Genomic DNA, 56,561 nt, shown 5'->3' with positions numbered 1-56,561 from the left:
AGCGGGCCAGGGGCCCGATCGCGGCGAGGGCGGCGAACAACAGGCCGATCTCGAGGTGATAGACGACGACATAGGCGGTCGCGGGCGTGCTCATGGCCGGGCCCAGCAGGCCGGAGTCGGCCAGGTGCGAGACCAGGTCGCGCAGGCCGCCGCCGACGAAGATGGCCAGCCCCACGGCCGTGGCCTGGACCGCGCCCCAGGCTCCGAGCGCGATCCCCGACCGGCCGTCGCGGGCCAGGGCCATGGCGCTGGTCAGGGTGCCGACCGAGAAGATCCCGCCGCCCAGACCGATCAGGACCACGCCGAGACAGAAGACCGGGGTCAGGGACAGCACGCCGCCGAAGATCACGGCCACGAAGGCCAGGATACCGAACACCAGCCCATGACCGGCCATCCGGTGCGCTTCCGCGCCCCGGCCGAGCTGCCGCGCGGCATGGGCCAGGCCGGCCAGGGTGCCGGCCGACCACAGGGCGGTCAGGGCGGTGGTCTGGCCGACCGACAGGTCCAGGATCTCGCCTCCATAGGGCTCCAGCAACACGTCCTGCATCGAGAAGGCGGCGGCCCCTAGACCCACCGCGACCAGCAGGCGGCTGGCCCGGCCCCCGGCCGAGAACTCGGCCCAGGCGGCCTTGAACTCCGCGCGAGGCTTGTCCTTGGCGGTCAGGGCCAGGTCCTGGGCCTCCTGTTTCCACAGGGCGACCATGTTCAGCACGATCGCCAGGACGGCCGCGCCCTGGACCACACCGACCAGCTTGACCTCGGCGAAGTCGGCCAGGATCAGGCCCATCAGGACGCCCGAGATCAGCATGCCGACCAGCAGCATGACATAGAGCAGGGCGACCACCCGGGGCCGCGCATGTTCGGGGGCCAGGTCGTTGGCCAGGGCTAGGCCGGCGGTCTGGGTGGTGTGCACCCCGGCCCCGACCAGCAGGAAGGCGACGACCGCCGCCAGATGGCCGATCCACGCGGCCCCGGTGCCGTGGCCGCCGCTGATCAGCAGGGCGAAGGGCATGATGGCCAGGCCGCCGAACTGCAGCAGGGATCCGAACCAGATATAGGGCCCGCGCCGCCAGCCCAGGTGCGACCGGTGGGTGTCGGACCGGTGGCCGATCAGGGCCCGCAGCGGGGCGAACAGGAAAGGAATGGCGACCATGGCCGCGACCAGGACGGCGGGCACGTTCAGCTCGACGATCAGAACCCGGTTCAGGGTGCCGGTCAGCAGGACGGTGGTCATGCCGACCGAGACCTGGAACAGCGACAGCCGCAGCAGGCGGCGCAGGGGAAGCTCGGTCGTGGCCGCATCGGCAAAGGGCAGGCAGGCGGTGATCAGGCGCGCCCACTGCGCCCGGGCGTCGCCCAGGTTCGCCTTGCGCGCGGCTCTCTCCGCTACCCTTTGCAGAAGCAGGTCGTTCAGCACCGGATCAGCTCCAGCGCCTGAGAGGTATAGAAGCCGCCCTGAACCCGGCGCGACCGGCCGACCGCACAGCCGGGCAGGGCCGCCAGACGGCGCGACAGGGCGGCGATCTGGGCGGGGGCGATGGCCGGGGCGCGGTCGGCGCGCGGGAACAGTTTCCCCGCCGCTAGCATCAGTATCAGGGCCGGGGTCCGCGGCGTGACGGTGAAGACGATCGAGCCCCGCGTCCGCGCCGACAGGGAGGCCAGCACATCGACGATGTCGTCGGTGCGGTAATGGATCAGGCTGTCCATGGCGACCACGTGGTCGAAGCTGCCCAGATCGGCCGACATCATGTCGCCCGCGCGCCAGTCGATGCTGCCCTTCAGGTCTTTCGTGGCGCGTTCGCGGGCGATGGTGACCAGGCTGGCCGAGACGTCGATGGCGACCACATCCGCACCGCGCCGGGCCGCCTCGACGGCCAGGGCCCCGGTGCCGCAGCCGGCGTCGAGGATCCGCAGGCCGCTCAGGTCGGCGGGCATCCACGACAGCAGCACATTGCGCATCTCGTCGCGGCCGGCGCGGACGGTGGCGCGGATCTTGGAGACCGGCGCGTCCGAGGTCAGCTGGGCCCAGGCGTCCAGCGCCGTGCGGTCGAAATAGTCTTGAAGACGTTCGCGATAGACGTCGTAGGAGCGCGGACCTCCAGGTCCGCCCTTGGCGGTGTTTAAGGAAGAGGCGGATCTGGAGGTCCGCGCTCCGGTGGCGTCAACGGCGGTCATGCGTCGAACCCCAGGAATTCGAAGATGTCGCGATCGCGCATCGGCTCGGCCTCGATCGGGTCCATGCCGTCCCACAGCGACTGGGCCAGGCGCATGTATTCGGCCTTGGCGGCCTCCAGGGCGGGCGAGCCGTCCATCTCGAACACGACCGACTTCTTCAGTCGGCTGCGGCGGATCTCGTCCAGGTCGGCGAAATGGGCGATGCGCTTTAGGCCGATGGCGGCGTTGAACCGGTCGATCTCGTCGGTACCGGCGCTGCGGTTGGCGATGATGCCGCCCAGACGGACCTGATAGTTCTTCGACTTGGCCTTGATGGCCGCGACGATGCGGTTCATCGCGAAGATGCTGTCGAAATCGTTGGCGGTCACCACCAGCGCCCGCTCGGCGTGCTGGAGGGGGGCGGCGAAGCCGCCGCAGACCACGTCGCCCAGCACGTCGAAAATCACCACATCGGTGTCTTCCAGCAGGTGGTGTTCCTTCAGCAGCTTGACCGTCTGGCCGACGACATAGCCGCCGCAGCCGGTGCCGGCCGGCGGGCCCCCCGCCTCGACGCAGCGCACCCCGTTGAAGCCCTCATAGACATAGTCCTCGGGGCGCAGCTCCTCGGAGTGGAAATTCACCGTCTCCAGCACGTCGATGACGGTGGGGACCAGCCGCTTGGTCAGGGTGAAGGTCGAGTCGTGCTTGGGGTCGCAGCCGATCTGCAGCACCCGCTTGCCGAGCAGGGAGAAGGCGGCCGACAGGTTGGAGCTGGTCGTCGACTTGCCGATCCCGCCCTTGCCATAGACGGCGAAGACCTTGGCCGTGCCGATGTTCAGCGTCGCGTCCATCTCGACCTGGACCGATCCGGCTCCGTCCGGGGGACGGCGCTTCAGGGTCTGGGGCATTTCGAGGGTGATGCTCATGATCGGTCCTTGGTCCTCACGCCGCCGCGGCGGGGGTGAGGCCTTCGAGGCGGTCTTCGAGTTCGTCGGCGGCGTCGCGCAGGGCCTGCAGCGTGGCCGCGTCCGGGGCCCAGTAGGCGCGGTCGGACGCTTCCAGCAGACGGTTGGCCATGCGGGCCGAGGCCTTGGGGTTCAGGGCGGCCATCCGCTCGCGCATCGCGGCGTCCAGCACGAAGGTCTCGCTGATCTCCTGATAGACCCAGGGCTGGACATCGCCGGTCGTGGCCGACCAGCCGAGGGTGTTGGTCACCTGGGCCTCGATGGCGCGGACGCCTTCGGCGCCGTGCTTCAGCTGACCCTCGAACCAGCGCGGGTTCAGCACCCGGGTGCGGCTTTCCAGCGTGACCTGTTCGGCCAGGGTGCGGACCTTGCCCTCGCCCTGGGTCTGGTCGCCGATATAGACGGGCGAGGCCTTGCCGCGCGCGCGTTCGGCCGACTTGGCCACCCCGCCCAGGGTGTCGACGTAGTGGTCGATGGTGGTGACGCCCAGGTCGACGGAGTCGAGGTTCTGATAGGCCAGGTCGATGCCGGCCAAGGCGCTGGTCAGCAGGGCTGGCTGTTTCATCGGCTTGCCGTTGCGGCCATAGGCGAAGCCCTTGCGGCTCTCGAAGGCGTCGGCCAGTTCGCCCTCCTCGGTCCAGGCCCCGGAGTCGATCAGGGAATTGACCGAGGCCCCGTAGGCCCCCTCGGCATTGGAGAAGACGCGCAGGGACGCGGTCTCCATGTCGCAGCCCAGCTTGCCCTGATGCTCCAGGGCGCGCTTGCGGACGAAATTCCGTTCGATCGGCTCGTCGGCCGTGGCGGCCAGCCAGGCGGCGTCGGCCAGCATCTTCATCTGCAGCGGCAGCAAATCGCGGAAGATGCCGGAGACCGTGGCGACCACATCGACGCGCGGCCGGCCGAGGTCCTCCAGCGACACCAGCTCGGCCCCGCACAGCCGGCCGTAGCCGTCGAAGCGCGGACGCGCCCCCATCAGGGCCATGGCCTGGGCGATCGGCCCGCCCTCGCTCTTCAGATTGTCGGTCCCCCACAGGACGATGGCCATGGATTCCGGCAGGCTGCCGGTCTCCTCGCGGTGCCTGGCCAGCAGACGGTCGGCCTGACGCACGCCATCGGCGACGGCATAGGCCGAGGGGATGCGGAAGGGGTCGAACCCGTGGATGTTGCGGCCGGTCGGCAGCATCTCGGGCGTGCGCAGCAGGTCGCCGCCCGGCGACGGCCTCACGTACCCGCCGTCCAGCGCCGCGACCAGGGCCTCCATCTCCGGGTTGGTCGACAGCGAGACATCGGTCGCCTGCAGGTGGCGGAACAGCTCGACCCCGGCGGCGTCTGAGGCCAGGCCGCTGATGCCGAGCGCCGTGCGGGCATCGGCCCCGTCGACCAGGGCCTGGACGGCCTCCCGGCCCGGCTTGGGTCCCTCGCGCGCCTCGGCCACGGCCAGCAGCAGGTCGATGCGCTCGTCCCGGCTGAAGGCCTCGCCCAGCACATGCAGGCCGTTGGGGATCAGAGTCTGTTCCAGCTCCTGCAGCGTCGCGATCAGGGCGTTGACGCGGGCTTCGTCACTCGGAGCGCGGACCTCCAGGTCCGCATCGTGCCGCGCATGCGGACCTGGAGGTCCGCGCTCCAAATTGAGCGCCTCCGCCGCCTCGAAGATCATCGGGGTCAAAGCGGCGCGTTCGGCCGAGGCCTCGATCTCGGTGGCGCGCCAGCGATCGACCAGGGCCTTCAGGTCCAGCAGGCCCTTGTACAGGCCGGCATCGTTGATCGGCGGGGTGATGTAGCTGATCAGGGTCGCGTTCGAACGCCGCTTGGCGATCATGCCCTCGGACGGGTTGTTGGCCGCATACAGATACAGGTTCGGCAGGTCGCCGATCAGCCGGTCGGGCCAGCAGGCCTCGGACAGGGAGGTCTGTTTGCCGGGCATGAACTCCAGCGCCCCGTGGGTGCCGAAATGCAGCACGGCATGGGCCCCGAAATCCTCGCGGATCCAGCGGTAGAAGGCGCTGAAGGCGTGGGTGGGGGCGAACCCGCCCTCGAACATCAGCCGCATCGGATCGCCCTCGACGCCGAAGGGCGGCTGCAGGCCGACGAACACGTTGCCGAACTGGGCCCCCAGCACGAAGATCGAGGAGCCGTTGGCCAGGGACTTGCCCGGGGCCGGGCCCCAGACCGCCTCGATGTCGTTCAGCCAGCGTTCGCGCAGGACATGCTCGTTGGCCGGGATGCGGACGTGGACATTGCCGTCCGTGCCGTAGCGGCCGGCATTGCCCTCCAGCAGCGTCTCACGCAGGGCCTCGACGCTGTCGGGGACCTCGACGGTATAGCCATCGGCGGCCAGGCGGATGAGGGTCTTGTGCAGACTGGCCCAAACCGACATCTGGGCGGCCGTTCCGGCGGCCCCGGCGTTGGGCGGGAAGTTGAACAGGACCGCCGCGATCTTGCGCTCGGCCCGCTCGGAGCGGCGCAGGGCGATCATCTTGCCGACCCGGTCGGCCAGGGTCCCGGCCCGCTCGGGACAGGCCGCCATGGCCTTGGCGTCCACGCCGGGGAAGGAGCAGCGCCGGGTGCAGCCGGTGCAGGGCGCGCCCGATCCGTCGGTGCGCCCGCCGAACATCATCGGCGCGATGCCGCCGTCCAGCTCGGGAATGGCGACCATCATCGTGGCCTCCAGCGGGAGCAGCCCCTGTCCGCCCGCGCTCCACTGCTGGAACGATTGGAACTCCAGCGGGTGGGCCGAGACGTAGGGGACGTCGAACCGCGCCAGAGCCTCGGCCGCGGCGTCGGCATTGTTGTAGGCCGGGCCCCCGACCAGGGAGAAGCCGGTCAGGTTGATCAGGGCGTCGACCACCGGACGGCCGTCCTTCATGAACAGGGCGTCCATGGCCGGGCGCGCGTCCAGCCCGTTGGCGAAGGCGGGGATGACCCGGACGCCGCGCGCCTCGAACGCCTCGATCACCCCGTCATAGTGGGCCGCGTCGCCGGCCAGCACATAGGAGCGCAGGATCACCAGGCCGACCGTGCCATTCGCACCCTCGTGGGTCGGGAGGGCGTCGACGCTCTCGGCCATCCGGCTCTCGAGCCGCGGGTGATAGACGCCGATCTCCGGATATTCGACCGGGGCGGCAGCCTTCATCGTGCCCCGCAGGGCCCGGCGCTCGCCGTCGGCGTAGCGGTCCACCAGATAGCGGACCATCGACACCATGTTCTCGGTCGAGCCCGCGAACCAGTACTGCAGGGTCAGGAAATAGGCGCGCACGTCCTGGGCCGTGCCGGGCACGAAGGCCAGGATCTTGGGCAGGCGGCGCAGCATGGCCATCTGCTTCTCGCCGGGCACGCCGCCGGTGGCCTTGGTGTTCCCGCGCAGCTTCTTCAGCATGGCCAGTGGACCCTTGGTGGACCCGTCCATGCGGTAAGGGCCCATCTTGGTCAGCTTCACGACCTCGGCCGCCGACATCATGCAGACCATGGCGTCGCATGCCTCGTTGCGGGCCTTCAGCGCCGGCAGGACCTTCTGGACGTGGTCGTCGACGAAGAGCATCGAGGCGATGACCAGGTCGCCGGTGGCGATGTCGGCCAGACAGGCCTCCAGAGCGACCGGGTCGCTGCCCCAGACCGAGGCGGCGTGCAGCGCCACGGTCAGGCCGGGCACGGTCCGGCGCAGTTCGGCCTCGGCCTGGGCCACCGCCCCGGCCAGGTGGTTGTCGAGCGTGACGATGACGACTCGCACCCGTGGCGTCGCCCCCCTTGAGTTGGGGAGGGGCGGGTGCGCGGGGTCAGCGGCTGTAGTGCGATTTCGCATCGTACAGCGTCTCCACCCCGATGGTCGCCAGGCCATGCTCCGCGGCGAAGCGTTCCGTGTTTTTCCGGGCCTTGCCGCGCACGAAGAAGGGGATCTTCCTCAGCTCGGCCTCGGCGTCGGCGGCCCAGACGATCTCCGAAGAGACCGAGGCGACTTCCGTGGAGGCCAGGACCTCGGTCTGGACCGGCACGGCCGGACGCGCGGCCCCGGCGCCGTGTCCGCCCAGATGCGATGCGCCCGCTTCGTCGGAGAACTCGAAGTCGTCGCGGAACATGTGCAGCAGGTGCTCTTCCAGCCCCATGACCAGCGGATGCACCCAGGTGTCGAACAGGACGTTGGCCCCCTCGAACCCCATCTGGGGCGAATAGCGGGCCGGGTGGTCCTGGACGTGAAAGGGGGCCGAGATGACGGCGCAGGGAATGCGCAGCCGCTTGGCGATGTGACGCTCCATCTGCGAGCCCAGCACCAGTTCGGGCTGCAGGGCCGCGATGGCGTCCTCGACCTCCAGATAGTCGTCGGTGATCAGGGCGGTCAGGCCCAGGACGGCGGCGGCGGCGCGGACCTCGCGGGCGAACTCGCGATTGTAGCAGCCCATGCCGACGACATCGAAGCCGAGCTCCTCGGAGGCCACCCGGGCCGCGGCGATGACGTGGGTGGCGTCGCCGAACACGAACACCCGCTTGCCGGTCAGATAGGTGGAATCCACCGAGCGCGACCACCAGGGCATCCGCGACGGGACGCCGTCCAGCACCGGCGCGGGATCCAGCCCGGTCAGGGCGCAGACCTCGTGGATGAAGTCGATCGTCGCGCCATAGCCCAGCGGCACCGTCTTTACCGACGGCTGCCCGCACATCTTCTCGAGCTGTTTGGCGGCCTCGCCGGCGATCTCGGGATACAGAACGATGTTGAAGTCGGCGGCCCCCAGGCGGGCGATATCGGCGGGCGTGGCCCCCAGCGGCGCGGTCACATTGATGTCGACGCCGATCCGCTCCAGCAGGCGGGTGATCTCGACCACGTCGTCGCGGTGGCGGAAGCCCAGAGCCGTGGGCCCCAGGATGTTGCAGGACGGACGGCGGCCCGCCATCGGCGTCCGCCCGACCGGCGGGGTCAGGTGACGGACCAGCTGGCGGAAGGTCTCGGCCGCGCCCCAGTTTTCCTTCTTCTGGTAGCTGGGCAGCTCCAGCGGGATGACCGGGATCGGCAGGCCGATGGCCAGGGCCATGCCCGCCGGATCGTCCTGGATCAGCTCGGCGGTGCAGGAGGCCCCGACGATCATGGCCTGGGGCTGGAAGCGGGCATGGGCGTCGATGACGGCGGTCTTGAACAGCTCGGCCGTGTCGGTGCCCAGGTCGCGCGCCTGGAAGGTGGTGTAGGTGACCGGCGGGCGGGTCCCGCGCCGCTCGATCATCGTGAACAGCAGGTCGGCGTAGGTGTCGCCTTGGGGCGCGTGCAGCACGTAGTGCAGCCCCTCCATCGCCGTGGCGATCCGCATCGCCCCGACATGGGGCGGGCCCTCATAGGTCCAGACGGTCAGCTGCACGGCGCGACCTCCCGACGGGCAGGGCGGGCGGGCACGATGGCGTCCGACAGACGGTCGCGCCGGTTCAGCGGGCGGGCGAACAGCTCGGCCAGATCGGCCGCCTGGTCGAAGCCATGCGCCGGCGAGAACACCAGCTCGATCGACCATTTGGTCGTCAGGCCTTCCATCTCCAGCGGATTGGCCAGGCCCAGGCCGCAGACCGACAGGTCGGGGCGGGCGGCGCGGCAGCGGTCCAGCTGGCGATCCACGTCCTGACCTTCGCTGAGGCGGGTCGCGCCCGGCAGCAGGGGCAGTTCCTTGGCCAGATGGGTGCGGTGCAGATAGGGGGTGCCGACTTCCAGCGGCACCATGCCCAGCTCGCGCGACAGGAACCGCGCCAGCGGCACTTCCAGCTGGCTGTCGGGGAAGAAGAAGATCGACCGGCCTTCCAGCGCGGGCCGGACCTTTTCCAGCGCGCGGGCGGCGCGTTCGCGGCCCGGGGCGACGACGGCGCGGAACTTCAGTTCGTCGACTCCGAAGGCCTGGGCGGCGGCGTGCAGCCAGTCGGTCGTGCCCTCGGCCCCGAACGGGAACAGGGCGTCCAGCCGGACCGCGCCGCGATCCTCCAGGGCCCTGCCGGTGTCGCCAAGGAAGGGCTGGGCCAGCAGGAAACGGGTGTTGGGCCCGACGCTGGGCAGGTCGGCAATCCTGCGGGCGGGCAGGGCCTCGACGCGGGCGATGTCCATGGCGGCGAACAGGCGGCGGAACTGGTCCTCGACCACGTCGGGCAGGGCCCCGACGATCAGCAGGGAGGGCTCGGCGTTCGCCGGGGCCTCGGTCATCTGCGGCACCAGGGCGGCCAGGCAGGCGTCCTCGCCCTGGGTGAAGGTGGTCTCGATGCCGCTGCCCGAATAGTTCAGCACGCGCACCTTGGGGCTGTGCTTGGCCGACAGGCGGCCGGCGGCGCGGCTGAGGTCCAGCTTGATGACCTCCGACGGGCAGGAGCCTACCAGGAACAGCAGTCTGATGTCGGGGCGGCGCGCCAGCAGACGATCGACCACCCGGTCCAGTTCGTCATTGGTGTCGGTCAGGCCGGCGAGATCCTTCTCCTCCATGATGGCGGTGGCGAAGCGCGGCTCGGCGAAGATCATCACCCCGGCCGCCGACTGGATCAGGTGGGCGCAGGTGCGCGAGCCGACGACGAGGAAGAAGGCGTCCTGCATCTTGCGATGCAGCCAGACGATTCCGGTTAATCCACAGAAAACCTCACGTTGTCCCCGCTCGCGCAGCACCGGGGCCGTCGAACATCCGCCGACGGATGAAGGCGCATCGAGGACGAAGGCCTCGCTCATGTGCCGACCAGGGCGCGCGTAGGCGTTTCCAGTCGCGCCATCCGCAGCTTCCAGACGAACTGGGCTGCGTTGATGACGTAGGCCGCATAGGCCGTCAGGGCGAGGATCAGCTGATCGCGCGGCGTGCCGATCTGAAGCAGCACCATGGTCAGGTAGGCCGTGTGCAGCGCCAGCACGAGCATCGAGAAGACGTCCTCCCAGAAGAAGGACGGGGCGAACAGGTACCGGCCGAAGACGACCTTCTCCCACACCGCGCCGGTCACCATGATGGTGTACAGCAGCATCGTCTTGATCAGGACCGAGACGGTCGCGGCGGCCGCGCCTTCACCGGTCGCCAGGTAGCGGATGACGAAGACGACACTGATGCCGAAGGCCAGGAACTGGACCGGGGCCAGGACGCCCTGGACCAGGGTCCAGACCGTCGTGTTGCGCCGGACGCGCTCGTCCGGCGTGTAGAGCGGGCGGGCCACCATACTGACCCCCGCGCCGACATGGATCACGCTGTGCTGGCCGGTGTGGGCGGTCCACGGACAGGGGGCCAGCCGATCGATCAAGCCGCTGAACTGGCGGTTCAGCGTCGCCTTCAGGCCGCTGTTGAAAGGGCTGTGGTGGCCCGCTGAATGATGGATCGCGCTCGACGACATCGACCGACTCCGGTCGCCCCCGGATAGGGACGATATCGAAACCTAGGTCCGTCTCTACGCATGTGTCAAATAGATTGGACGTAAATACCATTTGACACTTGGAGGCGGGGGCGCGGCTTGACTCGAGCGCCGTTCGGTGGACCCAATGTCGCCTGTAAGTGGAAGTGACGGGCCTGCGCCCAGTCCCGCAATCCAGGAGATCGCCATCTCAGGCGACCGGAGCGGGCCAGGGCATGCGACGGTCCGGCGGCCTCTCCCAAGGCCGCCGGTTGGATGAGGAAACACTTCGCCGGGTGGGTGGGGATCACGCCTGACGTACCAGATCACGCTCCGGGGAGGAGGGTCGATGGCCTACGTTCACCGCGCCGAGGGCGCGCCCGACAGAACCGCGCCGCCCTCGGGCGATGGTGAGAACGTTCTGCGGTTCCGACGCGCCGGGGCGGAGCGCAAGGATGTGCCCTCGCCGATCGACCTGGCCCAGCTGATCGAGGGCGAGATCATCCCCCGACTGCTCGCCGCCCACCAGAACGGCCGCAGCGAAGTCATCCCCATGAACCTGGGCGTCATCGCCTCGGATGAACTGGCAGCCTTCGCGCGCGATGCGATGGTCGCCGACCTGGCGCGCCTGGTCGATCAGGTCGAGTTCCTGATGCGCCGCGGCGTCTCCGTCGAGGGAATCTATTTCGAGCTGCTGTCGCCCGCGGCCAAGCTGCTCGGCGAGTGGTGGGAGCGGGATGACTGCACCTTCGCCGACGTGACCGTCGGCCTGTGCCGGCTGCAGCAGCTGGTCTATGAGTTCGCCGACCGCGTCCATGTCGAAGATGGCGGGGGCGATGGGCGCACGGCGCTGTTCGCCCTGACCCCCGGCGATCAGCACTCCTTCGGACTGATCATGGTGGTCGAGTATTTCCGGCAGGCGGGCTGGCGCACCATCTGCATGCCCGACGCGACCGCCCAGGATCTGGAGGCGCTCGTCCAGGCCGAACGCTTCGACCTGATCGGCTTCTCCATGGCCAATGAACGCTGGCTGGAGCCCCTGACGCCGCTGATCGCGCGCCTGCGCGCCGTGTCGCGAAACGGTGCGGTGCGGGTCATGGTCGGCGGAAGGGCCTTTTCCGACCACCCCGAACGGGTCGTCCAGGTCGGGGCCGACCAGACCGCCACGGATGCGCGCGAGGCGGTGAAGACCGCCGCGCGGCTATTCGCTTCCCAACACTCCGCAGCTTGAAGAAGCGGCACAGGACCGATAATGGCCTTTGATGACCCTTCTTTCGTCCCCGCCGGTCACTATGCCGTTCCGGCGTCCCGCGACGGCGCTTGAGGGACTGACCGTCGAGGCCACGGCGGGCGTGGTCGCGGCTGCCAGCGACGTCGCCCTCGTGCTGGATCGCGACGGCATCGTGCGCGACGCGGCGGTCTCGTCCAACGACCTGGCGCGCAACGGGATCGGCGACTGGGTGGACCAGCCGTGGATCGAGACGGTCACGGGCGAGAGCCGACACAAGATCTCCGAAATGCTGGCCGACGCCGCCGCGGGCAAGCCGTCACGCTGGCGCGAGATCAATCATCCGGCCGACGACGGCGATGTACCGATCCGTTATTTCGCCCTGAGCGCCGGCGACGACGGTCGCGTCATCGTGCTGGGCCGCGATCTGCAGGGCTCCGCCGCGCTGCAGCAGCGGCTGATGCAGGTTCAGCAGTCGGTCGAGCGCGACTATCTGCGCCTGCGTCAGGCCGAGGCGCGCTATCGCCTGCTGTTCCAGAGCGCGTCCGAGGCCGTGCTGATCCTGGACGCCCCCAGCCGCAAGATCCGCGAGGCCAATCCCGCCGTGGCCCGGATCACCGGCCGCGAGGAAAGCGGCCTGCTCGGGCAGGGTTTCAGCGTCCTGCTGGACCGCGCCAGCCAGACGGACGCCGCCGACCTGCTGGACTCGGCCACCAGCAGCACGGCCAGCGAAGCGGTCTCGGTCAAACTGGCCAATGGCAGCCGCTGCCTGCTGTCCGCCTCCATGTTCCGTCATGACCGCACCGCCTCCCTGCTGGTCCGGTTGACGCCCGATGCGATCGCCCAGGGAATCGATCCCAATGCGGCCCTGACGGCGGTGCTGGCGCGCATTTCGGATGCCTTCGTGGTCACCGACACCGACCTGCGGATCCTGACGGCCAACCCGGCCTTCCTGGACCTGACCCATCTGGCCAGCCGGGAAGAGGCGACCAACCTGCCGCTGGACCGGTTCGTGGGCCGGCCGCAGATCGATCTGAAGATCATGCTGGCGCAGCTGCGCGACCATGGCGCGCTGCGCAACTTCGCCACCGTCGTCCGCAGCCAGTTCGGCGATCAGGAAGACGTCGAGGTCACCGCCGTGGTGGTGCCCGACGACACCCGCCCCACCTATGGCTTCAGCATCCGCAACGTCGCCCGCCGCCCGGCCCCGGCCCCCGTCGCGGCTCCGATCGGTGGGCCCGTGTCGCAGTCGGTCGAGCAGCTGACGCATCTGATCGGCCGCGTGCCGATGAAGGACATCGTGCGCGAATCCACCGACCTGATCGAGAAACTGTGCATCGAGGCGGCCCTGACCCTCACGTCGGACAACCGCGCCTCGGCCGCCGATGTCCTCGGGCTCAGCCGCCAGAGCCTCTACTCCAAACTCCGGCGCTACGGCCTCGGCGACCTCGACGACTGAGCCACCGCGCTCTCAGCCAGCGAGGCTGACGAGCCGACGTTAGCGCCTTTAAACCGCGCTCAAGCAGCGAGGCTCCGCGAGCCCAGCGGTAGCGCGCCTTAAAGACTGTCAATCCACGTTGACACTTTCGACTGTCCAAGCGACGGTGCGGTATGGCCAGCACGCTCGACACGCCGACGCTTTCCATCCCCTCTCCGGCGGCGGTGCTGGTGCTGTTCAAGCCCGTCACCTGGTTCCCGCCGATGTGGGCCTTCATGTGCGGCGTGGTCTCGTCGGGTATGCCGTTCCAGGATCGTTGGCCGTTCCTGATCGCGGGAATCGCCCTGACGGGTCCGCTCGTCTGTGCCACCAGCCAGGCGGTCAACGACTGGTTCGATCGGCATGTCGACGCGATCAACGAACCCGCCCGCCCCATTCCCTCGGGCCGAATCCCCGGTCGGTGGGGGCTCTATATCGCCGTCCTGTGGACCGGCCTATCGGTCGTCGTGGCGGCCCTGACCGGCCCCTGGGTGCTGGGCGCGACCCTGCTGGGTTTGGCCCTCGCCTGGGCCTACAGCGCCCCGCCGTTCCGGCTGAAGCGCGACGGGGTGACGGGCCCCTTCGCCGTGGCCCTGTCCTATGAGGGTCTGACCTGGTTCACAGGCGCCGCCGTCATGGCCGGGGCCCTGCCGCACGCCCCGGTGCTGGTGCTGGCCGCCCTCTACAGCTTCGGGGCCTATGGCATCATGGTCCTGAACGACTTCAAGGCGGTCGAGGGCGACCGCCGGCTGGGGCTGAAATCCCTGCCGGCCGAGCTGGGCGTCGACTCCGCCGCCCGCATCGCCTGCGCCGTCATGGCGGCCCCCCAGGTGATCGTGCTGACTCTGCTGCTGGTGGCCTGGAACCAGCCCTGGCACGCCCTGGCGGTCGCGGCCCTGCTGGCGGTGCAGTTGGGTCTGATGGCCCGGCTGCTCGGCGATCCGCGCAAATTCACCCCCTGGTACAACGCCACGGGCACCACGCTGTATGTGATCGGCATGCTGGTCTCCGCCTTCGCCGTGCGTGGCCTGGCGGGAGGTGCCGCATGACCCGCGCGCCCTTGGGATGGCTGGGCATCGTCCGGCTGGGCCTGGTCCAGGCCTCGCTGGGCTCGATCGTGGTCCTGACCACCTCGACCCTCAACCGGGTGATGGCGGTGGAGCTGGCCCTGCCCGTGGCCCTGCCCGCCGCCCTGGTCGCCTGGCACTATGGGGTCCAGCTGTCGCGCCCCCGCTGGGGCCATGGCTCGGACATGGGCCGTCGCCGCACCCCCTGGATCATCGGCGGCATGGGAGTCCTCGCCCTGGGGGCGCTGCTGGCCGCCAATGCCACGGCCCTCATGGCGGGCTCTCCGGTCGCCGGGATCGTCCTGGCCCTGGTCGCCTACAGCCTGATCGGCGCGGGCGTCGGAGCCTCGGGCACCTCGCTGCTGGCCCTGCTGGCCACCCGGGTGACGCCGGCGCGCCGTCCGGCCGCCGCGGCCCTGACCTGGATCCTGATGATCGTCGGCATCGTCATCACCGCCGGGGTGGCGGGGGCCCTGCTGGATCCCTTTTCGATGCAGCGCCTGGCCCTGATCGCCAGCGGCATCGCCCTGATCGCCTTCGTCGTGACGCTGCTCGGCGTCTGGGGCGTGGAGGGCGAGGCCGTGCCGGTCCCTGCCTCGGCCGAGCCGAGGCCGAGCTTCAACGCCGTGCTGAAAGAGACCCTGGCCGACCCCCGCGCCCGCCTGTTCGGCGTCTTCGTCTTCGTGTCGATGGTGGCCTACAGCGCTCAGGACCTGATCCTGGAGCCCTTCGCCGGCCTGGTCTTCGGCATGACGCCGGGGCAGTCGACCCAGATGTCGGGCGTTCAGCACGGCGGCGTCCTGCTGGGCATGATCCTGGTCGGGGCGGCGGGCGGTCTGGTCGGCGGACGCGGCCAGGGCTGGATGCGTGGCTGGACCATCCTCGGCTGCGTCGGCTCGGCGGCCGCCCTGATCCTGCTGGCGGTGGCCGCTTCGGTCGGCCCAGGCTGGCCGATCTCGCCGACCGTCTTCGGCCTCGGCGTCTTCAACGGCGTCTTCGCGGTCGCGGCCATCGGCTCGATGATGGCGCTGGCCGGGGCGGACGCGGACGGACAGCCGGCCGGCGGCCGCGAGGGCATCCGCATGGGCGTCTGGGGCGCGGCCCAGGCGATCGCCTTCGCGCTGGGCGGCTTCCTTGGCGCGGTCGGGGTCGACCTCGGCCGCCGCGTCTTTGCCCAGGACGCCACCGCCTTCCTGACCGTCTTCGCCCTCGAGGCAGCCCTGTTCATCGCCGCCGCCGTCATCGCCACCCGCATCGGCGGGGCCGCGCGCCCGGCCGCCCCCGCCTTTACCCCCGTTCCAGGAGCCGACCATGTCCAGGCCTGAACCCGGCATCGTCGCGGAAACCTTCGACTGCGTCGTCGTCGGCGGCGGTCCGTCCGGATCGACCGCCGCACGCCATCTGGCCCAGCAGGGCCGCACCGTCCTGCTGCTGGATCGCCAGGGCCGCATCAAGCCGTGCGGCGGGGCCATCCCGCCCCGGCTGATCAAGGATTTCGACATCCCCGACGGCCTGATCTGCGCCAAGGCCAATGAGGCCCGCATGATCGCCCCGTCGGACCGCCGCGTCCTGATGCCGATCGAGGGCGGCTATGTCGGCATGGTCAACCGCGAGGCCTTCGACGAATGGCTGCGCGCCCGGGCCGAAAGCGCCGGGGCCCAGCGCCGCACCGGCACCTTCGACCGCATCGAGCGCGAGGCCGACGGCTCCGCCCTGGTCGTGTATCGGCCGGCCGGCGCGGCGAAGGACGACCCGGCCATCACGGTCCGCGCCCGCACCATCATCGGCGCCGACGGGGCCCGGTCGAACGTCGCCGCCCAGGCGGTCAAGGGGGCCGACAAACAGCGCTACGTCTTCGCCTATCACGAGATCATCAAGGCCCCCGCCGCCGGGGCCGCCGACTTCGAGCCCCGGCGCTGCGACGTCTGGTACCAGGGCAAGCTGTCGCCCGACTTCTACGCCTGGATCTTCCCGCACGGGGATACGGCGTCCATCGGGGTCGGCTCGATGCAGAAGGGCTTCTCCCTGCGGACCGCCGTCACCGCCCTGCGCCAGGTGGCCGGCCTGACCGACTGCGAGACCGTTCGCACCGAAGGCGCACCGATCCCGCTCAAGCCGATGAAACGCTGGGACAACGGCCGCGACGTCGTCCTGGCGGGGGACGCCGCCGGCGTGGTGGCTCCGGCCTCCGGGGAGGGAATCTACTATGCCATGGAGGGCGGCCGACTGGCGGCGGAAGCCGTCGAAGCGACCCTGTCGACGGGCCGGGCCAAGGCCCTGACCCAGGCGCGCAAGCGGTTCATGAAGGCCCATGGCAAGGTCTTCATGGTCCTCGGGATCATGCAGCATTTCTGGTACCGCTCCGACAAGCGGCGCGAGCGGTTCGTCGGCCTGTGCGACGACCCCGACATCCAGGAACTGACCTGGCAGGCCTATATGAACAAGGAACTGGTCAGGGCCAAACCCGCCGCCCACGCCCGCATCTTCCTCAAGGACATGGGCCAGCTGCTGGGCCTGCGCGCGGCGTGAGACGTCGGCCGTGAGCGGGTTCTTCGCCAGCGGTCACGCCGTCGATCTGATCCTAGTCATCATGGCGATCGAGGCGGCCGTATTGCTCGCCACCCGTCGCCTGTCGGCCTATGCGCTTCTGCTCGTGTTCGGACCGGGGGTCTGTCTCCTGCTGGCCGCGCGGGCGGCGCTGGTCGGCGCGGGCTGGCCGTGGATCGCCCTGGCCCTGGCGGCGTCCTTCCCCCTGCATCTGCTCGATCTGCGCCGCCGCCTGGCGCGCTGATCGCAGACAGGAAAAAGGCCCCGGCGTTCCCGCCGGGGCCCGTTCCTCAGCCGATCGAAACGATCAGGCCTGGGTCTTCAGATAGGCGATGACGTCGGCGCGCTGCTGCGGGTTCTTCAGCCCGACGTAGCTCATCTTGGTGCCGGGGATGTAGGCGCGCGGGTCTTCCAGGTACTCGAACAGGGTCTGTTCGTTCCAGACCTTGCCGCTGGCCTTGTTGGCGGCGGAGTAGTTGTAGTCGGCGATCGACCCGGCCGTGCGTCCGACGATGGCGTGCAGCGACGGGCCCACGCGGTTCACGCCCGCCTCGACGGCGTGGCAGGTGCGGCACTGGGCGAAGACGCGTTGGCCGGCCGTGGCGTCGCCGGTGAAGCTGGCGAACTGCAGCGTCGCGCCCGGGGCCGCGGCGGGCGCGGCGGCGGGGGTCGTGGCGGCCGGGGCCGGCGCGGGGGCCATGGCGTCCGCGGCCGGGGCGGTCGGGGCCGGAGCCGGGGCGGAAGCTGCGGGTTCCTCACCCCCACCGCCGCAGGCGGACAATCCGAGCAGGGCGCCGGCGGCGACCATACCTACGATACCGAAACGACGCATAGACAGCTCCCTGGGTTTGGTTTGGAGCGAGCTTAGGCCTGCCCCTTGAAGTGTCAACTGCGGTGGACACCACGGGTTCCGCGAACGGCGGTCATACTGACGCAGCCCACGGCGACCTCAGTGCTCCGTCTCGAGCCGCTTCCGCCAGGCCGACAGACCGGCCCAGACCGCGAACACGATCAGCGGAGCCAGAATGCCTTGCGCCACCGTGGCATCGAACCGATCCCAGACGTGCTCGATGGCCTTCAGCGGAAAGCCCAGCAGCGCCACGGCATAGTAGGCGATGGCCACGGTCGAGAAGCCCTCGACCGCCTGCTGCAGCTTCAGCGAAGTGCCCGCCCGTCGATCCATGGAGGCCAGCAGCGCCGCGCTGGTCGCCTCGGCCGCCACCTCGACCCGGGTGTTCAGCATCTGGGCCATGCGGGCGATCCGGTCGATGGTGGCGCGCTGGCGCTCGGCCACGGCATCGCAGGTCCGCATGGCCGGATCCAGCCGCCGCTGCATGAACTCGCCCAGGGTCAAAAGGCCCTCGATATGGTCCTCTCGCAGCATCTCGATCCGTTCACGGACGATGCCGTGATAGGCCGCGGCGGCCCCGAAGCGGAAGCCCGTCCGCCCGATCAGGGCCTCGGTCTCGCCCGCCAGTCCGGCCAGCTGATCCAGCAGCTGGCGGTCGGCCTCCGGGTCGGAATCCTCGGCCAGCCGGTGCGCCAGATGCGCCGCCCGCGTTTCGATGGCCGACAGCTCACCACCCGTCCTGCCCGCGACCGGAAAGGCGAGCAGGGCCATCAGACGGTAGGTCTCCACCTCCAGCAGCCCCTGGACCAGCCGCCCGGTCAGGGCCGCGTCGCCCGCATGGGCCAGCATCAGGAACCGCGTCATCCCCTGGGCGTCGGGGCGAAAGTCGGTCAGGGCGATGGCCGCCCCGTCCGCCAGGCTGGCTCCCACGACCTCCAGTCCGAACATGGAGGCGGCGGCCTTCTCGTCCACCTCGGCCCAGACCTCCAGCCGCGTCGCCACCAGCACCTCGCCCGGCAGATCGGCCAGCCAGTCTTCGGGGGCCAGGTCCAGGGCGGTCTCGGCGAAGGGCGTCGCGCCGGTCGGTGTGCGGAAGAAGGTCCAGGTCGACAGCTCGGTGTGCCGCTCCCAGCGCAGCCGCCAGGACCCGGCATCCAGAGCGCACCAGCGGGCCCCGGGCCCCGGCTCGGACTGGCCCAGCCGCCGGCACAGGGCCGTCATATGCTCGCGATCGCGGCTCTCCCCGTCCTGGCCCGACAGGGTGGCGATGCGGGTGACCAGGGCCGGGCCGACCAGGGGCGTGAACGGCCGGGCGTGGGCCTCCGCCAGCAGGGCGTCGCGCTGGGGATGGTAGCGCCAGCCTCTGGCGGCGGCGGACCCGCTGGTCATGACATCCTCGGCTGAAGACGGCGATCCCGACGACCGCGATGCGTTGACCCGGACGGTCATGCATGAAACCGTAACTGTCAAACGGATTGGACACTATGCGCGTCGTCTTCCCCTTCTCGGCCATCGTCGGTCAGGCGGACATGAAGCAGGCCCTGCTGCTGGCCGCCGTGGATCGGACCCTGGGCGGGGTCATGGTGTTCGGCGATCGCGGCTCCGGAAAGACGACGGCTGTGCGCGGCCTGGCCGCCCTGCTGCCCGCCCTGCCGGTCATCGCCGGCTGCCGCTTCAACTGCGAACCGGACCGGCCCAGCCCGGCCTGCCACGGCGTCTGCAAACACACCGGCGTCGGCACCACCCCGTCGCCCGTCGTCGACATGCCCCTGGGGGCGACCGAGGACCGCGTCGTCGGGGCCCTGGACCTGGAACGCGCCCTGACCCTGGGGGAAAAGGCGTTCGAGCCCGGCCTGCTGGCCCGCGCCAATCGCGGCTTCCTCTATATCGACGAGATCAACCTGCTGGAGGATCATCTGGTCGACCTGCTGCTGGACGTCGCCCAGTCGGGCGAGAACGTGGTCGAGCGCGAGGGGCTCAGCATCCGCCACCCGGCCCGTTTCGTCCTGGTCGGCAGCGGCAATCCGGAGGAGGGCGAGCTGCGGCCGCAGCTGCTGGACCGGTTCGGCCTGTCGGTCGAGGTCCGCACTCCCGACACTTTGGCCGAGCGGGTCGAGGTGGTGAAGCGCCGCGACGCCTTCGACCGCGATCCGGAGGGTTTCGCCAGGACCTGGAAAGCGAAGGACGCCGCCATCCGCAAGACGGTCGCGGCGGCCCAGGCCCGGCTGGAGACGATCGCCGTCCCCGACGCGGTGCTGGAGATGGGGTCGCGGCTGTGCATGGCCGTGGGGGCCGACGGCCTTCGCGGCGAGCTGACTCTCCTGCGCGCCTCCCGCGCCCGGGCGGCGCTGGACCGGCGCGACGCGGTGACGGAAGCGGATCTGCGCCAGATCGCCCCCATGGCCCTGCGCCACCGCCTGCGCCGCGGCCCGCTGGACGAACAGGCCTCCACCGTCCGCATCGAGCGGGCCATGGACGAGCTTCTGGCCGCATGACCGAGGATGGGGCCCCGGAGAGCGGTGCCCGGGACCTGTGGGCCGACGCCATGCTGGCCGCCGCGCTTCTGGCCATCGACCCGGAACTGGGCGGGGCGGTGATCCGGGCCGGGCCGGGGCCGACGCGCGACGCCTGGCTGGCGGGATTCCGCCCCCTGTATCCGGCCGAGACCGCCTGGCGGCGGATGTCCCCGGCCATCGGCGACGACCGGCTGCTGGGCGGGCTGGACCTGGCGGCCGCCCTGGGCTCGGGCCAGCGGATCCTTCAGCGCGGCCTGCTGGCCGAGGCCGACCGGGGCGTCGTCATCGCCCCCATGGCCGAGCGGATGGCGACCGGCGTCGCCGCCCGCCTGGCGGGCGTGCTGGAGGACGGCGCGGTCCAGATCGAGCGCGACGGCGTCGCCCAACGTCTGACCACCCGCTTCGTGCTGATCGCCCTGGACGAAGGCCTCGAGGACGAGCATCCGCCCGAGGCCCTGGTCGAGCGTCTGGCCTTCCGCCTCGAACTCGACACCATCGGCCATCGCGACGCCCTGCCGATCAGCGCCACGCCCGACGACATCGCCGAGGCCCGGGCGGCCCTGGCCCGGGTCGTGCCCCCCGGTGAGGACGCCATCCACGCCGTCTGCGCCGCCGCCGATGCGCTCGGGGTCTGGTCGCTGCGGGCCCCGCGCCTCGCCCTGCGCACCGCCGCCGCCCTCGCGGCGCTGGAGGGTCGGGACACGATCGAGCGCGACGACCTGTCCACCGCCGCCCGCCTGGTCCTCAGTCCCCGCGCCACCCGCATGCCCCCGCCGCCCGAGGCCGAGCCCGACAAGGCCGAGGCCGGATCGGAGCCGGACGACACGGACATGCCCGACAATCAGCAGAGCGAAGGCGAGGACGACGGGCCCGACGAGACCGACCCGGGCCAGGGCGCTCTGGACGACATCGTCCTGGACGCCGCGCGCGCGGCCCTGCCTGAAGGCCTGGAGGCCCTGTGGGGCGCGACCGGCACGATGTCCCGCGCCGCCCCGGCCCGGTCCGGCGCGTCCGGCGCCCGTCTGCCGGTCGCGAAGCGCGGTCGCCGCATCGGGACCCGCCCGGGTCGTCCCGAGGGCAGCGCCGGCCTGGACCTGGTCGAGACCCTGAAGACCGCCGCGCCGTGGCAGCGCCTGCGCGGCAAGGCGCTGGGGTCAGCCGGCCCGTTGCGCGTGCGCCGCGACGATTTCCGCATCCGCCGGTTCGAGCAGCGATCGGAGTCGACCGTCATCTTCGTCGTCGACGCCTCAGGCTCGGCCGCCCTGCAGCGCCTCGCCGAGACCAAGGGGGCGGTCGAACTGCTGCTGGCCGAGGCCTATGTGCGCCGCACCCAGGTGGCCCTGATCGCGTTCCGAGGCAGCGGTGCCGACCTGCTGCTGCCGCCGACCCGATCCCTGGCCCGGGCGCGGAAACAGTTGGCCGAACTGGCGGGGGGCGGGACGACCCCCCTGGCGGCGGGGTTCGAGGCCGCCGCCCTGCTGGCCATGGCCGAGCGGGCCAGGGGCCGAACGCCCCTGCTGGTGTTCATGACCGACGGACGCGGCAATATCGCCCTGGACGGCGGGGCCTTCCGCACGCGGGCCGAGCAAGACGCCCTCAACGCCTGCCGCCGCATCCGCGCCGCCGGCCTGCGCGGGGCCTTGATCGACATCTCGCCCCGGCCGCGCGGCGAGGGGGCGAAACTGGCCGAGGCCATGGGGGCCCGGTTCGCGGCCCTGCCCTATGTCGAGGCCGGCCGCGTCCGCGACGTCGTCCGCGAGCTGGAGGCCTGACGTGGGCTCAGGGCTTGTCGTCGACGGGGACGGTGGCGATGGCCCCGTCGGGGGCCTTGTCCATCGGATGCTGGTTGGCCGGCTTCCGCTTGAACATCACCAGACCGACGATCGCGATCAGGGCGACGATCAGCAGGGTGGCCAGGGCCAGGGTGGGGATCAGACTGTCGTCCATGGGTCGGGGCCTCCTTTGGGCCGGGCTGTGCCATCTGCAGACTCAAGCCCGCGACCGCGAACCCCGTTCCGTAAGGTCAAGGTATGAGCGAGCGCCCCGACTGGGCCGTGGAGGGCCGGGACTGGCCCAATCGCGCCGCCAGCCGCTTCATCATGATCGGCGACCTGCGCTGGCACGTGCAGGTCTCGGGCCCCGAGATCGGGTCCGCGCCGGTAATCCTCTTGCTGCACGGCGCGGGAGCCGCGACCCACAGCTGGCGCGACCTGACGCCGCTGCTCGCCGACCGCTTCACCGTCGTCGCTCCCGACCTGCCGGGCCAGGGCTTCACCGTCCTGCCGCCGGACCACGACCTGTCGCTGTGGGGCATGGCGCGCCGGACGACGGCCCTGATTCAGGCGCTCGACGTTCAGCCTTCAATCGTCGTCGCCCATTCGGCCGGGGCTGCGATCGCCTTGCGGATGTCGCTGGACGGGCGGTTCGGAGAGGCCCCGATCATCGCCGTCAACGGCGCGCTCCAGCCCTTCGCCGGGGCGGTCGCGCCGCTGTTCCGGGGGCTGGCCCTGGGGCTGTTCGTCAATCCCCTGGCGGTCCACCTGTTCGCCTCGGCCGCCCGCGACCGCAGCCGCGTCGCCCGGCTGATCCGGGGCACGGGGTCGATGATCGACGACCGCGGGCTGGATCTCTACGGCCGCCTGCTGCGCAAGCCCGGCCATGTCGCCGGCACCCTGGGCATGATGGGCCGCTGGGACATCTCCGACATGCTGCGATCCCTGCCGCAGCTTCGCGCCCCCCTGACCCTGGTGGTCGGATCGCGCGACCAGGCGGTGCCGCCCTCGGTGGCGCAGGAGGTCCGCGCCATCCTGCCCGACGCCACCGTCGTCCCCCTGCCGGGTCTGGGCCATCTGGCGCATGAGGAACGGCCCGATCTGATCGCCGGGATCGTCACCGACGTCGCGACCGCGCACGGCCTGCTGCAGCGAGAGACCGCATGAGCGGCGACCGGGTCTTCCTGATCGAGATGGTCCTCGTCTTCGGCGGCGTCCTCGCCTGGGCCGTCTGGGAGGTGGTCTCCACCCGCCGCTCGCTCCGACGCGACCGCGAGGCCTCAGCGCAGCGAGCGCGGCATGCGGAAGGGCAGCATGGCCCGGACCACGGGTGATCTCAGCCGCCCCAGCGACAGGCTCTCATGCACCCCCTCGCATGGCTCCCCCAACAGATGGGTGCGAAGGGTCGAGCGCGAATAGAAGGGCGTGTCCTCCCAGCTCCGCTGCACTGAAACCGGCTGGTCGGCGTCGGCCCGCGTGTGGCGCGGCATGCGCCACAGGGTCGGGGGCAGGGCGGCGTGGGGCGGCGGCTCGACCGTCTCGGGCCGGCCGTGCCGGTCGAACCGCAGCGCCAGCGACAGGGCCGAGCCGTCCTTGCGCTTCAGGTCGTACAGCACGGCGCTGTCGGTCTTCAGATGCGCCCGCGACCAGTCCCAGACCTCGAAAGCGTCCTCCAGCGGCTCGGTCCCGCCGTTGGTGTCCAGATAGCCTTCGCCGGTCCACGACAGCCCGGGCTCGTCCAGCGTCACCGCCACATGGGCCCGGGGCGCGATCGGCCGCCACACGTGCCGGCCCGCGGCATCCAGCGGAAAGGCCGTCCCGTTGATCGCGTGCGGCGTCACCCGCACCGTGCCGCGCAGGGCCCTGGGGATCATCGGCATGGGCGGCACCGGGGCGGTCAGCTCGTCGATGCGGATGAGCAGGTCGTCGCCGTCCCACGACAGGCTGCTGGGCCCGATCTGCAGATGCGCCGGGTCGCGGGCCACCTGACCGGCGGGCCGCTCCGTCATGGTCCAGCGCTGGCAATCCGGGCCATAGAAGGCGACGTTCAGGGCGCAGTGGTTGTCGGGATCACCCCGGCCGGACCAGGCGTACCAGGGCGAGAACACGCTGCCGACGAAGGCGATGATGGTCAGGCCGTAGCGCCCGTCCGCGCTCATCGCATCGACGTACCACCAGGCATAGCCGCCGGGGTCTACCGCCGCGTCGAAGCGCGGTCCGCCAGAACGGCCGAGGCCGCAGAGCGCCCCGACAGGGCCGCCATCGGCACGCCGGCCCCAGGGTGCGTCCCGCCCCCGCAGAGATAGAGTCCCGGCATCCGCGTACGGGCTCCGGGCCGTCGAAAGGCCCCGTCCCAGCCGTGCCCCGCCCGGCCGTACAGGGCCCCACCCGTCGCCGGAAAGCGTTTCTCGAAGCCGTCGGGCGTCGTGACCGCCATCGTTTCCGGCCTCGGGTCCAGCCTGACCCCGCAGCGCTCCATCGAGCGGAAGGTGCGCGAGCGACATGTCTCGATCTCCTCGGGTGAATAGGTGTGGGCGTCGCCGTCGGGCGGCGCATTGACGATGGCGAACAGGCGTTCGGGGCCGTTCGTGACGGCGGGCCCGTCGCCGTCGGGGCGGTCCTGGGCGCAGACATAGACGGTCGGGATCTCCGGCATCCGCCCGGCGTGCAGGGCGTCGAACTCGGCGACATAGTCGGGCGAGAAGAACAGGTTGTGCCGCGCCAGGGGAGCCGGGACGGCTTCTGCCATAAAGGCGAAGGTCAGGGCCGACAGCGACCGGGTCCGCGCCGGCGTCGGGTCGACGGCCAGGGCGGCGTCGGCGCCGAAACAGCCGCCCGCCAGGGCCCCGGGATCGGCGTTGACGATGATGGCGTCGGCCTCGATCCGCTCGCCTGAGGCCAGGACGACAGCACTGGCCCGCCCGCCGTCGCGCACGATCCGGCTGCAGGTCTCGCCGTAGCGGATCGACCCGCCCAGCGTCCCGACCAGGTCGGCCAGGGCCTCGGGGATCCGCTGCATGCCACCCTCGACCAGCCAGACGCCCTGCTGCTCCACATGGGCGATCAGCATCAGGGTGGCGGGGCTCTTGAACGGCGAGGACCCGCAATAGGTGGCGTAGCGGCCGAACAGCTGGCGCAGGCGGGGATCCTTGAAATAGCGTCCCAGCTCCGACCACATCGAGCGATAGGGCATGATGCTCCATTGGTCGGCCGGACGATGCAGGCCGATGTCCAGAGTCAGGCCCAGAACGTTCGGCTTGGCCTTCCTGATGAACGGCTCCTCCAGCACGCGGTAGATCAGGGCCGCCCGCGCCGCGAAGGCCCGGAACCGCTTCGCCTCCGCCGCCCCCGCCAGCTCTCCGACCGCCGCGACCGACCGCTCGAGGTCGGCGAACAGGTCGAAGGTCGCGCCGTCCGGCCAGCTGTGCCGCGCCAGGGTCTCGGCCCGCCGCACGGTCAGATGCTGGTCCAGCGTGGTGCCCGCGGCCTCGAACAGGGCCTCGAACACCCACCGCATGGTGAAGACCGTCGGCCCCGAATCGATGCCGACGCCCCCGGCGTGAACCTCTGACAGCTTGCCCCCGGCGGTGGCGGCGCGCTCGATTACCGTCACGTCCAGGCCCCGCGCGCACAGGTCGACGGCGGCGCTCAACCCGCCGATCCCCGCCCCGATGATGACGACCCGCTCGCCCGACATGCCCTTGTCCTGTTGACACGACACTAAAGGTGTCCACCCTGATTGACACAAGGGGTAATGCGCTCGCCCCGCGAAAGCCCTTCCCCTGGAGGGGGAAGGGTTGGGATGGGGTGGAGGCACGATGCCTGACGATTGGACACGTTCACCCGGTGCCAGAGAGCGGGTGTTGAAGCCCCACTTTGAAAGCGTGCCTCCACCCCATCCCCGGCCTTTCCCCCTCCAGGGGAAGGGAGAGGATGGCCATGCCTTGACCCTCCGCGACCGCTGGCGCGCCTGGCGCAACGGCCTGATCGGCGATCCCGGCTTCCAGCGCTGGGCCGCGCGGTTTCCGCTGACCCGCCCGGTCGCCCGCCGCCGGGCCCAGGCCCTGTTCGACCTGTCGGCGGGCTTCGTCTATTCCCAGATCGCCCAGGCCTGCGTCCTCTCCGGCCTGCTGGCGCGGCTGGCCAAGGGCCCCGCCCGGATTGCGGATCTCGCCTCCGTTATCGATCTGGCCCCCGAAGCCACCCTCCGCCTCGTCCGCGCCGCCGTGGCCCTGAAACTGGCCGAGCCCGCCGGCCTCGACCGCTATGGCCTGGGCGTCGAGGGGGCCGCCCTGCTGGGGGCCCCCGGCGTGACGGCCATGATCGAACACCACGCCCTTCTCTATGCCGACCTGGCCGATCCCCTGGCCTTGCTGCGGCGGGGCGGTGGGGGCGGGGTCCTGGCCGGCTACTGGCCCTATGCCGAGGGCGAGACCCCCGACCCCGCGGCCGCCGCCGCCTATTCCGGTCTGATGTCGGCCTCCCAGGCCATGGTCGCGGCCCAGGTGCTGGACGCCTACGATGTGTCGCGCCATCGCCGCCTGCTGGACGTGGGCGGGGGGCAGGGGACCTTCCTGCGCGCCGTCGCCGCCCGGGGGCCGCGCCTGGACCTGTCGCTGTTCGACCTGCCGCCCGTCGCCGCCCGCGCCCGCGACGCCTTCACCGCCGAGGGCCTGACCGTCGCGGCGACCGGCGGCAGCTTCTTCGCCGATCCCCTGCCGCGCGGGGCCGATCTGGTCAGCCTGATCCGCATCCTGCATGACCACGACGACGGCCCTGCGCTCGACATCCTCCGCGCCGTGCGCGCGGCGATGGCGCCCGGCGCGACTCTGCTGATCGGCGAACCCTTCGCGGCCGAGCGTGGGGCCGAGCGGGTCGGGGACGCCTATTTCGGCCTGTATCTGCTGGCCATGGGCTCCGGGCGGCCCCGCCCGACACGCGAAGTGATCGCCCTGTGCCGCACCGCCGGATTCTCGACGGCGCGTCGCGTTTCCACAGCCATGCCCATGATCGCCGGCCTGATCGTGGCCCGCGCTTGACGATCCAAAGTGTAATCAGGATTTGACAACTTAAACTGTCAATCTAAGCTGACAGTCGGGATGGGGCCCTATGGGGGGCGGCCTCCCGAAGGTCGCTCGATGAACACCCTGGCCGTCGTCTTGGAGGAGCCCCGCCGTCTGGCGCTCCGTCCGCTCGACCTCAAGCCGGCCGGTCCGGACGACGTGGTCGTCGCGGTCGACTGGAGCGGGATCTCGACCGGCACCGAACGCCTGCTGTGGGACGGCCGGATGCCGCATTTCCCTGGCCTCGGCTATCCGCTGGTGCCCGGCTATGAGTCGGTAGGCCAGGTCGTCGACGCCGGCGAGAACGCCCGCCACCGGATCTGCCAGCGGGTCTTCGTGCCGGGGTCCTCTCACTTCATCGATGCGCGCGGCCTGTTCGGCGGCGCGGCCAAGACCCTGATCACGCCCCAGGCCCGCACCGTCACCCTGCCGGAAGGCCTAGGCGACCAGGGCGTGCTGCTGTCCTTGGCCGCCACGGCCTATCACGCCATCGTCGGCGGCACGGCCCCGGACCTGATCGTCGGCTACGGCACCCTGGGTCGGCTGCTGCTGCGCATCACCGAGGCGATGGGTCACGACAGGCCCACCGTCTGGGAAACCAATGCCGCCCGCCGCAACGGCGTCGCCATTCACCCCGACGCCGACGAGCGCCGCGACTACCGCAACATCTATGACGCCTCGGGGGCCGAGGACCTGATGGACTTCCTCGTCGCCCGGCTGGCCCGCGGCGGCGAGATCGTCCTGGCCGGCTTCTATGAGGCCCGCCTGTCCTTCGCCTTCCCCATGGCCTTCATGAAGGAGGCGCGGTTCCGCATCGCCGCCGAGTTCAGACCGGAAGACGTCACCGGCGTCACCGCCCTGATCGAGTCAGGCGCGCTCAGCCTCGACGGCCTGATCACCCACCGCATGGCCGCGACCGAGGCCAACGACGCCTATCCCGTCGCCTTCGGCGATGCGGCCTGCCTGAAGATGATCCTCGACTGGAGGAATTGCTCATGACCATCACCCTGATTTCCCACAAGGCCCTGCGCGAGGAAGCCAGACAGGAGCCGGATCCCGTCCACACGGGCGCGGTCACCAAGGAAACCCAGATCATCGCCATCTACGGCAAGGGCGGCTCGGGCAAGTCCTTCGCCCTGTCGAACCTCAGCTACATGATGGCCCAGCAGGGCAAGCGGGTGCTGCTGATCGGCTGCGATCCCAAATCCGACACCACCTCCCTGCTGTTCGGCGGCAAGTCCTGCCCGACCATCATCCAGACCTCGGCCGCCAAGAAGCTGACGGGCGAGGAGGTCAGGATCGAGGACGTCTGTTTCCAGCGCGACGGCGTCTTCGCCATGGAGCTTGGCGGGCCCGAGGTCGGTCGCGGCTGCGGCGGGCGCGGCATCATCCACGGCTTCGAACTGCTGGAAAAACTGGGCTTCCACGACTGGGGCTTCGACTACGTCCTGCTCGACTTCCTCGGCGACGTGGTCTGCGGCGGCTTCGGCCTGCCGATCGCCCGGGACATGTGCCAGAAGGTCATCGTCGTCGGCTCCAACGACCTGCAGTCGCTCTACGTCGCCAACAACGTCTGTTCGGCGGTCGAATATTTCCGCCGGCTGGGCGGCAATGTCGGCGTCGCCGGCATGATCATCAACAAGGACGACGGCACGGGCGAGGCCGCCGCCTTCGCCGAGGCCGTAGGCATCCCGGTCCTGGCCTCGATCCCGGCCAACGAGGACATCCGCAGGAAGTCCGCCAACTACCAAATCATCGGCACGCCCGACTCAGAGTGGGGCGGCCTGTTCGCCGGCCTGGCCGAGGCGGTGTCCCTGTCACTGCCGCAGCACCCCAGGCCCCTGACCCAGGACGGCCTGCTGGGCCTGTTCGATCCGGAAACCACGGGCGCGGCCGTCAAGCTCATCCCGGCCAGCCAGAGCGACATGCGCGGCGCATCCTACGTGCCTAAGGCCTCGCTCGAAGTCATCTACGACGAGGCGGTCTGAGCTGATGGCTGACGGTCCCGCCAAAATTCCAGGCTCGCCGGTTGGCGCGGAAGCTTGTCATCCCGGCCGCAGCGAAGCGCAGAGCCGGGACGGGACGGGCCTCCCTGTGTCCGCGCCGGGCGCCGGCCCGGCGCACAGCGTGCCCGCGCAAAGTCCTGAGGGCCTGATCACGGATCCCGGCCCGGCCTCCGGCCGTCCGGGATTGCAACTGGTGGGGGGTGATGATGGCCGTCCCGGCTCTCCGCTTCGCTCCGGCCGGGATAACAATGGAGCCGGTGATGCGCCGGTGAGCGTCGACGGCGGCTGCCACGGCGGGAAGGCGGAGCTGACGGCGGCGGCGTCCAAGGCCGGCAAGTCCGAGGTTCTGGCCCGCTACGCCAAGGACTATCCGGTCGGTCCCCACGACCAGCCCCAGTCGATGTGTCCCGCGTTCGGCTCCCTCCGCGTGGGCCTGCGCATGCGCCGCACCGCGACGATCCTCTCCGGTTCGGCCTGCTGCGTCTACGGCCTGACCTTCACCAGCCATTTCTACGGCGCGCGCCGCTCGGTCGGCTATGTGCCGTTCAACTCCGAGAGCCTCGTCACCGGCAAACTGTTCGAGGATATCCGCGAGGCGGTGTTCCAGATGGCCGATCCGGAACTCTACGACTCCATCGTCGTCACCAACCTGTGCGTCCCGACGGCCTCGGGCGTGCCGCTGCAGCTGCTGCCGAAGGAGATCAACGGCGTCCGCATCGTCGGCATCGACGTGCCCGGTTTCGGCATCCCGACCCATGCCGAGGCCAAGGACGTCCTGGCCGGGGCCATGCTCAACTATGCGCGCAAGGAGGTCGAGGCCGGCCCCGTGCCCGCTCCGAAAGAACGCTCCGACAAGCCGACCGTCACCCTGCTGGGCGAGATGTTCCCGGCTGACCCCATGATCATCGGCCGCATGCTGGAGCCCATGGGCCTGGCCGCCGGACCGGTGGTGCCGACCCGCGAGTGGCGCGAGCTGTATGCCGCCCTCGACTGCGCCGTGGTCGCCGCCATCCACCCCTTCTACACCGCCAGCGTGCGCGAGTTCGAGGCGGCGGGCCGCAAGGTGGTCGGCTCCGCCCCCGTCGGCCGCGACGGCACCGCCGCCTGGCTGCAGGCGATCGGCCAGGCCTGCGATGTGCCCCAGGCCCAGATCGACGGCATCAAGAACGCCATGCTGGGTGCCATCGGCGCGGCCCTGGCCGGCTCGCCCATCAAGGGCCGGATCACCGTCTCGGGCTACGAGGGCTCCGAGTTGCTGGTCGCCCGCCTGCTGATCGAGAGCGGGGCCGAGGTTGAGTATGTCGGCACCGCCTGCCCGCAGACCAAATGGTCCGACCCCGACCGCGACTGGCTGGAGGCGAAGGGCGTCACCGTCAACTACCGCGCCTCGCTGGAACAGGACCTGTCGGCCGTCGACGCCATCAAGCCCGACCTCGCCATCGGCACCACCCCGGTGGTGCAGCACGCCAAGTCGCTGGCGATCCCGGCCCTGTATTTCACCAACCTGATCTCGGCCCGCCCCCTGATGGGCCCCGCTGGCGCGGGCTCCCTGGCCCAGGTCATCAATGCCGCCATCGGCAACAAGGCGCGCTTCGACCGGATGAGCGCCTTCTTCGAGGGCGTCGGCACGGGCGACACCGCCGGCATCTGGTCCGAGACCCCCGTCCCCCGCCCCGAGTTCAAGGCCCGCTACGCCAAGCTCCAGGCCGCGGCGGCCAAGGCCGAGGAGCACGTCGGCACATGACGCTGATCCTCGATCACGACCGCGCGGGGGGCTACTGGGGGGCGGTCTATGCCTTCACCGCCATCAAGGGGTTGCAGGTCATCATCGATGGCCCGGTCGGCTGCGAGAACCTGCCGGTCACCTCGGTGCTCCACTACACCGACGGCCTGCCGCCGCATGAACTGCCGATCGTCGTCACCGGCCTGGGCGAGGACGAACTGGGCCGCCACGGCACCGAGGGCGCGATGAAACGGGCCTGGCAGACCCTCGACAGGGACCTGCCCAGCGTCGTCGTCACCGGCTCCATCGCCGAGATGATCGGCGGCGGCGTCACGCCCGAGGGCACCAACATCCAGCGCTTCCTGCCGCGCACCATCGACGAGGATCAGTGGCAGTCGGCCGACCGCGCCCTGACGTGGCTGTGGACCCAGTTCGGGCCCAAGAAGATGCCCCGCCCGCGCCCACTGGCCGAGGGCGACCGTCCCCGCGTCAATCTGATCGGCCCGATGTACGGCGTGTTCAACATGCCCTCCGACCTGGCCGAGATCCGGCGTCTGGTCGAGGGCATCGGCTGCCAGGTCAACATGACCTTCCCCCTGGGCAGCCATCTGGCCGACGTGCGCAACCTGGCCGACGCCGAGGTCAATGTCTGCCTGTACCGCGAGTTCGGCCGCGGCCTGTGCGAGGCGCTGGAGAAACCCTACCTCCAGGCCCCGATCGGACTGGAATCGACCACCCTGTTCCTGCGCCAGCTGGGCGCGATGACCGGCGTCGATCCCGAGCCCTTCATCGAGCGCGAGAAGCACACCACCATCAAGCCGCTGTGGGACCTGTGGCGCTCGGTGACCCAGGACTTCTTCGGCACCGCCGGCTTCGCCATCGTCGCCAACGAGACCTATACCCGCGGCGTCCGCAAATTCCTCGAGGACGACCTGGGCCTGCCGTGCCAGTTCGCCATCTCGCGCGTCGCCGGCGCCAAGACCGACAATGCCGAGATCGCCCGCCTGGTCCGCGAGACCAGGCCCCTGGTCCTGTTCGGCAGCATCAACGAACGCATCTACCTGGCCGAGGCGTCCCAGGGCGGCGGGGGCTTCGGCCCGTCCGGCGTCTGGGTCCCGGCGTCCTTCCCGGGGGCCGCGATCCGGCGGCACACGGGCACGCCCTTCATGGGCTACGGCGGCTGCACCTACCTGGTGCAGGAGGTCTGCAACGCTCTGTTCGACGCCCTGTTCAACATCCTGCCGCTGGCGTCGCAGATGGACAGGGTCGAGCCGACCCTGGCACGGCCGCACGCCGAATTGCGCTGGGAAGACGCCGCCGCCGACGAACTGGAAAAGCTCGTCGCGTCCCAGCCCGTCATCGTCCGCATCTCGGCGGCCAAACGCCTGAGGGACACGGCCGAACGCGCCGCCCGACAGGCCGGGGAGGACCGGGTCACCCTGGACCGCCTCCAGGCCGCCAACGCCATTGTCCTGAGCGGGAGGGCCGCCTGATGCGCCGCCTGACCCCCATCGGACCCCCGTTCCGCCGTCCGGCTCGCCCGGGTTTCGGAAGCGACCACGGGACTTCCCCGTGGCCGAAGACGCGCTCCAACGAAAGGAGGAGATATGTCTCATCTACCTGATGAAAGACCAGTGGGGTCCCTCACCGGACTCACGCCAGAAGCGGCCAAGGAATTCCATGGCATCTTCGTGACCAGCTTCATCGTGTTCACGCTCATCGCGATCGTGGCGCATGTTCTGGTCTGGTACTGGCGCCCCTGGCTGGGGGCCTAGGTCTCCACTCTACTTTGTCGGCGAGGTCTTTTGCCTCGTCGTCGCCAACAAAGCCGAACACCGGCTATGGAGGACTACAGTTATGTGGAGAATTTGGCTCCTGTTCGACCCCCGTCGGGCGCTGGTCGCGCTCGCCGTCTTCCTGTTCACCCTGGCTCTGCTGATCCACTTCATCCTGCTCAGCTCGCCTCGGTACAACTGGATCGACGGTGCCCAGGCCACACCCGCGGCGGCTTCCGCCGCGGCCCCCTGATCGGGTCACCGCGAATGCGGCGCGCGGGCGGAGACGGAGCGATCCGGGCTCCGTCCGACGCGACTGCGATGAAACGAATGTCCAGCTCGCGGGGCGAGATCGAGGACGGAGACGGTCATGGCCTTACTGAGTTTTGAGCGCAAATACCGGATCAGGGGCGGCACCCTGATCGGGGGTGACATGTTCGATTTCTGGGTCGGGCCGTTCTACGTCGGCTTCTTCGGCGTCACGACGGCGTTCTTCTCGGCGCTGGGCACGGCGCTGATCTTCTACGGAGCGTCGCTGGGCGACACCTGGAACCCGTGGCTGATCACCATCGATCCGCCGGACGTCGCCTACGGCCTGTCCCTGGCCCCCCTGCGCGAGGGCGGGATCTGGCAGCTGGTGACCATCTTCGCCACCGGGGCCTTCTGTTCCTGGGCCCTGCGCGAGGTCGAGATCTGTCGCAAGCTGGGCATCGGCCTGCATGTGCCGATCGCCTTCGGCGTCGCCATCCTGGCCTATGTGACGCTCAACATCGTGCGGCCGTTCCTGCTCGGATCCTGGAGCAACGGCTTTCCGTACGGCATCTTCAGCCACCTCGATTGGGTGTCGAACGTCGGCTACCAGTATCTGAATTTCCACTACAATCCGGCCCACATGATCGCCGTGAGCTTCTTCTTCACGACGACCATGGCCCTGGCCCTGCACGGCTCGCTGATCCTGGCCGCCGCCAACCCCGGCAAGGGCCGGGAGGTGCGCCAGCCCGAGCACGAGGACACCTTCTTCCGTGACTTCATCGGCTATTCGGTCGGCACCCTGGGCATCCACCGGGTCGGCCTGTTCCTGGCGCTCCAGGCCGGGCTCTGGAGCGCGATCTGCATCGTCATCAGCGGTCCCTTCTGGGACAAGGGCTGGCCCGAATGGTGGGACGGCTGGCGCAACCTGCCGATCTGGCAATAAGGGAGGGGGGAACCATGCCCGTCTATCAGAACATCTTCACCCAGGTGCAGGTCCGCGGTCACCCCGAGGCCAGCATCCAGGGGGACTCGCTGGACGACTGGCGCGTCGGAACGCCCGTCTTCTCCCACTGGATCGGCCGCATCGGCAATGCCCAGATCGGCCCGATGCACCTGGGCTGGACCGGCGTGGTCTCGCTCCTGACCGGCTTCCTGGCGTTCGAGATCATCGGTCTGAACATGTTCGCCAGCGTCGGCTGGAACCCGATCGAGTTCGTCCGGCAGCTCCCGTGGCTGGGCCTGTATCCGCCGCCGCCCGAGCAGGGGCTGAACATCCTGCCGCCGCTGAACCAGGGCGGCTGGTGGCTGATCGCGGGCTTCTTCCTGACCGTGTCCGTGATCAGCTGGTGCATCCGCTCCTATCTGCGGGCCAAGGCGCTGGGGCTCGGCACCCACACCACCTGGGCCTTCGCCTCGGCGATCTGGCTGTATCTGGTGCTGGGCTTTATCCGGCCGATCATGATGGGCAGCTGGTCGGAGGCGGTGCCCTTCGGCATCTTCCCCCACCTGGACTGGACCGGGGCCTTCTCGATCACCTACGGCAACCTGTTCTACAACCCGTTCCACTGTCTCTCGATCGTCTTCCTGTACGGCTCGACCCTGCTGTTCGCCATGCACGCCGCCACCATCCTGGCCACCAGCCGCTACGGGGCCGAGCGCGAGGTCGAACAGATCACCGACCGCGGCACGGGGGCCGAACGGGGGGCCCTGTTCTGGCGCTGGACCATGGGCTTCAACGCCACGATGGAGTCGATCCACCGCTGGGGCTGGTGGTTCGCGGTCCTGACCACCCTGACCGGCGGCATCGGCATACTGCTGACGGGCACGGTCGTCCCCAGCTGGTACGACTGGGCCATCGCCCACAACTACGCGCGGTAGCGGCACCGCGTCTCCTCCCCGTCCCGCCGGGATGGGGAGGGGGACCGCCCGCCCCTTGGCGGGGGGTGGAGGGGCTCTTGACGCCCCACCGACCTCGCCTGCCTCAAGAACCCCTCCGTCTCCTCCGCTTCGCTCCGGATCCACCTCCCCATCGCTCCGCGACGGGGAGGAGACGCGTTGATCGTCTTTGATCCGTAACCTCGGCGGTCTATGCGGGGACACCCTTCGACTGATCCGGTGTCCGATGTCCCGTCTGCTGGCCTGTGCCCTCGCCCTTCTCGCCTGCGGAGCCCCTGCAGCCGCCTCGGCCCAGACCGCCGCGGCCGCAGCCCCGGCCCCCGCCGCGCCCCCGGCCCTGATCGTCACCATCGTCGTCGACCAGTTCAGCGCCGACCTGTTCAACCAGTACCGCAGCCGCTTCACCGGCGGGCTGAAGACCCTGGCCGATCGCGGCCTCGTCTATGCCAACGGCTATCAGCAGCATGCGATGACCGAGACCTGCCCCGGCCACTCCACCGTCCTGACGGGCCTGAACCCCGCCCGCACCGGCATCCCCGCCAACGACTGGATCGACCGCGCCACGGGCGACGAGGTCTATTGCCTGGCCGCGCCCGAGAACGCCCTGGCCCACGGCCGCATCACCGACAACGGCCCGGTCGGTCCCGGCCAGATGACCGCCTCGACCCTGGGCGACTGGCTGAAGGCCGTCAGCCCGCAGAGCCGCGTCTACGCCGTCTCGGGCAAGGACCGCGGAGCCATCACCCTGAACGGTCATCAGGGCGACGGGGCCTATTGGTACACGGTCGGCTTCGGCTTCACGACCTATGTCGAGCCGGGCCAGGCGGCCGAGGCGCGGCTGGCCCCGGTGGCCGCCCTGAACGCCCGCATCGCGGCGCGGCTGGCGGCGACCCCCGCCGTCTGGACCTATTCGAACGAGACCTGCCGCGCCCTGGAGGCCGACTGGACCGTCGGCGGCGCCAGCTTCCACGCCGGTGTGCCGCCCCAGCGCTTCGCCATCGACACCTCGCCCTTCCTCGACGAAATGACGCTGGAGGCCGCGACCGAGCTGATGGACAGCCGCGAACTGGGCCGTCGCGGTGTCACCGACATGCTGGGCGTCAGCCTGTCGGCCACCGACCGCATCGGCCACACCTTCGGCAACCAGGGGCCGGAGATGTGCGACCAGATGCACCGGCTGGACGTGGCCCTGGGGGCCTTCCTCGATCGTGTCGCCCAGGTCCCCGGCGGGGCCCTGGTCGTGCTGACCGCCGACCACGGCGGCAACGACTTCCCCGAGCGTCAGTCGACCCGGGGCTTCGCCGAGGCGGTGCGGGGCGACCCCGATCTGCGCGGCCGGATTAACGCCGCCCTCAAGGCCAAGTTCGGCCTGACGGTCGATCCGATCACCTACGGCGGCAGCGGCCTGATGGTCGTGGGGGCCGACAACGTGGCACTGCCCCAGCCCCTGCGCGGCCGCGTCGCCGCCGCTGCCGTCGCCCTGCTGCGCGCCGAGCCGACCGTCGCCGGGGCCTGGACGATCGAGGAGACCCTGGCCGCCCCGCTGCCCGCCGCCAAGGCCAGTCCCCAGGAACTCAGCCTGATGGACCGCGAGCGCGTCGGGGCCGTCGAGGGCCGTTCGCCCGACATCCTGATCGCGCTGCAGTCCGGCACGACGCCGGGCGCGGGCCGCGCCGGCTTCTCCGTGGCCGGCCACGGCACGCCCTGGGACTATGACCGCCGCGTGCCGATCGTCTTCTGGTCGCCCGACACGACGGGCCAGGAGCGCTATCTGCCGATCCGCACCATCGACATCGCCCCGACCCTGGCCCGGGCCATGGGGGTGGAGACGCCGGACGGTCTGGACGGCCGCTGCCTGGACCTGGGCCTGTTCGGCGCCGCCCCGTGCCCTGCGCCATAAGGCGCGCGTAACACGGACTCACTTCCTGTTTCCGCCCCGGCCGGGTGATCTGACGCGCCGGACGTTTCGTGGCACAAGCGGACGGGGAAACGCTGCCGGCCAATGCGCCGGCCCGGGTGAGTGAGACATATGATCAGAGCACGCCGCGCGCGCATCGTCGCCACCCTGGGGCCCGCCAGCCGGGCCCCCGGCATGGTCAAACAACTGGCCGAGGCCGGGGTCGACGTCTTCCGGCTGAACTTCAGCCACGGCTCCCACGACGACCACGCGGCGGCGCTGAAGGCCGTGCGCGGGGCGGAACTGGCGCTGCAGCGGCCGCTGGGCGTCCTCGCCGACCTGCAGGGCCCCAAGCTGCGGCTCGGCCGGTTCGCTGACGTCGAGATCGACGTCAAGCCCGGCCACACCATGCGCTTCGACCTGGATCCGACGCCCGGCGACGCGACCCGGGTGCAGATGCCCCATCCCGAGATCTTCCGCGCCCTGCGCACCGGCATGCTGCTGCTGCTCGACGACGGCCGCGTCCGGCTGCGCGTCGGCGAGCGCACCGACGACTGGGCCGACGTCACGGTTGAGAGCGGCTCCAAGCTCAGCGACCGCAAGGGCGTGGCCGTGCCCGAGGCCGTGGTCCCCGTCTCGGCCCTGACCCCCAAGGACCGCGAGGACCTGGCCTTCGCCCTGCGCATGGGCGTGGACTGGGTCGCGCTCAGCTTCGTGCAGAAGCCGGAGGACATGGCCGAGCTGAAATCGATCGTGAAGGGCCGCGCCGCCTGCCTGGCCAAGATCGAGAAGCCCCAGGCCCTGGCCGACCTCGACGCCATCCTCGACTACTGCGACGGCGTCATGGTGGCGCGCGGCGACCTCGGCGTCGAGATGGACCCCGAAGAGGTGCCGGTGGCCCAGAAGCGGATCATCCGCGCCGCCCGCCAGCGCGGCGTGCCGGTGATCGTGGCGACCCAGATGCTGGAATCCATGACCGCCTCGCCCGCCCCGACCCGGGCCGAGGCCTCCGACGTCGCCAATGCCGTCTATGAGGGGGCCGACGCCCTGATGCTGTCGGCCGAGACGGCCTCGGGCGACTATCCGCTGGAGGCCGTGGGCATCATGAACCGAATCATGGAGCGGGTCGAAGCCGACCCCCTGTGGCCCAGCCTGATGGACGCCGAGCACGCCGGCATGGACGATTTCGACGCCGACGCCCTGGTCGCGGCGGCCCGGAAGGCGGCCGAGGCCCAGTCGACCGCCTGTATCGTGGTCTTCACCACCCTGGGCGGCACCGCCCGGCGCATGTCGCGCGAGCGTCCGCTCCAGCCCATGCTGGCCCTGACGCCCAAGCCCGAGACGGCGCGCCGCCTGTCGCTGGTCTGGGGCCTGGAGCCGCGCCTCGGCAAGGAGCCGACGTCGCTGGAGGAGGTGACCGACGACGCCGTCAGCTCGGCCATGAAGTACGGCCTGGCCCAGCCCGGCCAGCGCGTCCTGATCCTGGCCGGCACGCCCTTCGGCGCCCCGGGGGCTGCGAATCTGCTGCGATTGGCGCATGCTCCGGCGAAGAAGGCGGGGCGGAAGCCATAGAGCCTGCCCCCTTCCCTTGGAGGGGGAAGGGCTGGGGATGGGGTGGAGGCACGATGCTGAAGGGACGCTTCGACACACCGAACCCAAGACCGGGTGAACGCGCCTCACCGGCCCGCTCCTGCCTTCACCCTCACCCAACCCTCCCCCCTCCAGGGGGAGGGCTTTCGATATGATCAAATACCTCGGCTCCAAGCGCGCCCTGATCGACCCGATCACCGCCGCGGTGCGGGGCCTGCTGCCGGCCGGGGGCCAGGTCTGCGATCTGTTCTCCGGCACCGCCCGGGTCGGTCATGCGCTGAAGGGGCAGGGGTTCCGGGTCTGGTCCAACGACCACAACGCCTATGCCGCGACCCTGGCCACCGCCTATGTCCAGGCCGACCGCGACCGCTGGCACGACCGGGCCGTGGCGGTGCTGGCCGACCTCGCCACGACCCCGCCCGCGCCCGGCTGGTTCACCCAGGCCTTCTGCCATGACGCCCGCTATTTCAGCCCCGAGAACGGCGCGCGCATCGACGCCATGCGCGCCCGGATCGAGGCCATGGGGCTGGAGCCCGAGCTGAAGGCCATCGCCCTGGTCAGCCTGATGGAGGCCGCCGACCGCGTGGATTCCACCGCCGGCCTGCAGATGGCCTATATGAAGTCCTGGGCGACCCGGGCGTTGAAGCCGCTGGAGCTGCGCCTGCCCGCGCTCCAGCCCGCCGTCGCCGCCGGCCCCTGCCGCGCGACCCAGGCCGATGCCCTGGAGGCCGCCGCCGCCTTCGACGGCGACCTGGTCTATCTGGATCCGCCCTACAACCAGCATTCCTACCTGGGGAACTACCATGTCTGGGAAAGCCTGGTCCTGTGGGACCGGCCCGAGACCTATGGCATCGCCAACAAGCGGATCGACGTCCGGACGCGCAAGAGCGCCTTCAACTCCAAGCCCGGCATCGGCCCGGCGCTGCAGGCGGTGATCGAGGCGATCCGCGCCCCGAACCTGATCGTCTCCTTCAACGACGAGGGCTATCTGAGCCGCGACCAGCTGGTCGCCATGCTGTCGGTGCGCGGCCCGGTTCAGGTGATCGAGATTCCCCGACCCCGCTACGTCGGAGCCCGTATCGGCATCCACAATCCGAAGGGCGAAAAGGTCGGGGCCGTGGGTCGGCTGCGCAATGTCGAATATCTGTTCGTCGTCTCCGACGGGGCGTCGGCCTTGGCCGCTTGACCAATCCGGGCGGGCGGCGCTCTATGGACCCCTGTTCATCCAAAGCGAGCCGGCCGTGACCCCGACAGACGCTGCCAGCGAGGACGATGCCGCGCCGGTCGCTTCCCGGCCCGACGTCTTTTCCGGATCGGTTCCTCCCGCCGCCGCGTCCTTCCCGCCCAGCGCCGCCGCCCGCGCCTATCGGACGGTCGCCTGGCGCGCCCCGACGCCGACCCGGTTCGATGGCCGGCCGGCGAACGACTTCCTGGCCCGCGCCGAGGCCGTCGCGCCGCTGCGGGTCTGGCGGGCCCCGCCGCCCCGGGATGAGGCCACCCCTGCCGGCTGGCTGACCTTCGGCGTGGGCGCCGTCATCGCGGCCGTGCTGGGCGCGCTGGTCGGCGGTCTGATGGCGACCTGAGGCCTAGGCTTCCAGCAGGGCCCGGATCGGCGACCAGCCGCGCCGGTGGATGGCGCAGGGTCCCATCGCCTTCAGCGCCGCGCTGTGCACCGGCGCATTGTAGCCCTTGTGCCCGGCGAAGCCGTAGCCCGGATAGACGGCGTCCATCTCGATCATGACCTGGTCCCGCGCCGTCTTGGCCAGGATCGAGGCGGCCGCGATCGACAGCGACAGCCCGTCCCCGCCGACCGCCGTCTCGACGTCGCAGGGCAGTTTGAACCGGTAGTTGCCGTCCACCAGCGCCGCCTTGGGTGTCACCATCAGCGCCTCGATCGCCCGGCACATGGCCAGCCCCGTGGCCTGCAGGATGTTCAGCGTCTCGATCTCCTCGACCGAGGCGAAGCCAACGCCCCAGGCCACGGCGCGGCGCTTGATCTCGACCGCCAGTTCCTCGCGCCGCGCCGCCGTCAGGGCCTTGGAGTCGTCGATGCCGGGGGGAAGGTTGTCGGCCGACAGGATCACCGCCCCCGCCGCCACCGGCCCGGCCCAGGGCCCGCGTCCGGCCTCGTCCACCCCGCACACCGGCCCGCCGACGCGCGCCGCCAGCAGGGTCTCCAGCGTCATCGTGGGAAAGGGGCGTGCGGACTTCGCCTGGGCTGTCGTCTTGCCGACCATGCCCGCCCATAAACTGAAGTGGCCCGCAGCGGAAGCCGCACGCGACAGTGTCGGCGACGGTGTCGGCGGCGGGTGAACGGCCTGGGGCCCGCCCGCGTTGTTCCCGTCTGAACGCAAAAGGCCCGCGATGTCCGACTACACCCTGTACTACTGGTCCGTCCCCTTCCGGGGTCAGTTCGTCCGCGCGGTCCTGGCCTTCGCCGGCCAGACCTGGACCGAGGCCGACGACGACGCGATCGCAGACCTGATGGATGGTCCGCCGGCGGACATGCCGGTGCCCTTCATGGGACCGCCCATCCTGGTCGACCATCGGGCCGAGGTGGCCCTGTCCCAGATGCCGGCCATCCTGCTCTATCTGGGCGAGACGCTGGAGCTGCTGCCCGACACGCCCGGCATGCGGGCCCTGGCCCTGAAGGTCGTCAACGACGCCAACGACGTGATCGACGACCTGACCCTGGACGGCGGACGCCTGATGTGGACCGACGACCGGTGGGCGACGTTCGAGCCGCGCCTGCGCAAATGGATGGGCCTGTGGGAGGAGACGGGACGTCGCCATGGCCTGACGACGACCGCGGGCCATCTGCTCGGCGGGGCGAGGCCGGGCCTGGCCGATGTGGTGACGGCGACGCTGTGGACCACCATGGCCGACCGCTTTCCCCCGCTAGAGGCGATCCTGGACGAGGCCGCGCCGATGACCGCCGCCCTGTCCCGACGCGTGGCCGCCCTCCCGCCGCTCGTCGCCCTGGCGCAGCGGGCCGCCTCGGACTACGGCGAAGCCTGGAGCGGCGGCCAGATCGAGACCTCCTTGCGCGCGGTGCTGGAGCGGCGCGCCGCGCGCGCGCGCTAGACCGTCACCGCCGTCGGGACCATCGCGGGGCCGGCGGGCATCGTGCCGACCGGACCGGGCCGTCGTCGCCTCGGTCGAAAATCTGCACACTGACCAACTTTGGATGGGACCAAACGCCGCGAGTGGGTCATGGTCAATGACAGAAGTGATGATTCCTCAAGCTTGTGAAAACGTTAGTAAGAGAGTCCACGTGCCCAGATACCGACTGTACCTTCACGATGGGCCGACCACGCGAGCCGAATCCCGATATTTCGATCTGCCGGACCAGTCCGAAGCGCTGGAGATGGCCCGGGAAGCCCTGATCGAGGACCAGACCTTTTCGCACGCCGAAGTCTGGACCGAGGACGGCGTCGTGGTGGTCTTTCAGCGCGGCGAAGGCCAGGCCTAGACGCTCTTCCTACGGATCGGCGATCGCCCGCACCGCCGCGTGGCGAAAGCACGCCACGCCGTGATCGTTGACCATCCCGGTCGCCTGCATGAAGGCATAGGCGATCACCGGCCCGCAGAAGCCGAAGCCCCGCGCCTTCAGCGCCTTCGCCATGGCGACCGACGCCTCCGTCTGCGTCGGGCGCGCCTCGCTGTCGGCCCAGGCGTTCTGGATCGGCGCGCCGTCGACGAAGGACCACAGCCAGGCGGAAAAGTCCTCGCCCCGGTCGCGCATCCCGACGAACACCCGCGCGCCCCGGATCGTGGCCTCGATCTTGGCCCCGGAGCGCACGATGCCCGCATCGGCCATCAGCCGCGCCCGGTCGGCCTCGCCATAGGCCGCGACCCGGTCGGGATCGAAACCGTCGAAGGCCACCCGGAAGGCCTCGCGCTTCTTCAGGATGGTGATCCAGCTCAGGCCCGCCTGGAAACCGTCCAGCACCAGCTTCTCCCACAGCGCCCGCGCATCCCATTCGGGCACGCCCCATTCGGCGTCGTGATAGGCGACATACAGCGGGTCGGTCCCGCACCAGGCGCAGCGCGTGGGAGCTTCGGTCATCGTCCGAGGCTAGCGGCTCCTACGGGCCTTGTCCGCTCTCGCGCCGAAGTTCGCCGCGATCGGCGACCTGCCCCTGTCGGCGATCGGCAGGTTGAGACACTCCGCCACGACGCGGCCCGGGAACATCCACGCACACGCCGGATTGTCAGAACTTAACCTTGCAGGAGACAACGATGGAAGACGCGCGCGTGTGGAGTTTCGAGGAAAGCCTCTGGACGGGGGACGCGGATCATTACCGCGAACTCGTCGACGAATCCTGTCTGATGGTCCTCCCGTCCGAGCCGCACGTGCAGGGCGGTCGCGCGGCGATCGAAGCGGTGGCGCACACACCCCGCTGGACCAGCGTTGACATCACCGAAGGGCAGATCTCGCGTCCGCAGGAGGGTCTGATCGTCGTGGCCTACAAGGCGCGCGCCGAAAAGGAGGGCGCCACGGGCTACGAGGCCTGGTGCACCTCCACCTACCGCCGGCTGGAGCACGACGTGTGGCGCGTGGTTCAGCACCAGCAGACCCCGCCGCTGTCGGTCAGCTAGGCCGACGACCGCCGACCGGTCGCGCCGGCCGTAAAACCCGGACATAGAAAACCCCGCCGGTCCATGGACCGGCGGGGTTGTTCGTTCGGACGTCTGCCGACCTCAGGTCGAGCGGAAGGTGCCGTTCAGGCCGGCGGGGAAGAAGCCGCCGCTGGACGTGCCTGCGGCCGCGTTCAGATAGACGATGTTCAGCACCTGCTGGGTCGTGCGGCTGAAGGCGATGGCGTTGGAGTCGCTCGGGAAGATGTTCGAGGCTGCGGCGTTGCCGGTCCCGGTCGGGCTGATGCCCTGGTCCAGGTCCGAGCTGCCGTCCAGGCTGTCGCGGGCGTTGGAGATCGCGTCCGCATTGGCGCGCAGGCTGGGCGTCGGGCCGGTCGGAATACCCTTGGCGTACAGGACGGTGCGAACGATGCCCGCGTGATAGGCCTCGGCCGCCAGGATGCCGGCGGCGGCTTCCAGATAGGTCTTGTTGGTGATCAGTGGCGATGCGCCCTTGTAGGCCGAGACGCCGACGTCTTCGAAGATGAAGGCTCCCAGCAGGAAGTTTTCGTCCGAGGCATACGGATTGAAGGCCACGCCGGCACCGACCAGGCCGGCCGCGCGGGCGGCGTTGGAGAAGGCCCCGTTCGGGTTGGTGCCCGAGATGTCGATGGCCGGCTGGGCCACCGCGATGTTGCCCAGCACCTGGCGCAGGAAGCGCACGTGGGCGATCTCGTCCTGGGCGATCTCATTGGCGTACTGGCGCACGACCGGATCACTGAAGGGCACCTGGGCTCCGCCGGTGACGGCACCCTGCGTGCCCGTGCCGCCGAGGTCGGCATTGCTCAGGCCGGTGCCGAAGGCGGCGAAGGAATAGAACTGGGCTTCCAGATATTCCAGGTTCAGGGCGAAGTTCAGCACGTCGTTATCGACGTTGGCGGTCGGGGCGGCCTGGGCGACGGCGGTGTCGCTGTTGCTGGAGCAGGCCCCGAGCACGGCCCCTGCCGTGGCACCGACCGCGAAACCCCCGGCGGTCTTGAAGAATTTGCGGCGCTCGGCGCGGCGTTCGACGCGCTGGTCGAGCTGGGCGAGAATGAGATCGGTCTTGGACATATGAATTCCTCCGGTGCTTTAGCCGCTTCCGAAGGAAGTTACTCGCGCGCGCGCCGACGGTTTCAGCTTTGCCGCACCGATTCTGAACTTTCATGGTTCAGCCCCGGCTGCATTGCCCCATGATCGACGATCAGTTGGACGTCTCGATCATCCAGACGGGCCGAACCACCTGCGCGGTCCGTCCCTCGATCGTCAGGGCCCCGTCGATCCGGTCCAGCCGGACCAGGGCCATGACCACCCCGTTCTGCCCGGTCAGCACCTCGCCCGCGCGCAGCTCCCCGTTCAGGATCTCCGCCCCCGGCGACGGCGCCGGACCCTCGAAGGTAACCGGCAGCATCCGCTTCTTGATCTCGCCGCGCCGTTTCATCCGCGAGGTCGTCTCCTGACCGACAAAACAGCCCTTGTGGAAGTCGATGCCGTTCAGCAGGTCGAAATTGGCCTCGATCGGATAGGTCTTGTCCGACCCCGCATCCGCCGCCGGGTCGGGCACGCCGACGGAGAGGCGGTGGGAGTCATAGTCGGCCTCGACGGCGTCGGCCGGGCGCTCGCCGATCGCCCGCCCGCCCAGCGCCGCCGTCCGGGGGTCGGGGACGAAGCCGTCCGCCACGCCCGGCCAGCTGGCCATCACCGGACGGTCGTCGGCCGCGACCTCGACCTGGGCCCGCAGCCGATACATCGTCAGGCGCTGGATCAGCGCCGCGCGCCGGTCCGCCGCCACGTCCAGGATCACCGCCTCGCCCTCGCCCCACAGGAACAGGTCGAACAGCAGCCGTCCCGGCGGCGACAGCATGGCCCCGAACCGCACCTCGCCCTCGCCCAGGGTCTCGACGTCCTGGGTCAGCAGGTTGTGCAGGAACGGCCGGGCGTCGGGACCGGCCACCCGGATGAGGGCGCGGCTGTTCAGACGGGCGATGCGATCGGTCATGGAGGGAGAGATAGGAAGGCTGTGCACGCTTGTCTCCTCCCTGTCGCGCAGCGATGGGGAGGTGGATCCGGAGCGAAGCGGAGGAGACGAAGGGGTTCTTGATGCACGCAGAACCCCTCCGTCAGCTCGCAAGGGCTCGCTGCCACCTCCCCATTCGCCAAGCGCGCACGGGGAGGAGACGAACGCTATCGCCTCATCCCCGCCGCAAGAGAATCCGTATACGGTCCACCCATGAGTGCCCGTTTCCCCATCCTCTACATCGCGCAGGCCGAGCCCGAGGCCGCCGTCCTGTCGTCGGGGGTCCTGGCCTATCTGGCCGACAGCCTGCCCGAGGCGGAGTTCACCATCGTCGGATCCGCCGCCTCCGCCCCCCTGTTCGCCGACACGCCGCGTCTGAACCGGCTGATCGTGCTGGACCGGACCGGCCGCTGGGACTGGCTGGCGCTGTGGAACCAGGTCCGCGACACCCGCTGGGGCCTGGTGGTCGACATGCGCGGCACCAAATTCTCCGAACGCCTGCGCCGGCTGAAACGCGCCGTGCGTGGCCCCGACCACCCCGGCCTGCATGCGGTCGAGGCGGCGGCGCGGGTGCTGCAGCTCGACGATGTTCCCGCACCCCGCCTGTTCTTTGGCGACGAGACCCGCGCTGTCGCCGACGCCCTGATCGGCCGCGACCCGGCCCCCATCCTGGCGGTCGGTCCCGGCACCGAGTGGATCGGCACCCGCTGGCCGGCCGAGCGCTATGCCAAGGTCGCCGCCCCCCTGCTGGCGGACGGCGGGCCCCTGGCCGGGGGGCGGCTGATGATCGTGGGCGAGGAGGCCGACCGCGACCTGGCCCACACCATCCGCCTGGCCGTGCCCCGCACCCGGGTGATCGAGCTGCAGGGCAAGCTGACCCGGCTCCAGACCGCCGCCGCCCTGTCGCGCGCCAGCCTCTATGTCGGGGCGGACTCGATCTGGACCCAGCTGGCCGTGGCGGCGGGCGTGCCCAGTGTCGGCGTCTTCGGCCCGTCCGACGACACCCGCATCGGCCCCTGGGGCGGGGTCTCGATTCGCGGCGAACGCTCGCTGGAGGAGTTCAAGGCCGTCGACCCGCGGCTGAACCAGGCCATCCAGCATATGATGGGCCTGCCCGCCGACCGCGTGCTGCGCGCCGCGCGGGGCCTGCTGGCCCGCGGTGACGCCCCGCGCTGAGCAGCAGGGCGAACCGCGCGTCGGCGACTACCGGCTCTGCATTTCACCGCCTATATACGGCCCCTGACGCCCGTTCGACCCGAACGGGTCGGACGGGTCGGACGGTGTTTTCGCCCGACCCGTTCAGACGACTCAGACCCTGATTTTTCGAACCGGACCCTTCGATGACCCAGACCTATGACCTGATCGTGCGTGGCGGCGAGGTGGTGAACCATGCCGGTCGAGGTCGGGCCGACGTCGGCGTGCGCGACGGCCGCATCGCCTTCATCGGCGACCTGGGCCAGGCCTCGGCGGGTCAGACGGTGGACGCTTCGGGCCTGACCGTCCTGCCCGGCGTCATCGACACCCAGGTCCATTTCCGCGAGCCGGGCCTGGAGTGGAAGGAAGACCTCGAGACCGGCAGCCGCGCGGCCGCCCTGGGCGGCGTCGTCGCCGTGTTCGAGATGCCGAACACCCAGCCCAACACCACCGACGACCACACCCTGGCCGACAAGCTGGCCCGCGCCCGCGACCGGATGTGGACGGATCACGCCTTCTACGTCGGCGGCACGCACGGCAATGTCGACCACCTGGGCGAGCTGGAGCGGCTGCCCGGCTGCTGCGGCATCAAGGTCTTCATGGGGGCCTCGACCGGCGACCTGCTGATCGCCGACGACGACGGCGTACGCCAGGTGCTGAACGCCGTGTCGCGCCGCGCCACCTTCCATTCCGAGGACGAATACCGCCTGGCCGAGCGCCGCGGCCTGGCCCGCACCGGCGACTGGACCAGCCACACCGACGTCCGCGACGCCGAGAGCGCGATCATGTCCACCCGCCGCCTGGTCGGCCTGGCCCGGGAGACCGGCAAGCGCATCCACGTCCTGCACGTCTCCACCGCCGAGGAGATCGACTTCCTGGCGCATCACAAGGACGTCGCCACGGTCGAGACCACGCCCCAGCACCTGACCCTGGACGGCGACGAGGCCTATGCCCGGCTCAAGGGCTATGCCCAGATGAATCCCCCGATCCGCAACGCCCCCCACATCGCCGGCCTGTGGCGCGGCATCGCCCAGGGGGTGGTCGACGTGCTCGGCTCCGACCACGCGCCGCACACCAAGGAGGAGAAGGCCAAGCCCTATCCGGCCTCGCCGTCCGGCATGCCCGGGGTCCAGACCCTGGTCCCGGTCATGCTGACCCATGTGGCCCAGGGCCGGATGACGCTGGAGCGGTTCGTCGACCTGACCTCCGCCGGGGCCCAGCGCATCTTCAACATCGCCGGCAAGGGGCGGCTGGCCGAGGGCTATGACGCCGACCTGACCCTGGTCGACCTGAAGGCGACGCGCACCATCACCCACGACCAGCAGGCCAGCCGCTGCGGCTGGACCCCGTTCGACGGGTTCGAGGCGACCGGCTGGCCCATGGCCACGATCGTGCGCGGCCGGGTCATCATGTCGGACGGCGAGCTGATCGGCGCCGCCCACGGCCGACCCGTCAACTTCCAGGAAGCCCTGACGCGGTGAGCGTTCCCGCCGGACCGCGGTCGACCCTGGGCCTGATCGGCTATGGGGCCTTCGGACGGCTGACGGCCCGGCACCTGTCGCCCTGGTTCGAAATCCTGGCCCACGACCCGGCGGCGACGGACGACGGCGGCGTGGCCCGCCTGACCGATCTCGAGACCGCCGCCGGCTGTCCGGTGGTGGTCCTAGCCGTGCCGGTCGGGGTCCTGCCCGAAACCCTCGCCGCCCTCGCGCCGAGCCTTCAGCCCGGCACGCTGGTGCTGGACGTCGGCTCGGTGAAGGTCGGTCCCGCTCGTCTGATGGCCGAGGCCCTGCCGACGGGTGTTCAGGTGGTCGGCACCCACCCCCTGTTCGGCCCCCAGAGCGCGGCCGGGGGCATCAAGGGTCTCCGCATCGCCGTCTGTCCGGTGCGCGGGGACCGCATCGCCCGCCGCGTCGCCGCCTTCTGCCGTCATGCGCTGGGCCTGAAGGTCTTCCTCGTCTCGCCCGAGGACCACGACCGCGAGGCCGCCACGGTCCAGGGTCTGACCCATCTGATCGCGCGCGTCCTGCTGTCGATGGAGCCCCTGCCGACGCGGCTGACCACGGCCAGTTTCGAGCGCATCTTGCAGGCGGTCGAGATGGTCCGCCACGACTCGCCCGCCGTCTTCCGCGCCATCGAACGCGACAACCCCTATGCCGCCGAGGTCCGCGCCCGCTTCTTCGACCTGGCCGACCAGGCCCGGGCCGAGCTCGAAGACTGACGGTCAGCCGGCTCGCCGCACGTCAGGCCGAGCCGCAGGATCGACGCTGCGGACCGCCGCGACCACGGCCTGAGGATCCGCATGGTGCAGCAGATGCCCCGCGGCCCGCCAGCGGACGGTGGCCTCCGGCATCCTGTGAGTCAGCCAGCGCACGTGGGGCTTCATCGGGATGACCGGATCCTCGGGATCGGCCAGGATCACGGTCGGCACCCGGATCTCCTTCAGCCGTGTCCGCAGCGCCGTCATGTCGGCGTTGAAGCCGCGCAGCTCGCCGGCCATGGCCTGGACGGCGCTGCCCTGAGCCATGCGTCGCCACGGAAACGCCGTTGGATTCGGGGCGGCCTGTCCGGCATGCAGCCCCGCCCGCACCATCCGCCGCCCCAGGGGACCGGCGATGCGCGGCAGGGCCGAGCGGATCAGCGGGCCGATCCCGGGTGCGTTGGCGGCGCGCAGGCCCGGTGCCGCGGCGGGCCGGGTCGGGCGGCAGAAGGGGCTGATCAGGACCAGGCCGGCGGGTGCCGCGCCCGGGTCCTCGCCCAGCAGCAGCGCCGGAGCCGCGCCGAACGAGTGCCCGACGATGACCGCGCCGGACGCCCCGATGGAGGCCATGGCTCCGGCCACGGCGCGCGCCTGGTCGCGGGGCGACATCGCATCGGGCCCCGCCGGAGCGCTGAACCCATAACCCGGCCGGTCGAAGGCGATGGCCCTGTACCCGGCCCCCGTCAGCGGCCCGGCCAGCGGCGTCAGCATCTCCTGGGCCAGGCTGGCTAGGCCGTGCAGCAGGACCACGGGCGGTCCGTCCGCGGGCCCGCGTTCGAGGTAGTGCAGCGCCGGCGCGACGCCGTCGACGATCTCGCCGCGAAGCGCGACGGCGGGCGGGGCATGGTGCAGTCGGTCATGGGCCATGCCGGGCAAAAGCCGCAACGGCCGCTCCGGTTCGCCGATGCGCGAAAAGGCCTCAGCCTTCGAGCGAAACCACCGCGCCCTGCTCGACCGGCCGCGCGGTCCGCCGCCGCCGCGCCAGCCAGGCCTTGATCCGGCTCTGGATCGGCTGGTCGACCGCGGCGTGGAAGGCGAAGGCGAAGATCACGGCCGCCACCACGCCCGCGCCCCACAGTCCCCACTGGACGGGGACGGGCAGGGCGAACCGGGAGATCAGCACATTGGCCACGCCGAACCAGGCGATCCGCACCACCTCGTTGGTGATGAACATCGAGAACGACACCACACTGGCCCGCGCGATCCATTCCGAGGGGCGACGCACCGGAATGGCCCCGGCCGCCAGCAGGATAAGGGCGATGAAGCCCAGCGAGATCAGGGCGTTCTTGTCGAAGGCCTGGACCACGGCCAGGCCGACGGCGGCCGAGAGGCCCAGGATCCGCGCCAGTCTCGGGGCCATCCACACCCGCTCGCTGAACACCGCCAGCCCCATGCCCAGCACGAACAGCGGCAGGGCCCGCACGAAGCCGAAGCCCATCGGCATCTGATAGACCGGATGTCCCAGCCAGGCGTGGGCGGCGGCGTTCGCCAGCCCGTACAGGCCGACGACGGCGATCAGCCCCGTCCACGGACCGAACCGCGCCAGAAGACGAAGCAGATAAGGGAACAGCACATAGCAGCCCACCAAAGCCGAGATCGACCAGCTGGGGGCGTTCCAGCCGAGGCCGCCGGGGACGCCGAACGCCTGGGTCAGGGTCAGCTGGGCTGGCAGCTGGTCCCAGCGGAACCACTCCGGATTGCGCGGGGCGACCCCGGCGGCCGTGCTGATCAGCACCAGAGCCACCAGCGTCAGCCCCATGATCAGGTGCGCCGGATAGACCCGCAGGACCCGCTTCAGCAGGAAGTCGCCCGGCGATAGCGCCCCGCGCCCGACCGCCCCTCCATAGACCCGCATCAGCACATAGCCGCTGTCGATCAGGAAGAAGTTGGTCAGCAGGAAGCCGCCCCGCTTGAACACCGGATGCACCGCCTCGGCCAGGGGCACCGGTCCGGCGGCCTGGAAATGGTGCAGGATGATCAGGGTCGCCACGATGAACCGCAGGGCGTCCAGCCACCCGCCCCGGGCGATCGGGGGTGTCTCGTTTCGGGTCGAAATCGCGCTCCAGGCCATCGGAAAACCTCTCTTCGCCGAGGAGTCCGCAAGGACCGGGCCGCGAAAGCCGCATCATCGCTAACCCGACATTAACCACGCCCCCGGCATTTTCTGCCCGGTTCGTGGGCTCGGCTTCAGGCCGGGCCAGAGGGGTAGGCGATGAGCGGCGCGGAAGTTCTGGATGTGGGCCGCGACGCCCTGTGGCTGACGATCCAGCTGTGCGCCCCCGTGCTGCTGGTCGGTCTGGTCGTTGGCGTCGGCATCGGCCTGTTCCAGGCCCTGACGCAAATCCAGGAACAGACCCTGGTCTACGCGCCCAAGATCATCGCCATCTTCGTCAGCCTGCTGCTGTTCCTGCCGCTGATGGGGGGGCTTCTCGGGGCCTTCATGCGCTCCATCGCGGCCCGCATCGCGGGCATGTAGGGCCCCCGGTGGAACGCCCCTAGTGGACCCCTATGCCACCGCCGATCAGGTCTGGGCCGGCGGGCTGATCTTCGCCCGCATTGGCGCGATCCTGCTCAGCCTTCCGGGCATCGGCGAAAGCTATGTGCCGCCGCGCATCCGGCTGTCTCTGGCGCTGGTGATCGCGCTGGCCCTGTGGCCGGTGGTCGGTTCGGCCCTGCCGGCCCTGCCCGACACCATCGGCGGCATGGTCGGCTGGATCCTGCGCGAGGTCGTCACCGGCCTGATGATCGGGGCCATCCTGCGCGCCTTCACCGGGGCCCTGGCCACGGCGGGCGAGATCGTCTCGCTGCAGACCACGCTCAGCTTCGCCCAGACCACCAACCCCCTGCAGGCCCAGCCGGGCTCGACCCTGGCGGCCTTCCTGATGCTGCTGGGGACGGTTCTGATCTTCGCCACCAACACCCATCACCTGTTCATCGCCGGACTGGTGGGATCATACGACCTGATCGCCCCGGCCCGGCCGCTGATCATGGGCGATTTCACCGAACTGGCCATTCGCACGCTCGGCGACAGTTTCGCCCTGGGGGTGCAGCTGGCCGCGCCGGTGATCGTCTTCGCCCTGATCTTCAACCTGGCCTCGGGGCTGGTCGGACGGGTCATGCCGGCCTTCCAGATCTTCTTCGTCGCCGCGCCGCTCAGCGTGATCCTGGGCCTGTCGGTGTTCGCCCTGTCGCTGGGGGTGCTGGGCACGGTCTTCATCGACCGCTACCGGGCGCTGGCCGGCCTGTTCGTCCCGGGCGGGGGAGGCGTCGGTGGCTGAAGGCGCCGATCCCGAGTCCAAGACCGAAGAGGCGTCACCTCACAAACTCGAGGAGGCGCGAAAGAAGGGCGACGTCGCCAAGTCGGCCGACGTCGCCCCGGCGCTCAGCCTGATGGGGGTTACGGCCGTCATCGTCATGGGGGGTGGCTATTTCTCGACCCAGATGGCCGAGGGCTTCCTGCCCTTCATCGCCGCGCCTCACACCATGCTGGGCGGCCTGCACGCGGGCGCGGGACTGGAGATCGGGGCCCGGGCCCTGTGGGTCGTGGCCCCGTTCCTGGGGGCGGTGATGCTGGCCGCCATCCTGGGCGGCGTCGGCGGCAATGTGGCCCAGTCGGGTCTGATCCTGTCCGGCGACAAGCTGAAGCCCAAATGGGACAAGGTCAGCCCCATGGCGGGCTTCAAGCGCATCTTCGGCCCGGACGGCCTGATGCAGTTCGCCCAGACCCTGCTCAAGCTGATCGCCGTCAGCGTGATCTGCTGGATGGTTCTGAAGCCCCACGCCCGCCAGTTCGAGACCATGGCGGCCATGTCGCCCCTGACCATCCTGCCTCTGGCGCGCGACCTGCTGATCGCCCTGATGAGCGCGACCCTGGTCTTTCTGGGCCTGACCGCGGGCGGCGACTTCATCTGGCAGAAGATGCGTTTCGCCAAGCGGATGCGGATGTCCAAGGAGGAACTGAAGGAGGAGTACCGCCAGTCCGAAGGCGATCCCCACGTCAAGGCCAAGCTGAAGCAGATCCGCATGCAGAAGAGCCGCCAGCGGATGATGCAGAACGTGCCCACGGCGACCGTGATCGTCACCAACCCGACCCACTATTCGGTCGCCCTGCGCTATGAGGCGGGCGATGCCGCCCCGGTCTGCGTCGCCAAGGGCGTCGATGCCGTCGCCCTGCGCATCCGCGAGGTCGCGGCCGAGCACGACGTGCCGATCGTCGAGAACGTCCCCCTCGCGCGCGCCCTCTACGCCGCCGTCGACATCGACGAGACCATCCCGCGCGAGCATTTCGAGGCCGCGGCTCGCGTCATCGGCTTCGTGATGAAGAAGCGGCGGGGGTAGATCCCTCTCCCATAGGGAGAGGGCTTGAGCCTCGCAGAGCGCAGCGATGCGCCAAGGCGAAAGGGTGAGGGGTTACGGTGCCAACCGGTGAGAGCCTAACCCCTCACCCTTTCGCGCAAGACCGATCGCCTTCGGCTCTCGGGCGCTCAAGCCCTCTCCCTATGGGAGATGGTGACCATCGCGCCCTATACTCGCCCCATCCGATTCGCGCGGGAGCGCCGCCCATGACCGCCGCCAGCCAACCGACCGCCGCCTCGAAGCCCGACATCACCCTGATCCTGATGACCGTCGGCTTCGGCGTCGCCATCGCCGCCCTGGCCTGGCCCGTCTTCCGCACCGCGCCCGGATCGGTGCCGTACATGATCCTGATGATCGGCGTGGTCGGTGCCGTCCTGCTGGGCGTGTTCGCCCTGGGGCGCGCGAAGCGCCGGCGGCCGGCGCGGCCGGACGGCGACATCGCCGTCGACATGCTGGACGCCATGGCCGAGCCGGCCGCCCTGGTCTGGGCCTCGGGCCAGGTCCTGGCCTTCAACGGCACCTGGGCCGCCCAGAACGGGGCCACGGTCGCCCTGCCCCGGGGCAAGTCGGCCCAGGCCCTCTACATGGCCTTCGCTCAGGCCCGCAAAGGCGAGCAGGGTCGCGCCATCGTCTCTGTCGGCGAGCGCGAGATCGAGGTGCTGATCGGTCAGGCGGGCGAGGGCCGGTTCCTGGTCCGCGAGGCGCCCGAGGCCACCCTGACCGCCCTGCCGCCCCCGATGGTGGGCCATGCCTACGTCGCTCCGGCGGGGGAGGGGCGGGCCATGGCGGCGGGGGCCCCGTTCGGCTCGGCGGTCATCGGCGGCGACGACCTGTTCGGGGGGCGGGCCGAGGACGCCAACCCGGCCCTGGCGGTCCTGACCGGCCCCGCCTCGGCGCGCGACGCCGCCTTCGGCCATCTGTTCGACCCGGGCGGCGTGACCGAGGCGCGCGAGCGGATGGCCGGGGGATCGACCGGCCCGATCGAACTGGTCGCCCGCGCCCACCCCGACCGGATGCTGCACCTGTACGTCGCGCCCGAGGGCGACAAGCGCCGCGTCTGGCTGTTCGACGTCTCGGCCCAGAAGTCGATGGAGCTGCAGCTGTCTCAGGCTCAGAAGATGCAGGCCGTGGGCCAGCTGGCCGGCGGCGTGGCCCATGACTTCAACAACCTGCTGACCGCCATCCAGCTGCAGCTGTCCGAGCTGCTGGAGCGCCATCCGGTCGGCGACCCGTCCTATGACGGGCTGAACCAGATCCGTCAGACGGGCATCCGCGCCGCCGACCTGGTGCGCAAGCTGCTGGCCTTCTCGCGCAAGTCCACGGTCCGCCGCGAACGGCTGGATCTGGGCGAGCTGGTGGGCGAGTTCGCCGTCCTGCTGCGTCGCCTGCTGCGCGAGGACGTGCGGCTGGAGACCGACTACGGCCGCGACCTGCCAGTGGTCCTGGCCGACAAGTCCCAGCTGGAAACGGCGGTGATGAACCTGGCCGTCAACGCCCGCGACGCCATGCGCGGCGTGGTCGAGCCGGGGGCGGGGGTGGTCACCATCCGCACCCTGCGCCTGACCCAGCAACAGGCCCGCGCCCTGGGCTGGCGCGAGGCCCCCGACGGCGAGACCGCCCTGATCGAGGTGTCCGACACCGGCCCCGGCGTGCCGACCGATCTGCTGGACAAGATCTTCGAACCCTTCTTCACCACCAAGGCGGTGAACGAGGGCACCGGCATGGGGCTAGCCACCGTCTACGGCATCGTCCAGCAGGCGGGCGGCCATATCGGCGTGACCAATCTGGAAGGGCCCGAGGGTCAGGTCCTGGGGGCCGCCTTCCGCATCTTCCTGCCCGCCGCCACCGAACAGGAGCTGACCGAGGTCGCCCCGATCGAGATCAAGATGAAGGCCGCCCCGCGCGACCTGTCGGGCAACGGCCGCATCCTGTTCGTCGAGGACGAGGCCGCCGTGCGCGGCATCGCCGCCAAACTGCTGCGCCAGCGCGGCTATGAGGTGATCGAGGCCGCCGACGGCGAGGAGGCCCTGATCCTGGCCGAGGAATGGGCGGGTCAGATCGATATGATGATCTCGGACGTCATCATGCCGGGCCTGGACGGGCCGTCGTTGCTCAAGAAGGCGCGCCAGTACCTGGGCGACGCGCCGGTGATGTTCATCTCCGGCTATGCGGAAAGCGACTTCTCCGACCTGCTCCAGGACGAGGTCGGCGTCTCCTTCCTGCCCAAGCCGCTCGACATCAAGACCCTGGCCGAGCGGGTGAAGCGGGAGCTGCAGGGGGGCTGAGGCCCGTTCGGACTTAATGCCCTTCGTCATCCTGCGCGCAGGCTATGTCCGCGGCAGGCGGAACATCGACGTGTTGCAAGCCTTCGGGCTCGGCCTCACACTGCGTTCCCGCCGGGTCGCGCGACGAGGTCGTGCAGGCGAGTGTCGGGGACGACCCATGATCATGATCGCCGTGATGCTGATCCAACTTGCGCAGCAGCCCCTCGCGCGCGTCCAAGGCCCCGCGCAACTGAGTGACCAACAGCGACTGCAGATATGGACACGCTGGAACGCCAGTCTGTACAGACAGCTGAGTGCCTGCGCCGAAGCGCAGGAGGCTTTCGACCCGTATGACAGCGCCAACGTGGATCTATGGGTGACAATGAGGCTCGCGCCCGACGGCCAGATTCTCGGAGAACCCGTCGTTCGCGCGGGCGGAGACGATTGGGTGGTGACGGGTGAGCCGTCTCGCCCCGAAATTGCGGCCTTCTTCAAGACCTGCGCGCCCTATCCGCCGACGGTTCCTTCCCGGCCCACCCTGCTCAGGTCTGACGGAAGCCGCGTCCTGAACCTTCGCCTGCCTCTTCGGCGAGAAGGCGCTGCGAACAATTCGGGCGACTGACCGTCACAGACGGAATCGCGAGACCGCGTCCCACCCGATCGGACGGACCTAGCCCGCCAGCACGGTCTCGATTCCGGCCAGCAGGGCGGCGGCCGTGATCGGCTTGGGCACATGCAGATCGGCCCCCGCGTCGCACGCCTGAGCTTTGTGCTCTGCCATGGCGTTGGCGCTCAGCATGACGATGGGCGTGCGCAGTTGGGTCAGGGTCTCGTGCGACCGGATGGCGCGCGTGGCGGTCAATCCGTCCATGCCCGGCATCTGCATATCCATCAGGATGACATCGAACGTGCCGGCCATGGCGGCCGCGAGCGCCCGGGCCCCGTCGTCGACAATGACGAGATCGGCCCCGATCCCGTCGAGGATCAGCTGCACCACGCGCTGGTTGGTCGGGTGGTCCTCGGCCAGCAGGATGCGCAGCGGCCGGTCCGTCTGCAGCGGGCTGCGAGCGGTGACGCCGCTCGGCCGCGGAGCCGCGGCCCGCTGGGCCACGCGCGGGAGCGGCAGTTTGATCGAAAAACGGCTGCCCACGCCGGGCTCGGAGCTCGCCTCGATGTCCCCGCCCATCAGACGCATCAGAGAGCGGCAGATCGACAATCCAAGGCCCGTGCCGCCGAATCGGCGCGCGATCGTGCCGTCCGCCTGGTTGAACCGCCCGAACAGCAGCGCGGCCTGATGTTCGTCGAATCCGACACCGGAATCCTGAACGGTCAGCGACAGGAACGCCTGGTCCTCCGCGTCCTCCGTGATCCAGGCGGTCAGGACGATGCGGCCCTTGGCCGTGAACTTCACTGCGTTGGACAGCAGGTTGCCCACCACCTGGCGCAGCCGGGTGCTGTCGCCCAGGAACGTGCCGCACGCTTCCGGCGCGATATCGACGACGAAGGCCAGACCCTTTTCCAACGCCTTGCCGCGATTCAGCGCGATCGGCGCGCTCAGCGCGTCTTCCAGGTCGAAGGGATGGAGTTCGAGGTCCAGCTTGCCCGCTTCGATCTTGGACATGTCCAGGATATCCGAGACCAGACGCTCCAGCGTCGCGCCCGACTCCCGGATCAGGCCCACCATCTCGGTCTGGCCACCGTCGAGGTGAGTGCGAGACAGGCTGTCGACGATGCCGATCACCCCGTTCAGGGGGGTGCGGA

General features: G+C 70.3%; 52 protein-coding genes (2 of these 52 only partly in view). 33 read left to right on the top strand and 19 right to left on the bottom strand.

What is annotated here, in order from left to right:
• The 7 genes in view from BZG35_RS15500 to bchF are tightly spaced (at most 46 nt apart) and all read right to left on the bottom strand, a layout consistent with a single transcriptional unit that may run on beyond the window.
• Window positions 1-1,417, bottom strand: partial view of a BCD family MFS transporter gene (locus BZG35_RS15500; RefSeq protein WP_077356991.1) — the 5' portion only. It extends 65 nt beyond the left edge of the window; the window shows 1,417 of its 1,482 coding nt (coding positions 1-1,417); its start codon is at window positions 1,415-1,417; its stop codon lies beyond the left edge, outside the window.
• Window positions 1,411-2,175: a magnesium protoporphyrin IX methyltransferase gene (bchM, locus tag BZG35_RS15495; protein WP_077356989.1), complete on the bottom strand. Its 765-nt coding sequence runs from the start codon at window positions 2,173-2,175 to the stop codon at window positions 1,411-1,413. Before bchM ends, BZG35_RS15500 begins: the two co-directional genes overlap by 7 nt.
• A complete protein-coding gene (bchL, locus tag BZG35_RS15490) occupies window positions 2,172-3,062 on the bottom strand; it encodes a ferredoxin:protochlorophyllide reductase (ATP-dependent) iron-sulfur ATP-binding protein (protein WP_216351934.1) in 891 nt (296 codons plus the stop codon). The genes bchM and bchL overlap by 4 nt, the downstream gene beginning before the upstream one ends.
• Window positions 3,063-3,096: 34 nt before the next feature.
• Entirely contained in the window at window positions 3,097-6,846 is a 3,750-nt protein-coding gene (locus tag BZG35_RS15485; protein WP_253189198.1) for a magnesium chelatase subunit H, read from the bottom strand.
• 46 nt (window positions 6,847-6,892) lie between these two features.
• Entirely contained in the window at window positions 6,893-8,458 is a 1,566-nt protein-coding gene (gene bchB, locus BZG35_RS15480; protein ID WP_077356983.1) for a ferredoxin:protochlorophyllide reductase (ATP-dependent) subunit B, read from the bottom strand.
• Entirely contained in the window at window positions 8,449-9,789 is a 1,341-nt protein-coding gene (locus BZG35_RS15475; protein WP_077356981.1) for a ferredoxin:protochlorophyllide reductase (ATP-dependent) subunit N, read from the bottom strand. The genes bchB and BZG35_RS15475 overlap by 10 nt, the downstream gene beginning before the upstream one ends.
• On the bottom strand, window positions 9,786-10,433 hold the full coding sequence (gene bchF, locus BZG35_RS15470) for a 2-vinyl bacteriochlorophyllide hydratase (protein ID WP_077356979.1): 648 nt from the start codon (window positions 10,431-10,433) through the stop codon (window positions 9,786-9,788). The genes BZG35_RS15475 and bchF overlap by 4 nt, the downstream gene beginning before the upstream one ends.
• A gap of 346 nt (window positions 10,434-10,779) precedes the next feature.
• Between bchF and BZG35_RS15465 the strand changes: the two genes are divergently transcribed.
• The 6 genes from BZG35_RS15465 (at window position 10,780) to BZG35_RS15440 (ending at window position 16,993) form a co-directional block, all read left to right on the top strand.
• The gene (locus tag BZG35_RS15465) at window positions 10,780-11,661 is read left to right on the top strand and encodes a B12-binding domain-containing protein (RefSeq protein WP_077356977.1); all 882 of its coding nucleotides are present in this window, start codon (window positions 10,780-10,782) and stop codon (window positions 11,659-11,661) included.
• Window positions 11,662-11,692: 31 nt separating this feature from the next.
• Window positions 11,693-13,117, top strand: coding sequence for a transcriptional regulator PpsR (ppsR, locus tag BZG35_RS15460; RefSeq protein WP_077356975.1), 1,425 nt, complete (start codon window positions 11,693-11,695; stop codon window positions 13,115-13,117).
• Between the two features lie 152 nt (window positions 13,118-13,269).
• Window positions 13,270-14,184 carry a chlorophyll synthase ChlG gene (chlG, locus tag BZG35_RS15455; protein WP_077356973.1) on the top strand — a complete coding sequence of 305 codons (915 nt, stop codon included), beginning with the start codon at window positions 13,270-13,272 and terminating at the stop codon, window positions 14,182-14,184.
• Window positions 14,181-15,527: a BCD family MFS transporter gene (locus BZG35_RS15450; RefSeq protein WP_077356971.1), complete on the top strand. Its 1,347-nt coding sequence runs from the start codon at window positions 14,181-14,183 to the stop codon at window positions 15,525-15,527. Before chlG ends, BZG35_RS15450 begins: the two co-directional genes overlap by 4 nt.
• The gene (locus BZG35_RS15445) at window positions 15,514-16,731 is read left to right on the top strand and encodes a geranylgeranyl diphosphate reductase (protein WP_077356969.1); all 1,218 of its coding nucleotides are present in this window, start codon (window positions 15,514-15,516) and stop codon (window positions 16,729-16,731) included. The genes BZG35_RS15450 and BZG35_RS15445 overlap by 14 nt, the downstream gene beginning before the upstream one ends.
• Before the next feature lie 10 nt (window positions 16,732-16,741).
• Complete coding sequence (locus BZG35_RS15440; protein WP_077356967.1) at window positions 16,742-16,993, top strand: hypothetical protein; 252 nt, start codon at window positions 16,742-16,744, stop codon at window positions 16,991-16,993.
• 63 nt (window positions 16,994-17,056) lie between these two features.
• On the opposite strand, the gene BZG35_RS15435 is transcribed toward BZG35_RS15440, so the two are convergent.
• Both BZG35_RS15435 and BZG35_RS15430 read right to left on the bottom strand, forming a co-directional pair.
• Window positions 17,057-17,557 (bottom strand): cytochrome c family protein, encoded by a 501-nt coding sequence (locus BZG35_RS15435; protein ID WP_253189197.1) that lies wholly within the window; start codon window positions 17,555-17,557, stop codon window positions 17,057-17,059.
• 141 nt (window positions 17,558-17,698) lie between these two features.
• Window positions 17,699-18,988, bottom strand: a complete 1,290-nt coding sequence (locus BZG35_RS15430) for a DUF3422 family protein (protein ID WP_171981980.1) — start codon at window positions 18,986-18,988, stop codon at window positions 17,699-17,701.
• A 95-nt stretch (window positions 18,989-19,083) separates the two neighbouring features.
• Here BZG35_RS15430 and bchI point away from each other — a divergent pair, with 95 nt between their 5' ends.
• Both bchI and BZG35_RS15420 read left to right on the top strand, forming a co-directional pair.
• Entirely contained in the window at window positions 19,084-20,094 is a 1,011-nt protein-coding gene (gene bchI, locus BZG35_RS15425; protein WP_077356961.1) for a magnesium chelatase ATPase subunit I, read from the top strand.
• Window positions 20,091-21,887 (top strand): magnesium chelatase subunit D, encoded by a 1,797-nt coding sequence (locus tag BZG35_RS15420; protein ID WP_077356959.1) that lies wholly within the window; start codon window positions 20,091-20,093, stop codon window positions 21,885-21,887. Before bchI ends, BZG35_RS15420 begins: the two co-directional genes overlap by 4 nt.
• A 7-nt stretch (window positions 21,888-21,894) precedes the next feature.
• Here BZG35_RS15420 and BZG35_RS18035 read toward each other — a convergent pair whose 3' ends face one another.
• Complete coding sequence (locus BZG35_RS18035; RefSeq protein WP_171981979.1) at window positions 21,895-22,062, bottom strand: hypothetical protein; 168 nt, start codon at window positions 22,060-22,062, stop codon at window positions 21,895-21,897.
• 83 nt (window positions 22,063-22,145) lie between these two features.
• Between BZG35_RS18035 and bchO the strand changes: the two genes are divergently transcribed.
• Window positions 22,146-23,054, top strand: coding sequence for an alpha/beta fold hydrolase BchO (gene bchO / locus BZG35_RS15415; protein ID WP_077356957.1), 909 nt, complete (start codon window positions 22,146-22,148; stop codon window positions 23,052-23,054).
• Window positions 23,055-23,167: 113 nt separating this feature from the next.
• Here bchO and BZG35_RS15410 read toward each other — a convergent pair whose 3' ends face one another.
• The gene (locus tag BZG35_RS15410) at window positions 23,168-24,046 is read right to left on the bottom strand and encodes a hydratase (protein WP_077356955.1); all 879 of its coding nucleotides are present in this window, start codon (window positions 24,044-24,046) and stop codon (window positions 23,168-23,170) included.
• A gap of 35 nt (window positions 24,047-24,081) precedes the next feature.
• Window positions 24,082-25,584 (bottom strand): 1-hydroxycarotenoid 3,4-desaturase CrtD, encoded by a 1,503-nt coding sequence (crtD, locus tag BZG35_RS15405; protein ID WP_077356953.1) that lies wholly within the window; start codon window positions 25,582-25,584, stop codon window positions 24,082-24,084.
• A gap of 247 nt (window positions 25,585-25,831) precedes the next feature.
• On the opposite strand from crtD, the gene BZG35_RS15400 reads away from it, so the two are divergent.
• The 13 genes from BZG35_RS15400 (at window position 25,832) to BZG35_RS15340 (ending at window position 39,672) form a co-directional block, all read left to right on the top strand.
• A complete protein-coding gene (locus BZG35_RS15400) occupies window positions 25,832-26,926 on the top strand; it encodes a methyltransferase (RefSeq protein WP_253189196.1) in 1,095 nt (364 codons plus the stop codon).
• Between the two features lie 99 nt (window positions 26,927-27,025).
• Window positions 27,026-27,949, top strand: a complete 924-nt coding sequence (gene bchC, locus BZG35_RS15395) for a chlorophyll synthesis pathway protein BchC (RefSeq protein WP_077356949.1) — start codon at window positions 27,026-27,028, stop codon at window positions 27,947-27,949.
• Window positions 27,946-28,938, top strand: coding sequence for a chlorophyllide a reductase iron protein subunit X (locus BZG35_RS15390; RefSeq protein ID WP_171981978.1), 993 nt, complete (start codon window positions 27,946-27,948; stop codon window positions 28,936-28,938). Before bchC ends, BZG35_RS15390 begins: the two co-directional genes overlap by 4 nt.
• 286 nt (window positions 28,939-29,224) lie before the next feature.
• On the top strand, window positions 29,225-30,700 hold the full coding sequence (gene bchY, locus BZG35_RS15385; RefSeq protein WP_077356947.1) for a chlorophyllide a reductase subunit Y: 1,476 nt from the start codon (window positions 29,225-29,227) through the stop codon (window positions 30,698-30,700).
• Complete coding sequence (gene bchZ, locus BZG35_RS15380; RefSeq protein WP_077356945.1) at window positions 30,697-32,172, top strand: chlorophyllide a reductase subunit Z; 1,476 nt, start codon at window positions 30,697-30,699, stop codon at window positions 32,170-32,172. The genes bchY and bchZ overlap by 4 nt, the downstream gene beginning before the upstream one ends.
• A 141-nt stretch (window positions 32,173-32,313) precedes the next feature.
• Window positions 32,314-32,454 (top strand): light-harvesting antenna LH1, beta subunit, encoded by a 141-nt coding sequence (pufB, locus tag BZG35_RS15375; RefSeq protein ID WP_253189195.1) that lies wholly within the window; start codon window positions 32,314-32,316, stop codon window positions 32,452-32,454.
• Between the two features lie 82 nt (window positions 32,455-32,536).
• Complete coding sequence (pufA, locus tag BZG35_RS15370) at window positions 32,537-32,707, top strand: light-harvesting antenna LH1, alpha subunit (RefSeq protein WP_013270447.1); 171 nt, start codon at window positions 32,537-32,539, stop codon at window positions 32,705-32,707.
• 117 nt (window positions 32,708-32,824) lie between these two features.
• Complete coding sequence (pufL, locus tag BZG35_RS15365) at window positions 32,825-33,649, top strand: photosynthetic reaction center subunit L (RefSeq protein ID WP_077356941.1); 825 nt, start codon at window positions 32,825-32,827, stop codon at window positions 33,647-33,649.
• 14 nt (window positions 33,650-33,663) lie between these two features.
• Window positions 33,664-34,584 carry a photosynthetic reaction center subunit M gene (gene pufM, locus BZG35_RS15360; RefSeq protein WP_077356939.1) on the top strand — a complete coding sequence of 307 codons (921 nt, stop codon included), beginning with the start codon at window positions 33,664-33,666 and terminating at the stop codon, window positions 34,582-34,584.
• A gap of 244 nt (window positions 34,585-34,828) precedes the next feature.
• Entirely contained in the window at window positions 34,829-36,502 is a 1,674-nt protein-coding gene (locus BZG35_RS15355; RefSeq protein WP_077356937.1) for an alkaline phosphatase family protein, read from the top strand.
• Between the two features lie 129 nt (window positions 36,503-36,631).
• Complete coding sequence (gene pyk, locus BZG35_RS15350; protein WP_077356935.1) at window positions 36,632-38,071, top strand: pyruvate kinase; 1,440 nt, start codon at window positions 36,632-36,634, stop codon at window positions 38,069-38,071.
• Between the two features lie 169 nt (window positions 38,072-38,240).
• Window positions 38,241-39,275, top strand: coding sequence for a DNA adenine methylase (locus BZG35_RS15345; RefSeq protein ID WP_077356933.1), 1,035 nt, complete (start codon window positions 38,241-38,243; stop codon window positions 39,273-39,275).
• A gap of 55 nt (window positions 39,276-39,330) precedes the next feature.
• A complete protein-coding gene (locus BZG35_RS15340; protein WP_077356931.1) occupies window positions 39,331-39,672 on the top strand; it encodes a hypothetical protein in 342 nt (113 codons plus the stop codon).
• Between the two features lie 3 nt (window positions 39,673-39,675).
• Here the strand turns inward: BZG35_RS15340 and BZG35_RS15335 are convergent, their stop codons facing one another.
• Complete coding sequence (locus BZG35_RS15335; protein WP_077356929.1) at window positions 39,676-40,326, bottom strand: ribonuclease HII; 651 nt, start codon at window positions 40,324-40,326, stop codon at window positions 39,676-39,678.
• Between the two features lie 127 nt (window positions 40,327-40,453).
• Between BZG35_RS15335 and BZG35_RS15330 the strand changes: the two genes are divergently transcribed.
• Together BZG35_RS15330 and BZG35_RS15325 are read left to right on the top strand one after the other, a co-directional pair.
• Entirely contained in the window at window positions 40,454-41,173 is a 720-nt protein-coding gene (locus BZG35_RS15330) for a glutathione S-transferase (RefSeq protein ID WP_077356927.1), read from the top strand.
• A 190-nt stretch (window positions 41,174-41,363) separates the two neighbouring features.
• Window positions 41,364-41,561, top strand: coding sequence for a hypothetical protein (locus tag BZG35_RS15325; RefSeq protein WP_077356925.1), 198 nt, complete (start codon window positions 41,364-41,366; stop codon window positions 41,559-41,561).
• A gap of 9 nt (window positions 41,562-41,570) precedes the next feature.
• On the opposite strand, the gene BZG35_RS15320 is transcribed toward BZG35_RS15325, so the two are convergent.
• Window positions 41,571-42,158, bottom strand: coding sequence for a DNA-3-methyladenine glycosylase I (locus BZG35_RS15320; RefSeq protein ID WP_077356923.1), 588 nt, complete (start codon window positions 42,156-42,158; stop codon window positions 41,571-41,573).
• A gap of 173 nt (window positions 42,159-42,331) precedes the next feature.
• Between BZG35_RS15320 and BZG35_RS15315 the strand changes: the two genes are divergently transcribed.
• On the top strand, window positions 42,332-42,691 hold the full coding sequence (locus BZG35_RS15315) for a DUF4440 domain-containing protein (RefSeq protein WP_077356921.1): 360 nt from the start codon (window positions 42,332-42,334) through the stop codon (window positions 42,689-42,691).
• A 102-nt stretch (window positions 42,692-42,793) separates the two neighbouring features.
• Here BZG35_RS15315 and BZG35_RS15310 read toward each other — a convergent pair whose 3' ends face one another.
• Entirely contained in the window at window positions 42,794-43,783 is a 990-nt protein-coding gene (locus BZG35_RS15310; RefSeq protein WP_077356919.1) for a ferritin-like domain-containing protein, read from the bottom strand.
• 130 nt (window positions 43,784-43,913) lie between these two features.
• Window positions 43,914-44,708 (bottom strand): folate-binding protein YgfZ, encoded by a 795-nt coding sequence (locus BZG35_RS15305; protein WP_077356917.1) that lies wholly within the window; start codon window positions 44,706-44,708, stop codon window positions 43,914-43,916.
• Window positions 44,709-44,939: 231 nt separating this feature from the next.
• Here BZG35_RS15305 and BZG35_RS15300 point away from each other — a divergent pair, with 231 nt between their 5' ends.
• The 3 genes from BZG35_RS15300 to BZG35_RS15290 all read left to right on the top strand — a co-directional run bounded on the left by BZG35_RS15300 (window position 44,940) and on the right by BZG35_RS15290 (window position 48,141).
• On the top strand, window positions 44,940-45,902 hold the full coding sequence (locus BZG35_RS15300; RefSeq protein WP_077356915.1) for a glycosyltransferase family 9 protein: 963 nt from the start codon (window positions 44,940-44,942) through the stop codon (window positions 45,900-45,902).
• A gap of 164 nt (window positions 45,903-46,066) precedes the next feature.
• On the top strand, window positions 46,067-47,401 hold the full coding sequence (locus BZG35_RS15295; RefSeq protein WP_077356913.1) for a dihydroorotase: 1,335 nt from the start codon (window positions 46,067-46,069) through the stop codon (window positions 47,399-47,401).
• Window positions 47,398-48,141 carry a prephenate dehydrogenase/arogenate dehydrogenase family protein gene (locus tag BZG35_RS15290; RefSeq protein ID WP_077356911.1) on the top strand — a complete coding sequence of 248 codons (744 nt, stop codon included), beginning with the start codon at window positions 47,398-47,400 and terminating at the stop codon, window positions 48,139-48,141. The genes BZG35_RS15295 and BZG35_RS15290 overlap by 4 nt, the downstream gene beginning before the upstream one ends.
• Window positions 48,142-48,144: 3 nt before the next feature.
• Here BZG35_RS15290 and BZG35_RS15285 read toward each other — a convergent pair whose 3' ends face one another.
• Window positions 48,145-49,065 carry an alpha/beta fold hydrolase gene (locus BZG35_RS15285; protein ID WP_150126066.1) on the bottom strand — a complete coding sequence of 307 codons (921 nt, stop codon included), beginning with the start codon at window positions 49,063-49,065 and terminating at the stop codon, window positions 48,145-48,147.
• A 34-nt stretch (window positions 49,066-49,099) separates the two neighbouring features.
• On the bottom strand, window positions 49,100-50,251 hold the full coding sequence (locus BZG35_RS15280; RefSeq protein ID WP_077356907.1) for an acyltransferase: 1,152 nt from the start codon (window positions 50,249-50,251) through the stop codon (window positions 49,100-49,102).
• Between the two features lie 141 nt (window positions 50,252-50,392).
• Between BZG35_RS15280 and fliQ the strand changes: the two genes are divergently transcribed.
• The 5 genes from fliQ to BZG35_RS15255 all read left to right on the top strand — a co-directional run bounded on the left by fliQ (window position 50,393) and on the right by BZG35_RS15255 (window position 55,422).
• On the top strand, window positions 50,393-50,656 hold the full coding sequence (gene fliQ / locus BZG35_RS15275) for a flagellar biosynthesis protein FliQ (RefSeq protein WP_077356905.1): 264 nt from the start codon (window positions 50,393-50,395) through the stop codon (window positions 50,654-50,656).
• 22 nt (window positions 50,657-50,678) lie between these two features.
• Entirely contained in the window at window positions 50,679-51,458 is a 780-nt protein-coding gene (gene fliR / locus BZG35_RS15270; RefSeq protein WP_077356903.1) for a flagellar biosynthetic protein FliR, read from the top strand.
• Window positions 51,451-52,518: a flagellar biosynthesis protein FlhB gene (flhB, locus tag BZG35_RS15265; RefSeq protein WP_077356901.1), complete on the top strand. Its 1,068-nt coding sequence runs from the start codon at window positions 51,451-51,453 to the stop codon at window positions 52,516-52,518. The genes fliR and flhB overlap by 8 nt, the downstream gene beginning before the upstream one ends.
• A 224-nt stretch (window positions 52,519-52,742) precedes the next feature.
• A complete protein-coding gene (gene cckA / locus BZG35_RS15260) occupies window positions 52,743-54,821 on the top strand; it encodes a cell cycle histidine kinase CckA (protein ID WP_150126065.1) in 2,079 nt (692 codons plus the stop codon).
• A gap of 157 nt (window positions 54,822-54,978) precedes the next feature.
• On the top strand, window positions 54,979-55,422 hold the full coding sequence (locus BZG35_RS15255; protein ID WP_077356899.1) for a hypothetical protein: 444 nt from the start codon (window positions 54,979-54,981) through the stop codon (window positions 55,420-55,422).
• A gap of 48 nt (window positions 55,423-55,470) precedes the next feature.
• Here BZG35_RS15255 and BZG35_RS15250 read toward each other — a convergent pair whose 3' ends face one another.
• Window positions 55,471-56,561: the 3' portion of an ATP-binding protein gene (locus BZG35_RS15250; protein ID WP_077356897.1), read on the bottom strand. Its footprint extends 481 nt past the window's final position; 1,091 of the gene's 1,572 nt are visible here — the last part of the coding sequence; the start codon falls outside the window, past its right edge — the gene reads right to left on this strand; its stop codon occupies window positions 55,471-55,473.

This window comes from Brevundimonas sp. LM2 (assembly GCF_002002865.1).
In the GTDB taxonomy this organism is placed as follows: Bacteria; Pseudomonadota; Alphaproteobacteria; order Caulobacterales; family Caulobacteraceae; genus Brevundimonas.
Note: the sequence above shows the minus strand (reverse complement) of the source record. Positions and strands in the feature narration are given on the sequence as shown.

Bases quoted from the DNA above. Each gene is read 5' to 3' on its own strand.
- bchM (WP_077356989.1), bottom strand. From the start codon at position 2,175: ATGACCGCCGTTGACGCCACCGGAGCGCGGACCTCCAGATCCGCCTCT.
- bchL (WP_216351934.1), bottom strand. From the start codon at position 3,062: ATGCCCCAGACCCTGAAGCGCCGTCCCCCGGACGGAGCCGGATCGGTC.
- BZG35_RS15475 (WP_077356981.1), bottom strand. From the start codon at position 9,789: ATGAGCGAGGCCTTCGTCCTCGATGCGCCTTCATCCGTCGGCGGATGT.
- bchF (WP_077356979.1), bottom strand. From the start codon at position 10,433: ATGTCGTCGAGCGCGATCCATCATTCAGCGGGCCACCACAGCCCTTTC.
- BZG35_RS15465 (WP_077356977.1), top strand. From the start codon at position 10,780: ATGGCCTACGTTCACCGCGCCGAGGGCGCGCCCGACAGAACCGCGCCG.
- ppsR (WP_077356975.1), top strand. From the start codon at position 11,693: ATGACCCTTCTTTCGTCCCCGCCGGTCACTATGCCGTTCCGGCGTCCC.
- chlG (WP_077356973.1), top strand. From the start codon at position 13,270: ATGGCCAGCACGCTCGACACGCCGACGCTTTCCATCCCCTCTCCGGCG.
- BZG35_RS15450 (WP_077356971.1), top strand. From the start codon at position 14,181: ATGACCCGCGCGCCCTTGGGATGGCTGGGCATCGTCCGGCTGGGCCTG.
- BZG35_RS15445 (WP_077356969.1), top strand. From the start codon at position 15,514: ATGTCCAGGCCTGAACCCGGCATCGTCGCGGAAACCTTCGACTGCGTC.
- BZG35_RS15435 (WP_253189197.1), bottom strand. From the start codon at position 17,557: ATGGTCGCCGCCGGCGCCCTGCTCGGATTGTCCGCCTGCGGCGGTGGG.
- BZG35_RS15430 (WP_171981980.1), bottom strand. From the start codon at position 18,988: ATGACCAGCGGGTCCGCCGCCGCCAGAGGCTGGCGCTACCATCCCCAG.
- bchI (WP_077356961.1), top strand. From the start codon at position 19,084: ATGCGCGTCGTCTTCCCCTTCTCGGCCATCGTCGGTCAGGCGGACATG.
- BZG35_RS15420 (WP_077356959.1), top strand. From the start codon at position 20,091: ATGACCGAGGATGGGGCCCCGGAGAGCGGTGCCCGGGACCTGTGGGCC.
- BZG35_RS18035 (WP_171981979.1), bottom strand. From the start codon at position 22,062: ATGGACGACAGTCTGATCCCCACCCTGGCCCTGGCCACCCTGCTGATC.
- bchO (WP_077356957.1), top strand. From the start codon at position 22,146: ATGAGCGAGCGCCCCGACTGGGCCGTGGAGGGCCGGGACTGGCCCAAT.
- BZG35_RS15410 (WP_077356955.1), bottom strand. From the start codon at position 24,046: ATGAGCGCGGACGGGCGCTACGGCCTGACCATCATCGCCTTCGTCGGC.
- crtD (WP_077356953.1), bottom strand. From the start codon at position 25,584: ATGTCGGGCGAGCGGGTCGTCATCATCGGGGCGGGGATCGGCGGGTTG.
- bchC (WP_077356949.1), top strand. From the start codon at position 27,026: ATGAACACCCTGGCCGTCGTCTTGGAGGAGCCCCGCCGTCTGGCGCTC.
- BZG35_RS15390 (WP_171981978.1), top strand. From the start codon at position 27,946: ATGACCATCACCCTGATTTCCCACAAGGCCCTGCGCGAGGAAGCCAGA.
- bchZ (WP_077356945.1), top strand. From the start codon at position 30,697: ATGACGCTGATCCTCGATCACGACCGCGCGGGGGGCTACTGGGGGGCG.
- pufA (WP_013270447.1), top strand. From the start codon at position 32,537: ATGTGGAGAATTTGGCTCCTGTTCGACCCCCGTCGGGCGCTGGTCGCG.
- pufL (WP_077356941.1), top strand. From the start codon at position 32,825: ATGGCCTTACTGAGTTTTGAGCGCAAATACCGGATCAGGGGCGGCACC.
- pufM (WP_077356939.1), top strand. From the start codon at position 33,664: ATGCCCGTCTATCAGAACATCTTCACCCAGGTGCAGGTCCGCGGTCAC.
- BZG35_RS15355 (WP_077356937.1), top strand. From the start codon at position 34,829: ATGTCCCGTCTGCTGGCCTGTGCCCTCGCCCTTCTCGCCTGCGGAGCC.
- pyk (WP_077356935.1), top strand. From the start codon at position 36,632: ATGATCAGAGCACGCCGCGCGCGCATCGTCGCCACCCTGGGGCCCGCC.
- BZG35_RS15345 (WP_077356933.1), top strand. From the start codon at position 38,241: ATGATCAAATACCTCGGCTCCAAGCGCGCCCTGATCGACCCGATCACC.
- BZG35_RS15335 (WP_077356929.1), bottom strand. From the start codon at position 40,326: ATGGTCGGCAAGACGACAGCCCAGGCGAAGTCCGCACGCCCCTTTCCC.
- BZG35_RS15330 (WP_077356927.1), top strand. From the start codon at position 40,454: ATGTCCGACTACACCCTGTACTACTGGTCCGTCCCCTTCCGGGGTCAG.
- BZG35_RS15320 (WP_077356923.1), bottom strand. From the start codon at position 42,158: ATGACCGAAGCTCCCACGCGCTGCGCCTGGTGCGGGACCGACCCGCTG.
- BZG35_RS15315 (WP_077356921.1), top strand. From the start codon at position 42,332: ATGGAAGACGCGCGCGTGTGGAGTTTCGAGGAAAGCCTCTGGACGGGG.
- BZG35_RS15310 (WP_077356919.1), bottom strand. From the start codon at position 43,783: ATGTCCAAGACCGATCTCATTCTCGCCCAGCTCGACCAGCGCGTCGAA.
- BZG35_RS15305 (WP_077356917.1), bottom strand. From the start codon at position 44,708: ATGACCGATCGCATCGCCCGTCTGAACAGCCGCGCCCTCATCCGGGTG.
- BZG35_RS15300 (WP_077356915.1), top strand. From the start codon at position 44,940: ATGAGTGCCCGTTTCCCCATCCTCTACATCGCGCAGGCCGAGCCCGAG.
- BZG35_RS15295 (WP_077356913.1), top strand. From the start codon at position 46,067: ATGACCCAGACCTATGACCTGATCGTGCGTGGCGGCGAGGTGGTGAAC.
- BZG35_RS15280 (WP_077356907.1), bottom strand. From the start codon at position 50,251: ATGGCCTGGAGCGCGATTTCGACCCGAAACGAGACACCCCCGATCGCC.
- fliQ (WP_077356905.1), top strand. From the start codon at position 50,393: ATGAGCGGCGCGGAAGTTCTGGATGTGGGCCGCGACGCCCTGTGGCTG.
- cckA (WP_150126065.1), top strand. From the start codon at position 52,743: ATGACCGCCGCCAGCCAACCGACCGCCGCCTCGAAGCCCGACATCACC.
- BZG35_RS15255 (WP_077356899.1), top strand. From the start codon at position 54,979: ATGATCATGATCGCCGTGATGCTGATCCAACTTGCGCAGCAGCCCCTC.